This window comes from Arthrobacter sp. Z4-13 (genome assembly GCF_054792705.1).
Map to the genome: position 1 here is coordinate 1,712,974 of NZ_CP096459.1, position 56,670 is coordinate 1,769,643.

52 protein-coding genes and 6 pseudogenes (1 of these 58 only partly in view) are annotated in these 56,670 nt (G+C 63.3%); 17 read left to right on the top strand and 41 right to left on the bottom strand.

Annotated elements, in window-relative coordinates; translation table 11 throughout:
* Positions 1–152: 152 nt before the first annotated feature.
* The 5 genes and pseudogenes from M1E07_RS09540 to M1E07_RS09560 all read right to left on the bottom strand — a co-directional run.
* A pseudogene (locus tag M1E07_RS09540) lies at positions 153–647 on the bottom strand (dihydroxy-acid dehydratase); the annotation flags it as partial.
* 43 nt (positions 648–690) lie between these two features.
* On the bottom strand, positions 691–1,152 hold the full coding sequence (locus M1E07_RS09545) for a hypothetical protein (protein WP_461189974.1): 462 nt from the start codon (positions 1,150–1,152) through the stop codon (positions 691–693).
* On the bottom strand, positions 1,133–1,798 hold the full coding sequence (locus M1E07_RS09550) for a hypothetical protein (protein ID WP_461189975.1): 666 nt from the start codon (positions 1,796–1,798) through the stop codon (positions 1,133–1,135). Before M1E07_RS09550 ends, M1E07_RS09545 begins: the two co-directional genes overlap by 20 nt.
* A complete protein-coding gene (locus tag M1E07_RS09555) occupies positions 1,795–2,130 on the bottom strand; it encodes a PadR family transcriptional regulator (protein WP_461189976.1) in 336 nt (111 codons plus the stop codon). The genes M1E07_RS09550 and M1E07_RS09555 overlap by 4 nt, the downstream gene beginning before the upstream one ends.
* 848 nt (positions 2,131–2,978) lie before the next feature.
* Positions 2,979–3,213: pseudogene (locus M1E07_RS09560) on the bottom strand (Lrp/AsnC family transcriptional regulator); the annotation flags it as partial.
* A gap of 215 nt (positions 3,214–3,428) precedes the next feature.
* Between M1E07_RS09560 and M1E07_RS09565 the strand changes: the two are divergent.
* Both M1E07_RS09565 and M1E07_RS09570 read left to right on the top strand, forming a co-directional pair.
* Complete coding sequence (locus tag M1E07_RS09565; RefSeq protein WP_461189977.1) at positions 3,429–4,250, top strand: GntP family permease; 822 nt, start codon at positions 3,429–3,431, stop codon at positions 4,248–4,250.
* Positions 4,247–4,918: a GntP family permease gene (locus M1E07_RS09570; protein WP_461189978.1), complete on the top strand. Its 672-nt coding sequence runs from the start codon at positions 4,247–4,249 to the stop codon at positions 4,916–4,918. Before M1E07_RS09565 ends, M1E07_RS09570 begins: the two co-directional genes overlap by 4 nt.
* A gap of 249 nt (positions 4,919–5,167) precedes the next feature.
* On the opposite strand, the pseudogene M1E07_RS09575 reads toward M1E07_RS09570, so the two are convergent.
* The 8 genes and pseudogenes from M1E07_RS09575 to M1E07_RS09610 form a co-directional block, all read right to left on the bottom strand.
* A pseudogene (locus M1E07_RS09575) lies at positions 5,168–6,543 on the bottom strand (NAD-dependent succinate-semialdehyde dehydrogenase).
* Positions 6,544–6,733: 190 nt separating this feature from the next.
* Positions 6,734–8,419 carry a thiamine pyrophosphate-dependent enzyme gene (locus M1E07_RS09580; protein WP_461189979.1) on the bottom strand — a complete coding sequence of 562 codons (1,686 nt, stop codon included), beginning with the start codon at positions 8,417–8,419 and terminating at the stop codon, positions 6,734–6,736.
* Positions 8,420–8,750: 331 nt separating this feature from the next.
* Positions 8,751–9,707, bottom strand: coding sequence for a D-2-hydroxyacid dehydrogenase family protein (locus M1E07_RS09585; RefSeq protein WP_461189980.1), 957 nt, complete (start codon positions 9,705–9,707; stop codon positions 8,751–8,753).
* A 21-nt stretch (positions 9,708–9,728) separates the two neighbouring features.
* On the bottom strand, positions 9,729–10,865 hold the full coding sequence (locus tag M1E07_RS09590) for a PrpF domain-containing protein (protein ID WP_461189981.1): 1,137 nt from the start codon (positions 10,863–10,865) through the stop codon (positions 9,729–9,731).
* 42 nt (positions 10,866–10,907) lie between these two features.
* Positions 10,908–11,987, bottom strand: a complete 1,080-nt coding sequence (locus M1E07_RS09595; RefSeq protein WP_461189982.1) for an Ldh family oxidoreductase — start codon at positions 11,985–11,987, stop codon at positions 10,908–10,910.
* A gap of 46 nt (positions 11,988–12,033) precedes the next feature.
* Positions 12,034–13,539, bottom strand: a complete 1,506-nt coding sequence (locus M1E07_RS09600) for a tripartite tricarboxylate transporter permease (protein ID WP_461189983.1) — start codon at positions 13,537–13,539, stop codon at positions 12,034–12,036.
* Between the two features lies 1 nt (position 13,540).
* Entirely contained in the window at positions 13,541–14,128 is a 588-nt protein-coding gene (locus M1E07_RS09605) for a tripartite tricarboxylate transporter TctB family protein (RefSeq protein ID WP_461189984.1), read from the bottom strand.
* Entirely contained in the window at positions 14,125–15,144 is a 1,020-nt protein-coding gene (locus tag M1E07_RS09610) for a tripartite tricarboxylate transporter substrate binding protein (protein WP_461189985.1), read from the bottom strand. The genes M1E07_RS09605 and M1E07_RS09610 overlap by 4 nt, the downstream gene beginning before the upstream one ends.
* Positions 15,145–15,317: 173 nt before the next feature.
* Here M1E07_RS09610 and M1E07_RS09615 point away from each other — a divergent pair, with 173 nt between their 5' ends.
* Together M1E07_RS09615 and M1E07_RS09620 are read left to right on the top strand one after the other, a co-directional pair.
* A complete protein-coding gene (locus M1E07_RS09615) occupies positions 15,318–15,680 on the top strand; it encodes a universal stress protein (RefSeq protein WP_461189986.1) in 363 nt (120 codons plus the stop codon).
* Positions 15,681–15,682: 2 nt separating this feature from the next.
* Positions 15,683–16,915 (top strand): MFS transporter, encoded by a 1,233-nt coding sequence (locus M1E07_RS09620; protein WP_461189987.1) that lies wholly within the window; start codon positions 15,683–15,685, stop codon positions 16,913–16,915.
* Here the strand turns inward: M1E07_RS09620 and M1E07_RS09625 are convergent.
* On the bottom strand, positions 16,912–17,799 hold the full coding sequence (locus tag M1E07_RS09625) for a GntR family transcriptional regulator (protein WP_461189988.1): 888 nt from the start codon (positions 17,797–17,799) through the stop codon (positions 16,912–16,914). The genes M1E07_RS09620 and M1E07_RS09625 overlap by 4 nt on opposite strands.
* Positions 17,800–17,953: 154 nt before the next feature.
* Between M1E07_RS09625 and M1E07_RS09630 the strand changes: the two genes are divergently transcribed.
* Entirely contained in the window at positions 17,954–18,706 is a 753-nt protein-coding gene (locus M1E07_RS09630; protein ID WP_461189989.1) for an amidohydrolase family protein, read from the top strand.
* A 59-nt stretch (positions 18,707–18,765) separates the two neighbouring features.
* Here the strand turns inward: M1E07_RS09630 and M1E07_RS09635 are convergent, their stop codons facing one another.
* From M1E07_RS09635 to M1E07_RS09650, 4 genes are all read right to left on the bottom strand, one after another.
* A complete protein-coding gene (locus M1E07_RS09635; RefSeq protein WP_461189990.1) occupies positions 18,766–19,065 on the bottom strand; it encodes an antibiotic biosynthesis monooxygenase family protein in 300 nt (99 codons plus the stop codon).
* Entirely contained in the window at positions 19,062–19,553 is a 492-nt protein-coding gene (locus tag M1E07_RS09640; protein WP_461189991.1) for a cupin domain-containing protein, read from the bottom strand. The genes M1E07_RS09635 and M1E07_RS09640 overlap by 4 nt, the downstream gene beginning before the upstream one ends.
* A gap of 12 nt (positions 19,554–19,565) precedes the next feature.
* Positions 19,566–20,954: an NAD-dependent succinate-semialdehyde dehydrogenase gene (locus M1E07_RS09645; RefSeq protein ID WP_461189992.1), complete on the bottom strand. Its 1,389-nt coding sequence runs from the start codon at positions 20,952–20,954 to the stop codon at positions 19,566–19,568.
* Between the two features lie 86 nt (positions 20,955–21,040).
* On the bottom strand, positions 21,041–22,126 hold the full coding sequence (locus M1E07_RS09650) for an isocitrate/isopropylmalate dehydrogenase family protein (RefSeq protein ID WP_461189993.1): 1,086 nt from the start codon (positions 22,124–22,126) through the stop codon (positions 21,041–21,043).
* A gap of 233 nt (positions 22,127–22,359) precedes the next feature.
* Between M1E07_RS09650 and M1E07_RS09655 the strand changes: the two genes are divergently transcribed.
* A complete protein-coding gene (locus tag M1E07_RS09655; protein WP_461189994.1) occupies positions 22,360–23,247 on the top strand; it encodes a GntR family transcriptional regulator in 888 nt (295 codons plus the stop codon).
* Positions 23,248–23,842: 595 nt separating this feature from the next.
* Positions 23,843–25,375, top strand: coding sequence for a flotillin family protein (locus tag M1E07_RS09660; protein WP_461189995.1), 1,533 nt, complete (start codon positions 23,843–23,845; stop codon positions 25,373–25,375).
* A 129-nt stretch (positions 25,376–25,504) separates the two neighbouring features.
* Here the strand turns inward: M1E07_RS09660 and M1E07_RS09665 are convergent, their stop codons facing one another.
* Positions 25,505–26,278 carry a DUF4192 family protein gene (locus M1E07_RS09665; RefSeq protein WP_461189996.1) on the bottom strand — a complete coding sequence of 258 codons (774 nt, stop codon included), beginning with the start codon at positions 26,276–26,278 and terminating at the stop codon, positions 25,505–25,507.
* A gap of 652 nt (positions 26,279–26,930) precedes the next feature.
* Here M1E07_RS09665 and M1E07_RS09670 point away from each other — a divergent pair.
* Together M1E07_RS09670 and M1E07_RS09675 are read left to right on the top strand one after the other, a co-directional pair.
* Positions 26,931–27,137: a ribbon-helix-helix protein, CopG family gene (locus M1E07_RS09670; protein ID WP_307051471.1), complete on the top strand. Its 207-nt coding sequence runs from the start codon at positions 26,931–26,933 to the stop codon at positions 27,135–27,137.
* 109 nt (positions 27,138–27,246) lie between these two features.
* Positions 27,247–27,501, top strand: coding sequence for a type II toxin-antitoxin system death-on-curing family toxin (locus M1E07_RS09675; protein ID WP_461189997.1), 255 nt, complete (start codon positions 27,247–27,249; stop codon positions 27,499–27,501).
* Positions 27,502–28,314: 813 nt separating this feature from the next.
* Here M1E07_RS09675 and M1E07_RS09680 read toward each other — a convergent pair.
* The 5 genes from M1E07_RS09680 to M1E07_RS09700 all read right to left on the bottom strand — a co-directional run bounded on the left by M1E07_RS09680 (position 28,315) and on the right by M1E07_RS09700 (position 33,052).
* Positions 28,315–29,082, bottom strand: coding sequence for an SDR family oxidoreductase (locus tag M1E07_RS09680; RefSeq protein ID WP_461189998.1), 768 nt, complete (start codon positions 29,080–29,082; stop codon positions 28,315–28,317).
* Positions 29,083–29,173: 91 nt separating this feature from the next.
* Positions 29,174–30,004: an aldo/keto reductase gene (locus tag M1E07_RS09685; RefSeq protein WP_461190369.1), complete on the bottom strand. Its 831-nt coding sequence runs from the start codon at positions 30,002–30,004 to the stop codon at positions 29,174–29,176.
* 68 nt (positions 30,005–30,072) lie between these two features.
* Positions 30,073–30,894: an SDR family oxidoreductase gene (locus M1E07_RS09690; protein WP_461189999.1), complete on the bottom strand. Its 822-nt coding sequence runs from the start codon at positions 30,892–30,894 to the stop codon at positions 30,073–30,075.
* Positions 30,895–30,959: 65 nt separating this feature from the next.
* Complete coding sequence (locus M1E07_RS09695) at positions 30,960–31,511, bottom strand: nuclear transport factor 2 family protein (RefSeq protein ID WP_461190000.1); 552 nt, start codon at positions 31,509–31,511, stop codon at positions 30,960–30,962.
* A gap of 38 nt (positions 31,512–31,549) precedes the next feature.
* Entirely contained in the window at positions 31,550–33,052 is a 1,503-nt protein-coding gene (locus M1E07_RS09700; protein ID WP_461190001.1) for an MFS transporter, read from the bottom strand.
* Between the two features lie 151 nt (positions 33,053–33,203).
* Between M1E07_RS09700 and M1E07_RS09705 the strand changes: the two genes are divergently transcribed.
* Positions 33,204–34,100: a helix-turn-helix transcriptional regulator gene (locus tag M1E07_RS09705; protein ID WP_461190002.1), complete on the top strand. Its 897-nt coding sequence runs from the start codon at positions 33,204–33,206 to the stop codon at positions 34,098–34,100.
* Between the two features lie 101 nt (positions 34,101–34,201).
* Entirely contained in the window at positions 34,202–34,960 is a 759-nt protein-coding gene (locus M1E07_RS09710; RefSeq protein ID WP_461190003.1) for a hypothetical protein, read from the top strand.
* A gap of 42 nt (positions 34,961–35,002) precedes the next feature.
* On the opposite strand, the pseudogene M1E07_RS09715 reads toward M1E07_RS09710, so the two are convergent.
* The 6 genes and pseudogenes from M1E07_RS09715 to M1E07_RS09740 form a co-directional block, all read right to left on the bottom strand.
* Positions 35,003–35,790, bottom strand: a pseudogene (locus M1E07_RS09715) (zinc-binding dehydrogenase); the annotation flags it as partial.
* 140 nt (positions 35,791–35,930) lie between these two features.
* Entirely contained in the window at positions 35,931–36,332 is a 402-nt protein-coding gene (locus tag M1E07_RS09720) for a (R)-mandelonitrile lyase (protein WP_461190004.1), read from the bottom strand.
* 33 nt (positions 36,333–36,365) lie between these two features.
* Positions 36,366–36,500, bottom strand: a complete 135-nt coding sequence (locus M1E07_RS09725) for a hypothetical protein (protein ID WP_461190005.1) — start codon at positions 36,498–36,500, stop codon at positions 36,366–36,368.
* Positions 36,494–36,727, bottom strand: a complete 234-nt coding sequence (locus M1E07_RS09730; RefSeq protein ID WP_461190006.1) for a nuclear transport factor 2 family protein — start codon at positions 36,725–36,727, stop codon at positions 36,494–36,496. The genes M1E07_RS09725 and M1E07_RS09730 overlap by 7 nt, the downstream gene beginning before the upstream one ends.
* Positions 36,724–37,752, bottom strand: coding sequence for an aldo/keto reductase (locus M1E07_RS09735; protein WP_461190007.1), 1,029 nt, complete (start codon positions 37,750–37,752; stop codon positions 36,724–36,726). Before M1E07_RS09735 ends, M1E07_RS09730 begins: the two co-directional genes overlap by 4 nt.
* A 19-nt stretch (positions 37,753–37,771) precedes the next feature.
* Positions 37,772–37,939 (bottom strand): hypothetical protein, encoded by a 168-nt coding sequence (locus tag M1E07_RS09740; protein ID WP_461190008.1) that lies wholly within the window; start codon positions 37,937–37,939, stop codon positions 37,772–37,774.
* A 54-nt stretch (positions 37,940–37,993) separates the two neighbouring features.
* Between M1E07_RS09740 and M1E07_RS09745 the strand changes: the two genes are divergently transcribed.
* On the top strand, positions 37,994–38,116 hold the full coding sequence (locus M1E07_RS09745) for a hypothetical protein (RefSeq protein WP_461190009.1): 123 nt from the start codon (positions 37,994–37,996) through the stop codon (positions 38,114–38,116).
* A gap of 40 nt (positions 38,117–38,156) precedes the next feature.
* Here M1E07_RS09745 and M1E07_RS09750 read toward each other — a convergent pair.
* The 3 genes and pseudogenes from M1E07_RS09750 to M1E07_RS09760 all read right to left on the bottom strand — a co-directional run.
* Positions 38,157–38,317: pseudogene (locus M1E07_RS09750) on the bottom strand (IS481 family transposase); the annotation flags it as partial.
* A gap of 24 nt (positions 38,318–38,341) precedes the next feature.
* A complete protein-coding gene (locus tag M1E07_RS09755; RefSeq protein WP_461190010.1) occupies positions 38,342–39,931 on the bottom strand; it encodes an FG-GAP repeat domain-containing protein in 1,590 nt (529 codons plus the stop codon).
* A 669-nt stretch (positions 39,932–40,600) separates the two neighbouring features.
* Positions 40,601–41,242 (bottom strand): cob(I)yrinic acid a,c-diamide adenosyltransferase, encoded by a 642-nt coding sequence (locus M1E07_RS09760; protein ID WP_461190011.1) that lies wholly within the window; start codon positions 41,240–41,242, stop codon positions 40,601–40,603.
* A 106-nt stretch (positions 41,243–41,348) separates the two neighbouring features.
* Between M1E07_RS09760 and M1E07_RS09765 the strand changes: the two genes are divergently transcribed.
* Together M1E07_RS09765 and M1E07_RS09770 are read left to right on the top strand one after the other, a co-directional pair.
* Positions 41,349–43,058, top strand: coding sequence for a BCCT family transporter (locus M1E07_RS09765; protein ID WP_461190012.1), 1,710 nt, complete (start codon positions 41,349–41,351; stop codon positions 43,056–43,058).
* Between the two features lie 771 nt (positions 43,059–43,829).
* On the top strand, positions 43,830–45,062 hold the full coding sequence (locus tag M1E07_RS09770; RefSeq protein WP_461190013.1) for a saccharopine dehydrogenase family protein: 1,233 nt from the start codon (positions 43,830–43,832) through the stop codon (positions 45,060–45,062).
* A 42-nt stretch (positions 45,063–45,104) separates the two neighbouring features.
* On the opposite strand, the pseudogene M1E07_RS09775 reads toward M1E07_RS09770, so the two are convergent.
* A pseudogene (locus M1E07_RS09775) lies at positions 45,105–45,203 on the bottom strand (helix-turn-helix domain-containing protein); the annotation flags it as partial.
* A 200-nt stretch (positions 45,204–45,403) separates the two neighbouring features.
* Here M1E07_RS09775 and M1E07_RS09780 point away from each other — a divergent pair.
* From M1E07_RS09780 to M1E07_RS09790, 3 genes are read left to right on the top strand one after another with little or no spacing between them, the layout of a single operon-like run.
* The gene (locus tag M1E07_RS09780; RefSeq protein ID WP_461190014.1) at positions 45,404–45,661 is read left to right on the top strand and encodes a hypothetical protein; all 258 of its coding nucleotides are present in this window, start codon (positions 45,404–45,406) and stop codon (positions 45,659–45,661) included.
* Positions 45,658–46,863, top strand: coding sequence for a cupin domain-containing protein (locus M1E07_RS09785; protein ID WP_461190015.1), 1,206 nt, complete (start codon positions 45,658–45,660; stop codon positions 46,861–46,863). Before M1E07_RS09780 ends, M1E07_RS09785 begins: the two co-directional genes overlap by 4 nt.
* Positions 46,853–47,782 carry a sucrase ferredoxin gene (locus M1E07_RS09790; protein ID WP_461190016.1) on the top strand — a complete coding sequence of 310 codons (930 nt, stop codon included), beginning with the start codon at positions 46,853–46,855 and terminating at the stop codon, positions 47,780–47,782. The genes M1E07_RS09785 and M1E07_RS09790 overlap by 11 nt, the downstream gene beginning before the upstream one ends.
* 276 nt (positions 47,783–48,058) lie before the next feature.
* On the opposite strand, the gene M1E07_RS09795 is transcribed toward M1E07_RS09790, so the two are convergent.
* The 7 genes from M1E07_RS09795 to M1E07_RS09825 all read right to left on the bottom strand — a co-directional run.
* Positions 48,059–49,483 carry a glycoside hydrolase family 32 protein gene (locus tag M1E07_RS09795; RefSeq protein WP_461190017.1) on the bottom strand — a complete coding sequence of 475 codons (1,425 nt, stop codon included), beginning with the start codon at positions 49,481–49,483 and terminating at the stop codon, positions 48,059–48,061.
* A 238-nt stretch (positions 49,484–49,721) separates the two neighbouring features.
* Positions 49,722–51,275: a glycoside hydrolase family 32 protein gene (locus M1E07_RS09800; protein ID WP_461190018.1), complete on the bottom strand. Its 1,554-nt coding sequence runs from the start codon at positions 51,273–51,275 to the stop codon at positions 49,722–49,724.
* On the bottom strand, positions 51,272–52,366 hold the full coding sequence (locus M1E07_RS09805; protein WP_461190019.1) for an ATP-binding cassette domain-containing protein: 1,095 nt from the start codon (positions 52,364–52,366) through the stop codon (positions 51,272–51,274). The genes M1E07_RS09800 and M1E07_RS09805 overlap by 4 nt, the downstream gene beginning before the upstream one ends.
* Positions 52,363–53,325, bottom strand: coding sequence for an ABC transporter ATP-binding protein (locus M1E07_RS09810; protein WP_461190020.1), 963 nt, complete (start codon positions 53,323–53,325; stop codon positions 52,363–52,365). Before M1E07_RS09810 ends, M1E07_RS09805 begins: the two co-directional genes overlap by 4 nt.
* Positions 53,322–54,260, bottom strand: coding sequence for an ABC transporter permease (locus M1E07_RS09815; protein ID WP_461190021.1), 939 nt, complete (start codon positions 54,258–54,260; stop codon positions 53,322–53,324). Before M1E07_RS09815 ends, M1E07_RS09810 begins: the two co-directional genes overlap by 4 nt.
* 12 nt (positions 54,261–54,272) lie before the next feature.
* Positions 54,273–55,250 (bottom strand): ABC transporter permease, encoded by a 978-nt coding sequence (locus M1E07_RS09820; RefSeq protein ID WP_461190022.1) that lies wholly within the window; start codon positions 55,248–55,250, stop codon positions 54,273–54,275.
* Between the two features lie 194 nt (positions 55,251–55,444).
* Positions 55,445–56,670, bottom strand: the 3' portion of a protein-coding gene (locus M1E07_RS09825; protein WP_461190023.1) for an ABC transporter substrate-binding protein. It continues 451 nt past the right edge of the window; 1,226 of the gene's 1,677 nt are visible here — the last part of the coding sequence; the start codon falls outside the window, past its right edge; it ends in the stop codon at positions 55,445–55,447.

Below are 56,670 nucleotides of genomic sequence, written 5' to 3' on the forward strand. Positions count from 1 at the left end.
GCCTTCCCACGACAATGTCAGCTTTGGGTGTGCTTTTAGCTGACGGCTTCCGAAGTTCCCGGCAGAAACCCGATTGGCAGCTGTCCAATAAAAGGGATTTACCGGCTCTCGCGAGCGTTTCTGACTAACGGGATCTTTAGGGGAGTCAGCGGTTAGTTCGTCAGGAGGGAAACGTCGCGGACGGCACCCTTGTCCGCGGACAGGGCCATAGCGGCGTGGGCACGCAGTGCCGCGGAAACCTGGCGGTCCCGGTCTTTGGGCCTGTAACCGCCGTTGGCTTCCAGTTTTTCGCGGCGTTCGGCGAGGACCTCGTCGGAGACCTGCAGCTGGAGAGAGCGCTGGGTGATGTCGATGCTGATGATGTCGCCGTTCTCCACCAGGGCGATTGTGCCGCCGGAGGCAGCCTCGGGGGAGATGTGCCCGATCGACAGGCCGGAGGTGCCGCAGGAGAAGCGGCCGTCCGTGATAAGGGCGCACTTTTTGCCCAGGCCGCGGCCCTTGAGGAACGACGTCGGGTAGAGCATTTCCTGCATGCCCAGGCCGCCGCGTGGGCCTTCGTAGCGAATGACCACTACGTCGCCTTCCTTGACGCTCTTGTTCAGAATCTTTTCCACGGCTTCGTCCTGGGACTCGCACACAACTGCCGGCGCCTCGCCCTGTATTCCGGGTAAGCCAGCCGGATCAGTGGGATTACCGGCAACAGGAAGACAGTGAAGCTGAAGACCACCCAGATGATGTTGAACGTAAAGATCGCCATGCCCAGCACCAGAAGCCCCAGAAACGACAGGACCTGCATGCCCGTAGATGGTTCTCGGGCGTCCATCGGGTCAGCAGCAGGCCCCAGGCCGGCAGCGCGAGCAGCCAGCCGCCGCACCAGAAACCCAGGTTCAGGAGCGCCAGCACGACGAGGAGGACGCCGGGCAGCAGGAATGCCGCGGCCTGACTCAGTGACGGAAGCTTGCCAACCGGGCCGAAGATGCAGGCGCCGATCAGCAGGTACGCGGTGGCGTACCAGGGCAGCAGTTCGATCACAGGCACCTGGGTCAGACCGAACACCAGGAGCGTCAGCGCGACAACCATGACGCACACTGCAGAGAATGCCCAGGGGCGGTGTTCCGGCATGTGGAGGTCGCTATCCTGCAGCAGCGGCATCGATAGGCCGTCCGTTCTCATCAAGGGGGACGCCCCGCTCATCGATCCGGAAGTCCTCAATGACCAGACCCGACGTGGCGTCGATGATGACGATGGAATCGGCCGGCCAGGTGGGATCGGGGACAAGGTCGTAGTCAACATCCGAGATCAGCGTGCTGTTTTTGGCCCTGTTGAAGGCATCAATGATTTTGCCGGTGCGGGTGTTCACGGTCACGGTTTCCTGGGGGAGTCCTTCTGTGCTGCCGGAAAGAGGGGTCGAGTTCCACCACCCCTCATAGCCGCCGATAGGCCGGTTCTCCAAAGGGGCTTTGACCAAGGGCACCTCCGCCTGCTCTGGCTCGGCACTTGCCTGAATACCGACGACGACGCTGCCAACCAGGATTGCAGCGGCACCGGCTATGCCTAGTACCAGTTTCATGTTTTCCCCCTTTTTGATGCGCGACAGCACCTTGCCGCCGCGGTGAAGCAACTCGTGAGACCTTGCCATTGCTGATGACCGCACAGCGCCGAAAAGCAGCGACTGCGCAGAGATGCCGATGGCCGGGCCATCGCGCAGGTCAGCTCTCCACTGCTCCTCGCGGACTTCCCTCAGACGAACTGGCGTCAGGGCCACAGCCAAGGAAAGGACGGTGTCTGCGAGCCTCATGCGCCCTGCCACTGGCCCTCAAACGTTGCCGGCGAAGGCCTCGTAGTGGACCTCCGGACTTTGGCCCGGTGCGTGTTCACGTAGTCCTGCGCCAGCGGGCGCGCTTCACCCAGCAGCCGGTAGTAGCGCCGGCGGGGCCCTTTGCGGTCCTGGGTGGAGTCCCATTCGCCCTGGATCCACCCGGCAACTTCAAGGCGGTCCAGAATCGGGTAGACGGTGCCTGGTTTTTTGCCGACGTCCTTCACGATCTGCAGCCCCCAGACACTGTCGGCTGACAGCAGGGCCTCAAGGACCAGCGCCGTGGCGGGCGTTACCCGCCCCAAGTTCTCCATGCACCAAATCTAGCTATATAGATTTAGAAGTCAACCCTGGTTGTCTTTCTGTATTTCAGGGCAGTGAGGGGAGACGCACTTGAACCACCATCTACAGTATCGATGGAGACGCGCATTCAGCCTCCCCCGGCTGGCAGATCCTCATCGGCAAGTAGAGAAGGGGCCCCTACAACCCTGTCCTTCCGGCATATTTTCGAAGCGCCGAAAACGGATATTCGGTCAACTAGCTATTGGGTTAGGCCCAGGGGAGCAGAAACCGTAGGAGTGTCCCCTCGCACCCGTCCAGGTTCTCGGAGATCGCCTCGCCGAAGAGCCACATTGGACCAAGGAATCGGGACTCGATGAGACTCGCTTGCGGCCGGAGCTGACGAAGTCCCCTCTTGCGGCTCGGCAGGTGTCTGAGAACAAGACCGAAGCCCACCGGCAGGTGAATCCTCCCTTGCGAGACCGCCTTTACGTCAGGCTGGGGTGTAGGCCTAGTTGACGTTAGTTGATCTTGTCTTTCTTTGCCGTCGCAGCTGCCTTGCCCTAGTTGTAGGTGCTGCGGTTGATTTCAACGAGATCGTCGGATATGAGGGTTGTGCCGCCGCTGATTTTCTCGGTGATGGTGGCCATCGCGGCGTGTCTGCGCTGGGATATGAGTCTTTTCTGGCGGCTTGGAGTGCTGCCGGGATTTGCTGGTGGGTGAGGTCGGCTGCTGCTTCGGGCCAGCCAGAAATGTTGGATTTCAATCTAAGGGCTATCCCAAGAAAGTGCCAGGCTGGGGTGTAGTCCAGTCTGAAGGGAGTCTGCAGGACCGGCCAGCTGAACTGATGCCAGTCAGCCGACAAGGGCCCCTTCGAAATTGGGTGACCCTTATCCAGTTCTACGCTCACTGCGGCCGCCACACCACGCCCCAGCGCCGAGGGGAGCACCCTGCTGCTGTTGGGCCGCAGCACACCCGCGGTCGCCTCCGCTCCTGCCGAGACTGCACCGTTCAGCTGGCTGGCCAAGCTGCTGGGCCAGGACCATGATTTGTGTGATGCCGCGTTTCGGGTCGGCCCTGCGTGGCGGTGTGGGCGTCAAGGCGTCTCGAAAGCACATCGCGACCCAGACAACGTGCGCGCTTTAGGCGAGGGTGCTACCGCACTCCGAGCGCGGTATTTCTGACAAGAGAAAAACCATAACTCCGTGTACCATTGAGTTCTAGGCCACATCGTTTTGCAGTTCCAGGTACGGCGGCGCACAGTGCCGTCCTGCCGCTTATGCTCCCGATGCCGCGCCCTCCCCTCCCTACTTCACATAGGAGTGAATTTGCCGTGGACTTAGATTTCGTACGCCTCGATACGGGGCCCTTGATCATCATCGGGATCGCTTCCGTCATCGTCTTACTGGTCCTGATTCTGGGCGTGAAGATGCACGCTTTGGCTGCGTTGGTGATTGTTAGTGTTGGCACTGCCTTTGCCACGAACATTCCACCGGGCTCAATTTTGGATGTTGTTCTTGGTGGGTTTGGCGAAACACTGGGCGAGATAGCCCTGCTGCTCGCCTTCGGGGTGATGTTCGCGAGACTCATCGAGTCCAGCGGCGGAACAAGAGTTCTGTGCGACGCGCTGATCGACAAGCTCGGTGAAAAGCGTGCACCGCTGGCCCTGGGTATCGCATCGCTGGCCTTTGGCTTCCCGATCTTCTTCGACGCAGCCTTTATGGTCATGCTGCCGCTGTACCTCTCCGTGGCCCGCCGTCTTGGTGGGAGCATGCTGCTCTACGTCCTGCCGCCTGCCGCTGCCCTGTCCACCATGCACGTCCTGATGCCTCCCCACCCCGGCGTGGTCACCGCTGGAGTACTCCTCGGAGCCGACGTTGGAACCGTCATGCTCCTTGGCCTTGTTATTGCCATTCCTACATGGCTGATCAGCGGCTACTTCTACGGAACCTGGATTGGAAAGCGGCTCGTCCTGCCCATCCCGGAAGCCCTCACTGGTGGTCCCCGGGTTGATGAGCCCATCACAGGTAAAAAGACTGACGACCGGCCCGGGCGCGATCAGGGTTCAGGCGGGGGCACGAGCACACTGACCGAGGTCCGGACGGCCGTTGGGAGCACTCCCGGCACCCGAAGCCCCCGCGCGTTGGAACTTTGATCGGTCTGCTCCTGCTGCCCCTGACGCTGATCCTGCTCAACACGGTGAGCACCACTCTGGGCCGAATCGGAGCAGTCGACAAGGACGCCACCTGGGTTGCCGTCTGCAAACTCATCGGTTCGATCCCGATTGCACTTCTCATTACGGTTCTCGCCTGTGTAGTTGTCCTCGGCCTGAAGCAGGGCCGGACTGCCACGATGATCGAGGACATGCTTGATAATTCCCTGAAGCCGATCGCACCCGTTGTCCTGGTTACCGGTGCCGGTGGAATGTTCAGCGCGGTTTTGATGACCAGCGGCATCGGCGACGCTCTCGCGGAGAGCCTGCGCAGCACTGGCTTACCCCTGGTCTTGGCGGTATTCGTCATCACCGCTGTCATGCGCATCGCCCTCGGTGGGACAACCATCGCGATCACAACGGCTGCTGGCCTGCTTGGTGCTTCCATCGCCGGTGCAGGGTTCAATCCCCTGCAAACTGCAGCCCTGGTTCTCGTCATGGCCGGCGGCTCAGCGGTCCTGCCACACGTCAACGACGCCAGCTTCTGGCTCATCGGACGCCTTCTCGGGATGACCGTTATCGAGACCTTGAAAACATGGACGGTACTGAAGACGCTCCTGGGAACGGTTGCCGCGATCTTCGCATCCATCGTCTTCTACATGGCCTCCTAACCCCGGCGCAGGGGCTGATCGAAGTAGCCTGACGAAAAGCGTCACTCGCTTCACCGTAGATGGTGAAACGGGTGACGCTTTCGTTTTCTTTAGGTGAATGAGGTCGGGGGAGACGGTCTGTGAGGCCTGATGTCGATCGCGGTGGCCCCTGAACGCTTGGCTGCATAGGCCGGATACCTGTCCAAAGCAACAAAAGAGCCGCTCTCTGGCACCACTTGGTGGCAGAGAACGGCTTCTCGTCGGACCGGGTTAGTTCACGTAGGGGTCGGCGATGCCGATGTATTGGGTGGTGGTGTATTCGGCGATGCCTTCGGTGCCGCCTTCGCGGCCGAGGCCGGATTGTTTGACGCCCCCGAAGGGTGCGGCCGCGTTGGAGATGACACCCGCGTTGAAGCCAACCATGCCGAATTCGATTTGCTCGGCAACCCGAAGTAGGCGGTTGAAGTCGCGGCTGTAGAGGTAGGACGCGAGGCCGTACTCGCTGGCGTTGGCGAGCCTGATCGCGTCCGCCTCCGTAGCGAACGTAGTCACCGGGGCAACAGGCCCGAAAATTTCCTGGCCCAGGATCGCCGCATCATTGGGGACGTTGGCGAGGACGGTGGGCTGGTAGAAGTAGCCGGGTCCGTCCACAGGTCCGCCGCCGGTCACGGCAACTGCTCCGGCGTCGACGGCATCGGTCACCAGGGCGTGGACGTCATCGCGGGCCCCGGCGTCGATGAGGGGGCCGATCTGGGTGTCGTGGTCGGTACCGCGGCCGGTGGTCAGGGCGGCCATGGCGGCGGCGAACTTACGGGTGAACTCCTGCGCGACGGATTCGTGGACGAGGAAACGGTTGGCGGCCGTGCAGGCTTCGCCCATGTTCCGCATCTTGGCAGCCATCGCACCTTCGACTGCCTTGTCCAGGTCCGCGTCCTCGAACACGATGAACGGTGCGTTGCCGCCGAGTTCCATCGATGTGCGCAGCACGTTCTGCGCCGCGTCTGCCATGAGCCGCTTACCCACAGGGGTGGAGCCGGTGAAGGACACCTTCCGCAGGCGGGAGTCCTTCAGCAGCGGCCCGGAGATCCCGGATGCGGAGGAGGAGGCGACGACGTTGAGAACCCCGGGCGGGAGGCCGGCGTCGAGCATGGTCTGGGCGAAGTACTGGGCGGTGAGGGGTGTGAGTTTGGCGGGTTTGAGGACCATGGTGCAGCCCGCCGCGACGGCGGGGGCGACTTTGCGGGTGGCCATGGCGAGGGGGAAGTTCCAGGGGGTGATGAGCAGGCAGGGTCCGACGGGTTTGTGCTGGACGAGGATCTTGTTTTTGCCTTCGGGGGTGGTGAGGTAGCGGCCGTAGTCACGGACCGTTTCTTCGGAGAACCAGCGCAGGAACTCGGCGCCGTAGGTGACTTCGCCGTGGGCTTCAGCCAGGGGTTTGCCCATTCCAGGGTCATCAGCAGGGCGAAGTCTTCGGCGCGTTCGGTGACCAGGTCAAAGGCGCGGCGGAGGATCTCGGCCCGGACCCGGGGTGCGGTCCGCGCCCACGACGCTTGGGCAGCGTCAGCCGCGTCAAGTGCGGCGATCGCGTCCTCGGTGGTCGCGGAGGCGAGGGTGGCGAGCACCTTCCCGGTGGCTGGGTCGTGCACGTCGAATGTGCCGCCGTCGGACGCCTCGCACCATTCACCGCCGATCAACAGGCCGGTGGGGACGGAAGCTAGGAGGGTTTGTTCGTCTTCTGAAGTGATGGCAAGGGAAACTGCAGGAATCGTCATGTGCAAGTCCTAAAGAGTGTTGTCGTAGCTGTTGGGGATATGGGCTAAACCCGGAAGCGGGGTATTAGTACGCCTTGACCCTTTGCTCCACCACGAGGTGGATGAGCGCGAACACGTGGTCTTCGTTGATGGCTTTCAGCGCTGTTTCCAGAGCGGCGGGAATGTCGGCGTCCAGTTCCACCTTGACGCCGAAGCCGCCGAAGGCCTGCGCCATGAGTGCGAACTCCGGGTTCTTCAGCTGGGTGCCCGAGACACGGTCGGGGTAGTGGCGTTCCTGGTGGGTACGGATGGTGCCGTATTCCTGGTTGTCCATCACGATGACCAGAGGTGTGGCGCCGTACTGGGCCGCGGTGGCGAGTTCCTGGCCGTTCATGAGGAATTCGCCGTCGCCTGCGATGGTGACGATACGCCGGCCGGGGTATTCCAGGGACGCTGCGATGGCGGATGGGACGGAGTAGCCCATGGAGCCGTTGCGGGCGCTGATCATCGAGGCATAACGCTGAGTGGGGAAGTAGCGGTGCGCCCAGTTGGTGTGTTCGCCGGCGCCGAGCGTGACCATGGCATCATGCGGGAGGGTTGGGACGAGGTTTGCCATCAGGGTGTCCATCCGCGCCGGACCTGCCGACGGCGTCGCCGGGGGGAGCGCGGCGAAGGCAACCTGTTCGCTGCGCATCTTCGACGTCCAGTTCAGCCATTCATTCTTGACCGGAAGTTCGATCTCGGCCAGGTCGCGGATAAAGACGTCCGGCTTTGCCAGGATTTGGTAGGAGACCGGGCCCGAGCGGCCTCGGAGGGAGGGGTCGATCGTGACGAGGAAGTTCTTCTTTGCCCAGTCCTGGCGGCAGAGGAATCCGTCGGTAATAACATCTCCAGGGACCGTGCCCACAAAGACCAGCAGGTCGGTTTCTTCGAGCAGGTCGTAGGTGGGGCGGGGTCGGCCATAGCCGATAGGACCGACGTAGGACGGGGAATCGAAGGGGACGGTTCCTTGGGTGCGCCATTCGGCTGCGGCGGGGATGTGGTGCTGTTCCAGCCACGCGGTGAGCAGGTCGGCGGCTTCCTGGGTCCAGTCGTTGCCGCCGGTGACGAAGAGCGGCTTGCTCGATGCAGCCAGAGCTTCAGCTAACGCCGCCGAGTCCACGGTGGTCATGCCGCCGGTGGCTACCGGGATCGGCGGGTGAAGTTCGGCGGGGATCTGTTGGCGGATGACATCCTCGGGCAGGCCAATGACGACGGGGCCGGGCCGGCCGTTCATGGCCGAGAACAGGGCTTCGGCGACGATTTCGGAGGCCCGTTCTGCGTGATCCAGGACCATGACCCGTTTGGCGCCTGTGTCGAACCAGGCTTTGATGTCGAATTCCTGGAAGGCCTCGCGGTCCCTGTGGGCGAAGGGGATCAGACCCACAAAGAGGACCATGGGGGTGGAGTCCTGCCATGCAGTGTGCAGGCCGACGTGGGCGTTTGCTGCGCCGGGGCCGCGGGTGACCATCGCGATACCGGGCAGCTGGTTCATCTTGCCGTCGGCTTCAGCCATGTAGGTGGCTCCGCCCTCATGGCGGCACACGATGGTTTCGATCGGTGAATCGTGAAGCCCGTCCAGAACGTCCAAAAAGCTCTCACCTGGGACAACGTGCGCCCGCTTTATCCCGTGAGCCACGAGCGTGTCGACGATGACATGACCCGCGGATTTGAAGTTATCTGCCGATTCTTCCACTGTAGTCTTTGGTTGGTCGGCGATGGTTTGCGTCATTGACTCGGAGCCTTCTCGTGTTTGATGGGATGCGGGTGTAAATTTTGGGGCCCGGGCTGGCCAGCAGGCGCGTGGTAACCGGACAAGAGAGAGCCGTGCACCTCAGGTACCCAGGGTTTCGTGCCGCGGCGGTTCAGGGTGTTCGTCTCTGCGGGCGAGCTTCGCCCAGTTCACTACAGGTTCCAGGTCAGGGTGAGGAGTTGCTGGAGGACGGTCGGGGGCCATGTTTTTTCGTTGTCCTTGCATCTTGCGGGCGGCGCTCATCGGTGGGACGCCTGGGTTCTGTCGGCAGCTGGGAGTTGTCCTTTGCGACAGCCCAGTGCCAGGGGGCTTAGAGGGTTCGGATGGCCTCACCGCTGAGATGGGCGTCGATGTTTTCGACTGCCTGCGAGAAGTATGTGGAGTAGTTCCGTCCTGTCACGTAGCCCAGGTGCGGTGTGGCGAGAACATTGGGCAGCGAACGGAAAGCGTGGTGGGCAGGCAGGGGTTCCTCCGAGTAGACGTCGAGCCCGGCCCCTGCGATGCGGCCGGCCGTCAGGGCGTCGGTGAGTGCCTGCTGGTCGACTATGCCGGCCCGGGAGGTGTTGATGAGGGTTGCTTCGGGTTTCATCAGCGCCAGTTCGTCTGCTCCGATGAGGCCGCGCGTTCGGTCGCTGAGAACGACATGGACGGAGACGAAGTCGCTGTTTGCGAACAGTTCCGGCAGGGACGGGGCCAGCGTGGCCCCGGCTGCTTCTGCCCGTTCCGTGGTCAGGTTCTGACTCCAGGCAAGAACGTTCATCCCGAAAGCGTTTCCGATACGTGCCATCTGGGCGCCGATCTTGCCCAGGCCAATGAGTCCAAGGGTTGCACCGTGCAGGTCGGTACCGACTGTTTGCTGCCATGGTCCGTTGCTGCCCATCGCAGCGGCTTCGGTGCGCAGATTTCGGGCCAGCCCGAGGATGAGTGCCCAGGTCATCTCGGCCGGGGGTTGGGAGTTGCTCTTGGTTCCGCAGACTGTGATGTTTCTTCTTCCTGCCGCTTCCAGGTCAATGGCGGAGTTGCGCAGGCCGGTGGTGACCAGCAGTTGCAGACGCGGCAGACGTTCCAGCAGGGTGGCCGGAAAGGGTGTGCGTTCGCGCATGATGACGACGATGTCAAAGGGCTCCAACCGATCCGCCAGCGCGGCTTCATCAGCGAGGTGGTCCCGAAAGACCGTGACTTCCACCCGGTCTTCTATAGGGGACCAGTCCGCGTACTTTCGGGCGGCGTCCTGGTAGTCATCGAGCACAGCGCAGCGCAGGGCCATGTGTGAATTCCTTTCCTGGCGTTAGCGGTTGACGGCGACTTCGCCGCGCATCAGCACTCGGGCCGTGCGGAACAGCGAGGCGGTTTTTGCATTCCACACACCGTTTTCGGTTGCCGCGGAAGCGGCGGCTGGAACGACGCCGGAAGGTTGTCCGATCCGCAGGATGCCTTTGCTGGTGGTTGTGGAATGCAGCTGGGCCGGAAGGGTTCCGTCAATTGCGGCGGCTGTGGCGATGCAGAGTGCTCCCGTGCTGGTCACCGCCCGGTGCCAGCCGCCCATGGAGAGCATCCGCACGGAAATGTCATAGTCGTCGGCGCCGACTTGGGTGCCGTCCAGGGCCGTGAAGGGCTTGGCCGGGCCGACGACGGCGATTTTGGGATTCGCCAGGCCAATCGACGCGGGGGTGCTGCCCAGTCCCATCACGACGCCTCCGGCGCGGCGGATCAGGTCGAGACGGCGCAGCAGGTCGCGGTCTGCGTCAAGGGCGTCGAGTCCCTCGACACCGGTCATCCCGACTGCCGCGGCTTCGACGAACACAACCGGGTTGGTGGCATCTACAAGTGAGACCTCAACGTCACCGACACCTTCGACGGTAAGCCGGTCACAGACATTGCCTGACGGAAGGACGCCTGCCGTGATGGAACCTCCGCCGTCATGGAACTCCAGTTCGATGGGCGCCCCGAGCCCTGACACCCCAGGCAGGGCGAGGTCCCCTGTGGTGACCGGATGTCCGTCACGCACCTCGAAGGTGGAGGTGATGAATTGGCCGGTGTTGGTGGCGTGGATGCGCACCGAAGCGGCTCCGTCGGGTACTGAGATGATGCCGGCCTCGATCGCGACCGGGCCTACGGCTGATGCCAGGTTGCCGCAGTTGACCGCGTAATCCACGATTTCCTGATCCACGGCGACCTGTCCGAAGGTGAAATCGACGTCGGCGTCGGGATGGTCGCTCGCTGCGAGTATTGCGATTTTGGAAAGGGAGGAGATGCCGCCTCCCATGCCATCGAGCTGGCGTCCGTTCGGGTCAGGGCTGCCGAGGGCGGCGAGGAAAAGCGCGTCCCTTTCGGACCGTTCCGCCGGAAGGTCCTTGGCGTTGAAAAACAGGCCTTTGCTGGTTCCGCCGCGCGCATAGATGGCCGGGACATATCGTTGTTGCATTCTTCAAACCTCTGGGAGTTGTTGGTAGTCGTCTGCTGGTGCTTAGTGGGTGGCGGTCTGGAACTCTGCTGGAAAAGGAGTTGTGATGCCTGCGTCCGAGGCCAGGCTTTCCAGATCCGCGCGGGTTTTGGCCGGAAGTCGCAGACCACCGGTTTCCAGCACACTTTGTTGTTGCCGTTCGGCGTGTTCTCCCGGGTAGAAGATTTCTTCAGTACCGGAAGCGCGGGGCGCGGCTTTGGTTTCGTCCACGAGCTGCTGCACAGCCGCCTGGTATGAGTCCAGGTCGCCGAGGGAAGCTACGTTAATGGCGATCATCAGGTGCCCGACGCCGCTTCGTTTTTCCGGATCATAGGGTCCGTTGACCCGTGTTCCGGTCTGGCTTCCGGTAAGCGCTCCGGCGAGGACGTCCATCATGAAGGTGATGGCGTACCCTTTCGGTCCTGCGATGGGCTGGATCAGGCCCTCCAGCGCCGCGGCGGGATCCGTGGTGGGAATACCGTTGGCGTCGAGGGCCCAGTCTGCGGGGATGGCCTCGCCGCGGTCGCGGGCAAGAAACATCTTGCCGCGCGCCGCGGCTGTGTTGGACAGGTCTGCCACGACGACTCCGCCGGGAGTGGGGGCCGGGGCCGCGATGGACCATGGATTGGCGCCGAGCGTCTTTTTCTTGCCACCCCAAGGTGCCATTGCGGGGCTGGAGTTTGTGGTCAGGAAGGCCACGCATCCGTCCTTGGCGGCGCGGCGGGTGTAGTACTGGGCGGTTCCGAAGTGGTTGGAGTTTCGTACGGCCACCATGGCGATGCCATGGTCACCGGCTCGTTCCACTGCCTCGCGGCGGGCGATTTCGGCAAGCACCTGGCCGACTCCATGGCGCCCGTCCAGGACCAGCATGCTGCCGCTGTCCAGAACAACCTGGGGTCGGGTGATGGGGGTGACCGCGCCGCTGCGCAGGCGTGCCACGTACCACGGAAGGCGCAGGAGCCCATGGGACCGGTGTCCCCAGAGTTCTGCCTGGACGAGGCTGTCTGCAACCAGCGCCGCGTCCCCGGCGGGTACCCCCTGTGCCTGCAGGATTTGGGCCCCAAAATCGGCAAGGGCCGCCGGGGAGATGGCATCTTCGGTCAAAACGTGTCCTTTTGTAGCGGTTGTGGGGTGTAGCTTGACGTGGATGTCAGACGTCGACGCGTGTGGGGCCGACGACCTTGGAACGGACCGTCCAGGCCAGGGCGAGGGCGAGGACGGCGTAGATGGTCAGCGGGATCGGCCCGGCGACGAATACCGAGTAGTCCCCGTTGGAGGACAGCAGCGCGTCGCGCAGGCTGGTTTCGGCCAGTGGGCCGAGCACCATCCCGATCATCAAAGGTGCCAGCGGCACACCGAAACGGCGCATCGCAAAGCCGACCAGAGCAATGCCGAGCAGCACCAGCAGGTCGAACGTTGAGGCGGCGGTGGCATAAACACCCAACCCGCAGAACACCGTGATGCCGGCGTAAAGATAGGGCTTCGGAATCAGGAGCAGTTTTGCCCAGTGCTGGGCAAAGGGGAGGTTGATCAGCAGCAGCACGACCATGGCGATGAAGAAGCTTGCCAGCAGCGTCCACACGAGTTCGGAAGAGCGGTCGAACAACAGGGGGCCGGGCTGCATGCCGTACTGGCGGAAAGCGGCCAGCATGATGGCAGCTGTCGCAGACACCGGAAGGCCAAGCGCCAACAGAGCTCCCATTGCCGTGCCGGTGGTTGCGTTTCCGGCGGCTTCAGGGGCGGCAAGGCCACGGATTGAGCCGGTGCCGAAGGTCGGTTTTGCGCTGCGCCGGTCCAGGCGCCTTTCCACCCCATAGGAGAGGAACGTCGGGATCTCGGCGCCGCCGGCGGGGATGACACCGAACGGAAGACCAATGGCGGTGCCTCGCATCCATGCCGGCAAAGCCTCGCGGAACTCCTTCAAGGAGAGGAACGGGCGGCCGGAGGATGCAACCTGGGTGGCGCCCGGGTCACGCCGGATGCGCGCTGCTACATGGAAGATTTCGCCCAGGGCGAGGACTGCAACGGTCACGGTAACCATGGAGATGCCGTCAAAGAGTTCCGGATGGCCGAACGTGAACCTTTCGGTACCGGTGATGGCATCAATGCCCACGGTCGCGATACCGAGACCGAGGACGAGAGAAGCCAAACCCTTAAGGGCGGAGTCGGAGACCACGGAGGAGGTTGCAATAAATGCCAGCAGGGCAAGAGCGAAGAATTCAGCGGGTCCGAAGTTGGCCGAGAAGTCAGCCAGCGCCGGGGCGAGAAACACCACAACGACTGCCGACACCATGCCGCCGATAAAGGCGCCGATTGCGGCTGTAGCAAGGGCCTGCGGAGCACGTCCGGCTTTGGCCATCTTGTGGCCCTCAAAGGTGGAGGCGATGGATGACGCCTGGCCTGGGGTGTTCATCAAAATTGCCATGGTGGAGTCGCCGAAGAGCCCTCCAAAGTAGACGCCGGCAAACATGATGAACGCACCCGTAGGGTCAAGTGCGAAGGTCATCGGCAGCAGCAACGCCACGGCCATGGAGGATCCGAGTCCGGGCAGTACGCCGACTGCGGTTCCCAGGACGCAGCCGACCAGAACCCATACGAGGTTCATCGGGGTGAAGGCTCCAGCGAAGCCCTCCATCAACAGAGCAAGTGAGTCCATGTTAGAAACCGCCTCCCAGAAGGCCGGAGGGGAGTACGAGGCCCAGTCCGACGCCGAATGCCAGATAGATGACGCTGCTTAGGGTCAGCGCTGCGCTGATATCAAACAGCGCCTTTTTGCTTCCCATGCCGCGGGCGACGCACCAGAACAGCAGCGCCGCGCCCAGAATCCATCCGAGGAGTTTGATGGTCAGGGCGAAGGCCAGGAAGCCGCCTACGCACCAAGCGACGGAGGACCAGTCGGTGTAGGTGCGCCGGCTGCTGCCCGGGATGTCCTTCACCGGTTCGGGACTGCGCAGGTAGTGAAGCGTGAGCAGGACGGCAATGAGATAGCCGGCTGCCACCAGCACTCCCGGGAAAAACTGCGGCCCGGGGAAATCAGTGCCTTCAGGTACTTCCATGGTGAAGATACCCACCAGCAGGGCAGTGCTGAAGGCCGCCAGGATCAGCGGGACGACCAGGCCACTGCGCCCCTGGCCGAAGCGCCTGCTGGCCCTCCCCTCGAAGCGCCTGCTGGCCCTCCCCTCATCGTGGGGTGCTTCCGGTTGGGGTACGGCATCGTGGGTGGGTGATGTCAGTGGTGTGCTCACAGGTCCAGCTCCTTGATCAGGGCGTTAATTGAGGCCTGGTCCTCTTCAATGAACTGCTCGAACTGCTCGCCGGGGAGGTACACCTCGGTCCATTGGTTGCGGTCCAGAGACTCCTTCCATTCGGGGGTCTGGAGCATTTCCTCAAGCAGCTGCTGAAGTTCGACGCGCTGCTCATCAGTTATCCCAGGGGGTGCGACCATGCCGCGCCAGTTGGTCAGGTCAGTGGGGAATCCCTGTTCGGCGAATGTGGCGATATCCACGCCCTCGAAACGTTCGGGAGCGGTGACGCCAAGCGCCTTAACACGTCCGGATTCGATCTGGTCCGAAACCTCGGCATAGCCGGAGCTGAGGACCTTGGCGGTGCCTGACATCATGGTCTGAATCGCCTCCCCGCCTCCGGCCTTGGGGATATAGGTGATTTCGGTGGGATCAATGCCTGCCTGGATGGCGAGATTCGCGATGGCAAGGTGATCCACGCCTCCGGCTGACCCGCCGGTAAAGGCCAAAGCCTTGGGGTTCTGCTTCCACGCTCCAACAAGGTCCGCCAGATTATTCAGTGAGGAATCCGCCGGAACGATGAAGACGTTGTACTCCTCGGCTAAACGTGCGATTGGCGTCACGTCTGTCAGATCAACCGGGGAGTCATTCAATGCGATGCCACCGAGCATCACCGTTCCGACACCCATGATGGTGTTCGCCTGACCGGTCATGGTGGTCAACTGGCCCAGCGCGATGGTGCCTCCGGCGCCGGGGACGTTGACGACCTCGGAGCTGTTGACGACGCCATTGGCACGCAGAGCCTGCTGCTGTTCGCGGGCGAACGTATCATGGCCGCCGCCGGCGCTTCCCGGGGCGATAAAGGTCAAATTGCTACGCAGGTCAGTGCCGCCGGAGGCAGCCTGAATGGAGAAAAACGAAGCCGTGCCGATCACTGCTGCGGCAACAATGCCGTAGCAGACAGTAACCGCACGCCTCTTGATGCCGCCAGAAGGCGTATCCGTGGAGAGGGAACTCATGGACTGGAACTTTCCGTAGTGGAGTGGGGAGAGGTGAGCTTTCGGCAGCGCTGCCGGCCGCTCGTTGGTACACAAAAAGGTTTTGGTATTTCTAGTGTAATATAAACCATGGCTGTGATCCACAGTACATTGCAAGCACCACCAAAAAGTCCACTCAGCCCCGGAGGCCCCGCATGACTGTTGTTGTCGCCCGTACCAGCACCCGCGAGGGTGAAGCCGCTCTGACCGCCGCGATCGAGGAGGCCAAGCGCAGGGCTGAAGACCTGCTGGTGTTCCAACTCGAGGGAACCCAGGTCACCCCCGACGGCGGTGACGCCTTCCCGGGCGTGTCCGTCAGCTTCCGCTCACCCGATAGCCGGAACCCTGACGCCGTGGGAGAGTTGCTGGATACTGCGGAGCAGGTGGACGCCTCCACGATTGTTATCGGGGTCAGGCACCGCAGCCCCGTGGGAAAGCTCTTCCTGGGCTCCGCTGCGCAGCAGATCCTGTTGGAAGCGAACATTCCCGTCATCGCGGTTAAGGCCCCCAACGCCTGACAATGCCTGGCAAAGCATCTTCGCAGCCCGGGAATTCATGGCTGTGGCTTCTGGCGGGGGCCGCTCTCCTGTCACAAACAGCCCTGAACCTGGTCCGGCCGGTCGTCACATACAAGCTCCTGGAGTTGGAAGCCGACGCTATGATCGTGGGCCTGGTTACCGCCGCATATGCGGTGCTGCCGTTGGCTGCGGCGATGTGGCTGGGAAGAATGACCGACCGCACCAGACGGCTGGGGGCAATGATGGCCGCCGGTGCGGTGATGCTGGCTGCCGGGGCATCGGGGCTGGCTCTGGCCCCTAACGTCCCTCTTGTTGCGGCTGCCAGCGCGGTCCTTGGAATGGGTCATCTGGTCTTCACGATCGCCGGACAGTCCTCCGTGGCCCGCTTCGCCCCGGAGGGCAAGCTCGACCAGGGGTTCGGGTGGTTCACGGCCGCCTATTCTGCGGGCCAGCTGTTTGGCCCGTTGTTGGCCGGCTTCCTGCTCAGCGCGGGAAGCATTGGCATGGGAGCGGGCCGGTCCGGGGCAATTGACTTTGCGTTGTGGGCCGGTGCAGTCCTCTCCCTTCTGGTCGTGCCCGTGACCCTCGTACGTCGGCGGGCATCCAGAGCTGCCAGGGGTGCCAGGCCAGGTGAAGTTACCGCTGGTACCGGCGGTCAGGAGTCTCCGGCGCGGGCGACGATGATGGCGATCCTGAGGATCCCGGGCGTTCCATCCCACATGGCCGCTTCTTTGGCTCTGCTGGCAATGCTGGACATCCTCATAGCCTTCCTGCCCCTGATCGGGGAGCGGGCAGGTATCTCCCCGGCGTGGGTCGGCTTCCTGCTGGCGGTCAGAGGCGCTGCGTCCATCATCTCCAGGGCATTCCTGCCAGTTCTGTCCAACCGCTTTTCGCGTCGGAGGCTGCTTCTGGTGAGTCTCTATGGAGCCGGACTGGCACTTGCCCTGCCGCCGCTCGTCGTCGGGGAGGTATGGCTTGCGGCGTTGCTGCTGTTCGTCGGCGGCTTCTGCCTTGGCCTGGGCCAGCCACTGACCATGACTCTTGTATCCACGGCAGTCCCACCGCTGTGGAGGGGAACCGGGCTGACTGTGCGTCTCATGGGAAACCGGGCAGGCCAGGTTGTTATGCCTTTGCTGGCCGCTCTTGTGGCGGCGCCGCTTGGCCCGACCGGAGCAATCTGGTTCAGCTGCGCTGTCCTGATCGCCAGCGGCACTGAAAAGTCCCTACGCCGCTAGTCCACGGCCGGCAGGGGCATTTCAGCTACGGACCCGGCACGGGAGTCCTTGGGCTGTTGTTTCTCCTTGCTGACGCCGCGCAGGTGTTCCTTCAGGTAGGCAGATGCAGCCTCGTTGTGGCCGCCCAGCAGCAGATCGAGCAACTGCACGTGTTCCTTGCAAAGCTCAAGGGCACGGTCCCTGGGCACGGCCTGGCGGTATTCGATCAAGCGGCGCCGGCGGTCGACCCGGTGGAGGCTTTCGATAAAGAAGGCGTTGTTCGAACAGTCCATAACGGCCTCGTGGAGTGAGCTGTTCAATTCGAACAGTGTCGAGCTTGGCACCTCCCACACCGCACCCTCAATAAGCTGCATCTGTTCCGCCCGACACTTCAAGAGGGCATCGGCATTGAGTACGAAGCTGGGCTCCAGAATGGCGGCAGGTTCGATGGTCAGGCGGAAACGGAAGCTCTCCTCGTACAACTCCATAGAGTCAAGCATGGGCAGGAATTCCCAGCCATAGCCGGGCCGGCGGTCAATCCAACCCTCATTGGAGATACGGCGCAGCGTTTCATTCAGTTCTGTTTTCGTGCAGCCGTAGCTGCGCAGCAGGTGTTGCTCTGTTACCCGGTCAGGAAGGCGTTTTTCGAGTCGGTCCAGGGCAATGCGCTCATAAAGACCGTCCTCTTGTTTGCGATGAGTGAAGGAGGGCACCTCCCCGAGTTCGGCCACAACGTAGCCCCCGGCCTCAGACCGGCGCACGATGCCCTGGCTCTCCAAAAGCTGCAACGCGTGACGCACCGGCGAACGGGACACCTTCAGGTGCTCACCGAGTTTTCGCTCGACAAGGCGGGTCCCCTCAGGCCTTCGATTCTCCTCGATGTACCGGACGATATCCGACGCCACGGAGGCAACCAAGGGAGACGGTGGGGCGATAGTCACTCGTTCTCCAAACCTGTCGTTTTCAGAATGCACCAGCGCAGATTCTGGTTCATTCATCCTAACAAAAACAATTAGGCTAATGTATTGACCCGCCGCCTCGGTCGAAGGAAAACCAGCAATGACTCGAAAAATCTTTGACAGCCACTTCCACATCATCGATTCCCGCTTCCCCCTGGTACCGAACAACGGTTACCTGCCGCCCGAGTTCACGTCCATGGATTATCTTCGCCAGGTTTCTGACCTGGGCATCGCGGGCGGTGCCGTGGTTTCCGGTTCATTCCAAGCCTTCAACCAAAGCTATTTGATCGATGCACTGGCAACACTGGGTCCGACGTTCGTGGGCGTCGCCAACCTCGCCGACACCACCAGCGATGACGAACTCCTTCACCTCGCTGAAGCAGGAGTCCGCGCCGTTCGCTTCAACCTCTACCGGGGCGGTTCGGCGGAAATAGGAAGCGTCCGCTCCCTTGGGCGGCGCGCCTGGGATGTTGCAGGGATGCACGCCGAGTTCTACCTCGACGCGAAAGACCTGGTGGAGTTGGAACCGGTCCTTGCAGAACTTCCCAAGGTGAGCATTGACCACTTGGGCATGACAGAGGTGCACCGCGACGTCCTGCTCCGTCTCGTTTCACGCGGGGTACGTGTAAAAGCCACAGGGTTCGGCCGGGTCCAACTCGATGTCGCCTCTACTCTCCGGGAGATCCACAAAGAGAATCCCGAAGCTTTGATGTTTGGGACCGACCTTCCCAGCACCAGGGCACGCGTGCCGTTCCAGCGAGCCGATCTGGAACTCGTCGCAGACATTCTTGCCGAGGACGCAGGTATCGTGCTCCACGACAATGGAGCACGCTTTTACGGTGTGAACGGATAATTTCCTGCTTCCGACCACGAGAGGCAGGCTCAACGTCGTGGGGGACCGTCTACTCCTGGTTAGAAGCCCAGATAGATGTGTTCGAGGTGCTTAACGTTGGGCGCTTCGGCGAAGTGAGGTCCGACGAGTTCGCGCCACTTGCTGAAGGCCGCGGAGCTGCGGAACCCGATGGTGTGGTCCTCGATGGTAGCCCAGGCGACGGTGAGGGTATATTCCCTGGGGTTTTCGATGGATCGGTCCAGGCGCAGGCTGAGGGCGCCGGGTGCATTTTGGAAGAGCGGGACGGCCTCGGCGACGGCTGCTTCGAAGGCTGAGGCGGCGCCGTCTTTGATGGTCAAGGTTGCTGATTCGTGGATCATGCTCCTGCTCCTGCTCCTGCTCCTGCTCCTGCTTCCTGTGCTGGTTGGTGGGCCGGGGGCTGGTTGGCCTGTTCTTCGTCAATGCGGTTGCGGTCAGTGGTGCCGGCCATGGTGCGGGTCGCGTCGATGGACGCGTAGGTCCAGAAGATCTTCATCGGCTCGGTGTCCGAGGCATTGCGGAACCGGTGGATGATATTGGCCGGCACGAAGGTGGTGTCGTAGGTGTTCAGGTAATGCTCCGTGCCGTCGATGTCAACGTAGGCGGTGCCTTCGATGACGGCGACGGATTCGACGCAGTTATGGCTGTGGTGGCCGATGGCTGCGCCGGGGTCGAAGGTGGTGATGCCGTTGAGGAATGTGGTGGCCCCTAGGTGGGATCCGACGAGCGGGACGGTGGCAGCGCCGTTGCCGCGGTCTTTGCGGGGAAGTTCGGCCGGGCGCAGGATGACGGCGTCCACGGAGCTGATGCTGGTGCTGATGTGTGTCATGTCAGGGTTCCTTTAGTCGACGGCGTCGGGCGTTGGTGCCGGGGCTGTCCAGAAGGTTTTCATGTTGGTGAATTCCCGGATGCCGTAGGAGCCCAGTTCTCGGCCGTAGCCGGAGTTCTTGATGCCGCCGAAGGGCAAGCGCGGGTCGGAGGCGACCATGCCGTTGATAAACACCGCGCCGGCGTCGATGTGCCGCAGCAGGGTTGTTGCCTTCTCGGTGTCTCGGGTCCAGATCGCGGCACCCAGGCCGAACTCGGTCTGGTTAGCTAAGGCGATCGCTTCGTCCGTGGAGGAAACGCGGATGACGGCAGCGACGGGGCCGAAGATTTCCTCATCGAAGGCGGCCTGTCCGGGACGGACGTGATCGATAACGGTGGGCTCGTAGAAGTAGCCGGGCCCGTCCACGATGGTGCCTCCAAGGAGGATTTTGCCGCCGTTTTCGACCGTGCGGGTGACCTGGTCGTGAAGTTCAGCGCGCAGGTTTTCCCGGGCCATGGGTCCGATGGTGGTTTTCCGGTCCGTTGGGTCGCCGACGATAAGTTCCCGGGTGCGGGCGACGAACTCGGCGACGAATTGATCGGCGATCTTTTCGTCGACGATGAACCGCTTGGCGTTCACGCAGGACTGGCCGTTGTTCGTGAAGCGGGCCTTGACCGCGACCTTCGCGGCTTCCTTGACGTCGGCGTCAGCCAGGACGATGAACGGGTCAGAGCCGCCGAGCTCCAAAACCTGTTTCTTCAGAGCGTTGCCTGCCTGGGTGGCGACGATCTGTCCGACCTGGGTGGAGCCGGTCAGCGTGACAGCTGCAATCCGGTCGTCAGCGATAAGTCCGGCAACCCTGTTTGATTCAATCAGCACTGTGGCGAACAGGCCTTTAGGGATGCCTGCCTTGTCCATGATCTCTTCCACCGCCAGCGCGGAGGCGGGAACGTTGTTGGCGTGCTTGAGGACCGCGCCGTTGCCCGCGGCAAGAGCCGGCAGGGCGAAGCGGAAAAACTGCCAGAACGGGTAGTTCCACGGCATGATGGCCAGGACCACCCCTAATGGATCGAAGACGACGCCGGACTCGGCGGCGTCGGACTCGATGATTTCAGGAGCCAAGAACCGCGGCGCATGCTCGGCGTAGTAGTCAGCCGTCTTTGCACATTTTTCGATTTCAGCTTCCGCTTCGGTGATCGGCTTACCCATCTCCAGCGTGATCAGGCGCGCGTATTCGGCCTTTCCGTCCCGCAGGATCTTCGCGGTGTTGCGCAGGAGCTGAACCCGGTCTTCGACCGGGACCAGCCGCCAGACTTTCTGGGCTTCCGCTGCCGCCGTCAGGGCCGTGTCCACTTGTTTTTCGGTATGGGCGTCGAACGTCTGGATCCGCTCACCGGTAACCGGGTTGATCGTCGAGATCATGTGTATGTTCCTTCTGGGTAGGGGTGATACGGCGCCTCCCGCGGCGATGACATGCCGACGCGGGGGATGGCGCCTGGTCTGCTTCGTCAGGCCGTGGCTTGGGTGACGCGCTCCCGCGGCAGGGCAGCGATGACTTCGTCAGCGAACTCGCGCGTGCCCAGGGTTCCGCCGACGTCGCCGGTGCGGGTCTGCGGGTTGGCAAGTACCTTTTCCACGGCGGCTTCGATGTCCGCTGCGGCGGCGATGAGGGCCTGATTGTTGTCCCGTCGTCCGCGCCAGTCCAGCAGCATCGCTGCTGAAAGGATCAGTGAGGTCGGGTTGGCGATGCCTTTGTTCGCGATGTCCGGGGCGGAGCCGTGCTGGGCCTGTGCCACACCGATCGTGTCTCCGGCGTTCAGGGAGCCGCCCAGTCCGAGGCTGCCGGAGAGTTCGGAGGCTTCATCGGAGAGGATGTCGCCAAACATATTGGTGGTCACGATGACATCAAAGGTGTGCGGGCGGCGGATCAGCAGGGCCGCAGCAGCGTCCACGATCAATTCCTCGAGCTCAACATCGGGGAATTCAGCGGCGACCTTGCGGACTTCGCGGAGGAACAGTCCGTCGGAAAGCTTGACGACGTTGGCCTTGTGGACTGCCGTGACCTTCTTGTTGCGGCCCTGGGCGATTTCGAAGGCGGCGCGGGCAACGCGCTCGGAGGCCTTTGCGGTGACCTTGCGGACACTTAGGGCCATGTTTTCATCCGGCATGAATTCGCCGGTCCCGGCGAACATATTGCGGTCGGAGTAGAACCCTTCAGTGTTTTCACGCACGATGACCAGGTCCATGGGCGTGCGGAGGATGCTCAGGCCCTCACGGGAGCGGCAGGGGCGGACGTTGGCGAACAGCTCAAACTGCACCCGGAGTTCAGCGGAAGGATTGAAGCCCCCGGCCTGCTTGGACGGGTACTCGTAGTGGGAAACCGGGCCAAGGATGACCCCGTCCACCTGCGGGATCCGTTCCATGACAGCTGTGGGAAGGGTGGTTCCCTCATCAGCGAGGCTCTTGAGGCCGATGTCCTTTTGTTCGAATTCCAGCCCCAGACCGTGGGCCTGGTCAACGACCTTCAGAACGTCGAGGGTGATATCGGTGATTTCCGGGCCAATACCGTCACCGGGGAGTACGAGGATCTTCATGTGGAGCCTTTCGGGAAGTGCAGGGAGCCCCACACTGCTTCGCGTCATGAACGTCATTGACGAACACCACAAGCATGACCACCACATTGGTTTTTTGCAAGCGTAAAAAACCAACCTGCTAGATTCAGAGCACCAATAAGGTGGCCACGCAGGCGCGGCACCTGAGGCAAGAACTGGACGACCAAGGAGGGCAGGTGTCAGCTACTGCTGCCGGAACTACAGAGCTAACTGTCATGATTGAAGCCATAATCCGGGCATACCTTCGGGAAGAGTGCCCGGCGCCGGGAACCCGGCTGACCGAACGCTTCCTTGCCGGCCGCCCCCGGGTATCACGGTCTCCCATTAGAAAGGCTTTGCAGGAGCTGCAGAGGGATGGAACAGTTGTTCGCACCGATGCCGGCAGCTACGTTGTCGCCCGTACGGGACATGACATCCAGCTGCAGGACTCCTCCGCAGAGCCCGCTGATGACAGTGCTTATATGAGGATTGCCGGGGATCTGCTCGACGGCGCCCTGCCCGTGAGGGTGACGGAAAACGCTCTAATGCGCCGCTATCAACTCACCCGGGGGCAAGTCAGCCAGCTCCTGCTTCGAATTTCGGCGGAGGGCTGGATTGAACCCGTTCCGGGTTACGGCTGGGAGTTCGCCCCGGTGTTGACGTCAATAAAGGCATACGAAGACAGCTACCATTTCCGCCTTGTTGTTGAGCCTGCATCCCTCCTGGAGCACACGTTCACCCTGGACCGGGAAGCCGTGAGCGAGCGAATGCTCGAACAGCAGGAACTGGTCGATGGCAGGATCTGGACCATCTCAGGCTCAGAGCTCTTTAATCTCAACACCCGGTTCCACGAGACGCTTGTCCAGTGCAGCAACAATGACTTCTTCATCGAGAGCCTGGCTCGCATCAACCGGCTCCGCCGACTCATCGAATATCGTCAGGCCCTGGTCCCCGAACGGGCCCTAGTCCGGTCTGCGGAGCATGTCGCCTTGGCCAAACTGCTGCTCGCCGGTGAACTCAAGGAAGCCTCTTCCCATCTGAGAGGCCACCTGTCCAGCGTGACTACCGAGAAAAATCATCACGTATCAATCAAAACCAGTGGTTCGCAAGCCATGACGGTATGAAGCTCATCTTGTGAAAGGTGCCGAAACGCCGACCACGTGCCGGCACCCTCAGCCTTCGAGGTGCGGCATTCAGTCCTTACCTTTTTGGAAGTAGCTGGTAGCTCAGCTTTCGAACCAAGTTGCACCCTGAGGCGCCGGCGGCGACAAAGAGCAATTCCCTGTCCTCCTGCTCCCGCAACTTAACGCCGATAGCGGATATTCCGTCAACATGCCTCGGGCCTCTGTTCGATCTGGCGCGATTGGCTGCGGGCGAGTCGCAAAGCAGTCACAAAGCTATAACTGACTCGGCCACTAGGAGGCCCTCGACTTCAATTCATCGATGAAGACGTGCCCGGGGTGGGATTAGTGAATTCGCTCCCAAGCCCTAATCGGGGAAGCCTGACGTTTCCTCGAGCGGCCGGGCGCCGTAATTACCCTAGTCATAATTCCGTGCACGGGAGAAGATACCGTTGTCTCCATTCAACGAAACGTTTCATGGCAGACACCCGGCGCGACTGCGCGGCCAGCAAATTTCGCACGCTGCCGCCTCCTTACCGGCCGCCGGGTTTCAAGGATCGACGACGACCACGGCGATCTGACACATCAAGGGGGAACAATGACAGTAATGCTGATCGGCGGGGGCGCACTCGCCCTCCTACTCATCGCGGGGATTATCTTCTATACCTCGAGCATCCGGTTCGCTAAGCCGAATGAGGCAATGCTAATCACCGGCAAAAGCGACCCGAACACGACCGATGAAACATCCGACGATCAGTCTCGTGTCATCATCAACAACCGGGCGTTTGTCAACCCGATCACGGAGCGCGTCAGCCATATCTCGCTGTCTTCGCGTCAGGTTGAAGTCACCATTGAAGCCATTTCCAACAACGGCATCCAGCTCAAACTGACCGGAGTTGCTCAGGTAAAAGTCGGTGGTGACAAGATCTCCGTCCGCAAGGCGGCGCAGCGTTTCCTTGACCAGCAGGACGCCATTGATCACTACACCCAGGAAACGCTCTCGGGTTCCCTGCGTTCTATCGTCGGTACCCTGAGCGTTGACGCGATCATTAAAGACCGGGCGCAGTTCGCAGCATCCGTCAAGGAAGAAGCCGAGCACTCGATGACCAACCAGGGTTTGGTAATCGATACCTTCCAGATCAAGTCTGTCGACGATGCAGGCGGTTACCTGAAGAACCTTGGTCGACCGGAGGCTGCCCTGGTGGCACGGAACGCAAGTATTGCAGAAGCGAACTCCCAGCGTGAAGCAGCGGAAGCGAAGGCACTTGCGGATCAGAAGACGGCTGAAGCTGAGCAGAAACTGGCTCTCCGCCGTGCTGAACTGAAGCAGGAAACGGATGCACGCCAGGCAGAAGCGGACGCCGCCGGTCCTCTAGCCCAGGCCGACCAGCAGCAATCAATTATCCTCAAGAACCAGCAGGTTGTTGCCCGTCAAGCAGAGCTTCGCGAAAAGGAGCTCGACATCGAGGTCCGCAAGCCCGCCGACGCTGCTAAGTACAAGGTCGAAACCGAAGCAGCGGCTGACTTGGCACGGCGTACCCGTATCTCGGAAGCCACAAAGGTCGAAGCTGCCGCTGAACTTGAAACCCGCAAGCTCAGGGCTGCCGGTAACGAGGTCGAAGCGAAGGCTGTGGCAGCTGCGAACACCGCCAAGGGCAACGCCGAGACCGAGATCAACAAAATCCGTGGTCTTGCGGAGGCTGAGGTCACGAAGTCCAAGGGCATAGCGGAAGCTGATGTCATCGGACTTCGTGGTACGGCTGAAGCAGGAGCCATCGAAGCTCAGGCCAAGGCGTACAGCGAGTTCAACGAGGCGGCAATCCTGAATAAGCTTCTGGAGGTTCTGCCTTCCATCGCCAGAGAAATCGCCGCGCCGATGAGTGCGATCAGCAACATGACCGTCATCTCCAACGATGGAGCAGGCCAAGTGAGCAAGAATGTTTCCGCGGGTGTGCAACAGACCGCGCAGATGCTCAAAGACACCACCGGGTTTGACGTGATCGAGATGCTCAAGGGCTTCGGCAAATCAACCTCCGACGTAGAGACTCAGGGCACCGGAGATGGCGCGGTCAAAGAACCAGCGCGGACCGCAGTTGTCAATGCCGCATTGAAGGAAGAGTCCGCCAAGTAAACCCACCCTCAGGCGGGCAAGGCGTGAAGCGGGCGAGGCGGTAGGCGGGGTCTGTTTCGAGGGCGAGTTGGAGGAATTGGTGTGCTTTGCTGCCTCTGCCTTCCCACCAGTTGATGTAGCCAATGGTCGTCAGGACGGGGCTGCGTGCTCGGCGCTTGTACGGGTGTAGGCGTGCAGGAGCAGTTGTTGTGCCCAGACGATGCGTGACCACTTCCGTGCCTGGTGGGTTTGGGCGAACAGGATCTGTTGCATGGGTTCGTCCACGTCTGGGATGTTTGCGATGAGCCGGTCGCGGATGGCCGGGAACTGTGGGTTGGCAACCAGGGCGTGACAGTCATCGTCGCTGGGGAGAGTGTCGGCGTCGAGCATACCTGCCCAAAGTTTCCGGCCCTGTTGGAGAGCAATGTCGGTCGGCTGGGTCCTGATGGTTTCCATGTGGTGTTCGACGGCGGCCGCTTTGGCTGCTTCCTGACCGGTGGCGGGGAGGGTGATGCGGTCGGTGGGTTCGATGAAGCTGCCGCGGTAGATGAATTCGGCGTTGATCGCGCTGGTCTGGGTGGAGTTGACGGGCAGGGCGAGGCTGGTTCCGGGGTCGCCGTCATAGGGGGACAACGTTCTGTCTCCGACGAAGAGCGCGTCCCGGATGGTGATGCCCTGCTCGGCAAGGACCCCGGTGAGTGCGGCAATGGTGCCTGCCTGGGGTCTGGCTTGTCCGTGCTGGCTGGTTTCGCTGGTGTAGACGGCGAAGAGGATGGAGGTGGCGTTGGTGTCGCTGGTGAGGTAGTGGGCGACGGTGCGTGCGTAGGGGAGTTCCTGGCCTGGTTGGCGGGGGAGATCGATGCGCAGGGTCGCGCCGATGCTGTTCTCGTTCAGGGTGATGCAGACCATCGTGAGCTTTTCCATGATCCCGTGTTTCCCTTCACCCATTTTGTTTGCTGTGCTTTCTGCGGTTGTTGGTTATGGGTGTCGTTCTGGTAGGGGACCATCCGCTGGGTGAGGGGCCGGAGTGCAAACTGGGGGACCGGCGCCGGGACGAAAACTCCGTCTCGGAGCCAACTACTCCACTGTGGAAAGTTTTCGTTTCCGGGCTCAGCGCGGTAGCGCCCTGGTTGCGCGGAGGACCCGCCCAGCGATCAGGGGATATATCAGAATGACAAGCAGAGATGATGCTTTTACTTGTTCATCGAAGTCAACGAATCAAGCCGCATGACTTCCGGCGAATGCACTGCCGTTCATCCTGTGGCCGGACATTGTGCAGCCATGCTGTGGGGGCAGCTGTGATGGCTAAAGGGAATGAAGCCCTGAGTGCAATCCAGAATCGCCCCCTGCACCGGTCACGCGATACGTTTTGCTGAACCTGCCAGGTGTCGGCACAGAGACACTCGTAGGCGAGACCCGGCGCTCCCAGCAGAGCGTCCTGGAACGCGCCAGCAGCCACAAGTCCATTGCCGGCAAATCTGACCCAGCTGCAAGAAGCGCACGGTTCTGCAGGGCACTCGCCGGTCGTCGCGATTACCTTAACCGTGATCTGGTACTGCTTTGGTACCATCGGTGCATGGCTATGAATCTGCGTGTCCCGGAAGACCTCGATCGTCGTCTGGACCAACTCGCCGCCGAGGAACACACCTCGAAGTCAGCTTTACTGCTGCAGGGGGCGGAGTTGGTGCTCCAGCGTCACCGGCGCAGTCGTGAGATCGGTGAGGGTCTGGATTTCGTGATGAGCCATGACGCGGAGCTTTTGACGCGCCTTGAGGATGCGTGACGGAGTACCTCGAAATTGAAGACGCGCTTCAGGTCGTTGCCGGTACGGGTTCCATGTCAGGGATATCGGTCTGCTGGCCTCGGCGTTGGCCCGTCCGGCAACGACAGTCATGGGTGTGGAAGCTTATCCGCAGTTAGCGATGAAGGCGGCGGCCTTGACGGAGTCGGTGGCGCGCTTCCACCCGCTGACCGACGGCAACAAACGCACAGCGTGGACACTGATGGTTTTGATGCTCTGGATCAACGGTTACCGGCATGACTTCAGCACCGATGCGGCATTTGATCTCGTCGTCGGGGTAGCCGCCGGAGATGTCTCACTTGAAGCCAGCGGCGGGCTGATTGGCAAACATCTCATCCGGCGCTAGCTAACGGGTTCGGGTTGCCGGTTGGGCCATTTCCGGACGCGTCGTCCTGTGCGGCGGTGCCGGCCCGTTCAGGGGATGCCTGAACGGAGGCGGCAGCGACCATAAGGTCCTGGAAGCTGGCCAGGAGGCGAACGTGGGTCAGGCTCTTTTATGGCGTCTCGTGGTTGGGAAATGGTGTGGACAATGTCCACAGATTGGGCTCAAATCGGGCCGTATAGCCGTCGGACTGCTCGAATTCCGGATGTTTCCGGGGATTCCCAGTCTTTGCAAGGCCCGGAAGACAGTTCGAGTCCCACCTCGGGGCACAGCATATCCCCTCGTCAGAGGGGTTTTTGCTTTAACGTGTGTACATTCTGTCGGTCGGGCCCTCTGACACGGTCCGCTGACTTTGGCCTGGCTGCAGCGGTGGGGCATACTTGGCGGGCTCGGGTCCTGGCCGTAGGCGCTCCGCCTGCTGGGAGCTGGGGCTACATGGTTCCTCCTTCCGGTTCTATCGGGTTGGTAGGGGGTGGCCAACACCTGTTCATGGTCCGGGGCTGCGGGTACAACATGACGTCGCCGTCTTTTGTAGGAGATTCTTCTTGAGGGCTCCTCAAAACTGACGCCGGAGCCATATGTGCTTCATTTTGTCCTGCCAAAGGGGGTTTGGACAGTGTCCACACCTAAGTCTGCTTTAGTGGTTCGTCGTGTCACGCAGCGAAGGGAAGCTCGAATCAATAGCGGGACGAATCGACCCGCGGGCGCTCTGCCATCATCTCCGCGGGGGCCAGCGACCTATGAGCCATTCCCGAGGTGTCTCGCCAGCCAAGAGGGTTAGGTGTGGTCGGCAGCAGCTTCGAGGTCGGCGACGACGGACTCGGGTTCCGAAGCCAAGGGAAGATTTTGTTGGTCCCGGGCTCCGTCGACCCCGCCGCTGGGATCGCGGTCGAGGCGCGCGAACAGGGGGTCGAGGGATGGCTGCTCGGGGCCGTGTTCGGCAACGAGTTCGAACGTGGTGTGGGCAGCGTCGTCAGAAGTCAGGCTGTCGATGAGGACCCGCGCGATTTGGTGCCGGGCGATGACCCCGTCCGAAGAGTTGCCGGCGTGGCGGGTGTCGCCCTGAAGCATGGTGATCTGGAGTTGGTTCTTATCGTTGTAATCGAACCACCCCGGCCGCACGATCGTGTAAGTGTTGCCGCTGGCGCGGACGAGGCGTTCGCTGCGGCGTTTCCAGTCGTAGTAGTCGGCCCGCGCTGTGACTCCGATCGCGGTCATCAGTGCGATACGCGCCCGCCGGCCGTCCAGCGCGGCGAGGATATTGTGGACGCCGGCGTAGTCCACGGCTTCAAGGTCACTGCTTCCGTACGGTGCGCCGTGGGTGAAGACGATTGCGTCAACACCGTCGACCGCGGCGGTGAGTGTTTCTGGCCGGGTGAGGTCACCGATGACCACTTGTGCACGGTCATCAAGGGTGCGGGCCCGCCGCTCGTTGCGCACCATGGCCCTGGCAGTGTGGCCTTGCCGAAGAGCTTCGGTGATGGCGAGGCGGCCGACGCTGCCGGTGGCTCCTACAAAGAGGACGGTGAGTGGTTCTTGGGTCATGATGATTTCCTGTTCTGGCGCCGACGGCACCGCATGGTGAGTTCAGCGGCACCGCCGGCGTCGAGTCTGGCGGCTTTTGGTCCTGTCAGGCTTAGGGGATGGTGAGGCCGAAGCTGTCGAAGTCGATCTGGTCGGGATCCATGGTGTCCCCGATGTGGAGGGCGTCGATGCTGGCCAGTTCGTCGGCGGTGAGTTCGAAGTCGAACACTCTGAAGTTCTCCGCGATCCGGTCCCGGCGCACCGACTTGGGGATGGCGGAGCGGCCCTGCTGGATGTGCCAGCGGATCATGACCTGCGCTGTCGTCTTGCCATGATCGTCTGCGATGGCCTGAATCGTCGAGTCGGTCAGAGGTGTGGTGGTGTCACCCCTGTAGTGCCGGATCCCGCCGATGGGCGACCATGCCTGCGTGACGATGCCATGGGCTTGGTTGGCAGCCTGGAGGTCAGGCCGGGTGTTGTATGGGTGCAGCTCAATCTGGTTCACCGCCGGCATGACGTCGGTTGCGCGCAGGAGCGCCTCGAGCCGGACCGGATTGAAGTTGCTGACGCCGATGGCCCGGACCGCACCGTCGGCGAGGAGCCGCTCCAACGCCTTATAGGCCTGGATTGTCTTGTCGAAGGTGTTGGGCTGGGCCTGGTGAAGGATCAGAAGATCAATTTGGTCCACGCCGAGCTTCTTGGCGCTCTTCTCGAAGGCCTGGAGCGTGGTGTCGAAGCCGTAGTCGCTGACCCAGACCTTCGTTTCCACGAAGACGTCTTCACGGGGGACGCCGGAGCGGCGAAGGCCCTCCCCGACCTCGCGTTCGTTGCCGTACGCCGCGGCCGTATCAATGTGGCGGTACCCAACTTCGATGGCGGCCTCGACGGCGGCGACGGTCTCGTCGGGAGGGGTTTGGTATACACCCAGCCCAACCGAGGGCATGGCGACACCGTTATTCAGGGTAATGAGTTCAACCACAGCGGGCTTCTCCTTGGTTTAAGGGAATGTTGTTAGAGCTGTCCGGCGCGCATAGCTGCGATGACGCCGCCGTCGGTGAGGAGGTCTGAGCCGGTGATGAAGGCACCTTCGGGTCCGAGGAGGTACCCGGCGATGGCTGCCACTTCCGCTGGGGTGCCCATGCGGCCGGCCGCTGAGGTCCGGATCATGTTCCGGTAGCCTTCGGCGAACGGGCCGGACATCTCGTCCTGGGCCAGGGGAGTGGAAATGATGCCCGGGCTCAGGGAGTTGATGCGTGCCCCGCGTGCGCCCCAGGTGGTAGCTGCTGCCTGGACGCGCAGGGCGTTGCCGCGCTTGGCCAGCATGTAGGCAGCGCCGGAATCGCCCACCTTGTCGGCCGCGAGGATCGGCAGGCCCAGAAGCTCGGCCGTGGGGGTGTAGGCCAGCGCGTGTTCGATCTCGCGCGGGTAGCCGTCGCCCATGTGGCCGGCCATGCTGGAAATAACGACGCCGGAACCACCTTGGGCGATGACGCGGCCGAATTCTTCCAGGACGTAGGCGGTGCCGAGAAGGTCAACGTGAAGGACCCGTTCGGTGGTCGCCTGGACTGGGGACACACCGGCGGCGATGACGACGCGGGTGACGTCCCCGGCGGCTGCAGCTGTGTCGGCCAAGGCGGCGACGGCGTCGTGGTTTGAGATGTCGACCGGGTGGGTGGTGACGTCGTAGCCTTCGCCGCGCAGCTGGCCGGCCACAGCGTTCAGGATTTCTTGGTTGTAGTCGGCGAGCAGGACGCGCCGGCCGATGCCGGCTATGCGGCCGATGGCTGCTCCGATGCTGCCTGCGCCGATGATGACTGCTACTTCTTGTGCCATGGTGTGTTTCCTTTTACGTGGTGTGACTGTCTGTGGTTGGCGGCTGCGCTGAATGGGTTCGACGGTTAGTAGGTGCGGGCCCGGGAGTGCTGGGCTTTCCAGGTACCGCCGTCGCGGACGTACATGGTGGTGGACTCCAGCGGCCAGGTCCCGCGGGAGCCGTAGATGGTGGCGTCAACCAGGTTCCGGGTGACCGCGACGGCCGAGTCACCGTCGATGGTGACGGTGGCGGAGACTTCCTCGAAGCCGTGATAGCGCATCTGCCCGGACCGGATTTGGTCCAGCCATTCGGCTTTGGTCTGCTCGTAACCGCTGATGTGCACGGCCACGAAGTCCTGGGCGAGCAGTTCATCGAGTTCATCGGTCCGCTGCTCCACGAGCAACCGGCTCCGCTCCCTGGTCGCCTCAAGGACTGCTGCTTCATCGGAATTCGCGGACGGGGTACTTGGCGTCTCATTCATGGGGATGGGACTTTCTGAGGTTGTTGCCTCGGAGAGGGTTGGTGCATTGGATTCTGCATTCGGGGGAGTGACGGCTGGTGAGCAGCCGGCAAGGACCGCGGCCAGGCAGAAGGTGGCCAGCAGGGCGCTGCCCGGCTTTTTGATGAGGAACGGCATGGCGATCCTTTCGATACTCTGCCTCGTGTGAAGCACTTTTAGTAGTGGGCCAGCGAGGCGGCGGAGTCGGTGGACGATTCATCGACGGCTGCATCGGAGGGTCGGGTGGAACGGACGAGGATGAGGGAGGTTGCTGCGGCAAGAACGAGGGCACCGGCAGCCCACCAAAACGCTGTGACGTAGCCGTGAACGGCGGCCTGATCCGCTGCGGCGGTCGTGGTGGCCTGGCTGGTTACCAGCCAGGCTGCGGTGGCACCGGCGGCAATGGTGCTCATGAGCGCGGTTCCGACTGCTCCGCCAATCTGCTGGGAGGTATTGACCATCGCCGAGGCGACCCCGGTGTCCGCCGGGTCAACATCGGACGTGGCAAGGATCATGGAGCACATGAACGCGGTTCCCAGGCCCAGGCCCATGATGACGCTGGCGGGAAAGACTACTTGCCAGTAGGCGTTCTCGACCGTCAGCCGAATCAGCCAGAACATTCCGGCCGCGCCCACCAGGTAGCCGCCGCCCATCAGCCACCTGACCGGAAGCCTGCCGATGAGGCGTGTCCCAAGCTGGGTGGAGCCCAAAATCAGGCAGGCCACGAGGGGAAGGAAGGCTACACCGGTCAGCAGCGGGGAGAACCCGAGGATGGACTGCATGTAGTAGGTGAGGAAGAGGAACTGCGTGAAGTTGCCGGCCATGGCAAGGGACACGCTGAGGTAGGCCCCTCCCCGGTTCCGGTCCAGGATTACGCGCATCGGCAACAGCGGGGCTGACACACGGTTTTCGACGGCGACGAACACGGCCAGCAGGACCACGGCCGTCACGAATGAGGTGATGGTGATTGCTGCGCCCCAGCCTTCGGTCTCTGCCCGATTGAGTCCGAAGACCAGAGCGGCGAGCCCGACCGAGGCCAGCACGGTGCCGAGGACATCGAGCCGTTCACGCTGAAGTTCAGCTCCGGCGTCGCGGATGTAAGCCAGGGCACCGAGGACGGCGACCGCGCCGAAGATGATGTTGACGAGCAAGGTCCACCGCCATGAAGCGAACTCGGTCAGGACCCCACCAAGTAGCAGGCCGATTGCACCGCCGGCACCAGCGACGGCACTGAAAACACCAAACGCGGTGGCACGTTCCCGGCCGGCAGGGAAGGTTACGGACAGCAGGGACATGGCGGCCGGGGCGAGGAGGGCGGCGAACACACCCTGCAGAACCCGGGCCGCCACCAGCATCTCGATATTGGCAGCGAACCCGCCAAGCACCGAGGCGGCGCTGAAACCAACGAGCCCAATGATGAACGAACGCCGGCGCCCCCATTGGTCCGACAACCGCCCGCCCAGCAGGAGCAGCGCCCCGAAGGCGAGGCTGTAGGCGGTGATCACCCACTGCCGGTCGGCGTCGCTGAACGCCAGGTCCAGCTGGGCCTGTGGAAGGGCAATGTTCATGATTGAGGCATCAAAGATCACCATCAGCTGGGCGATCGAGATGAAGATCAACGCGGTCCAGCGCCGTCTCGTGGTCACGTCCGCGGGGTGTGCGGTCGGCGAGTCTGTCATTCAGGGATTCTCCGTAGAAGTCTTGGACGTCGAGGCGCTTCGCCTCTCTTCAACAAGTCAACCGTCGCCCCTCCTGCCGAGGTAGTGGCTGGTGTTCCATGTAATGCCAGTACCTCCCACCGGCCATCTGTTCGCGCGTACCGTGGAAATCGTGACGAACAACAGCGAAGTACGTGAATTCCTCAAATCACGCCGTGCCCGGATCACCCCGGACATGGCAGGGCTGCAGATCTATGGCGGCCTGCGCCGCGTACCCGGCCTGCGCCGCGAGGAACTCGCCATGCTCGCCGGGATGAGCATCGACTACTACAACCGGCTCGAGCGCGGGAACCTCACCGGCGTCTCCGACAGCATCCTCGAGTCCCTCGCCCGTGCCCTCAAACTCGACGACGCCGAACGCACCTACCTCTTCGACCTCGCCCGCGCGGCAAACCAGAAACGGCCCAGGCAGCGCCGGCGCGGCCCGCAGAAACTCAGCCCCAGCATCCAGCACCTCCTCGACGGCATGAGCGGCATCCCGGCCTTTGTTCAGAACGGCCGGCTCGATGTCCTGGGCATGAACGAACTGGCCCGCGCGCTCTACCACCCCAACGGTGACGAGCCGGAGGAGCCGCAGAACTTCGCCCGCTTCGTCTTCCTCGATCCCGCGTCTCCCGGCCAGGTGGCGGACTGGGAATCAATGGCCCAGGACGTCGTCGCCATTCTCCGGCAGGAAGCAGCACGCGACCCCCACAACCGCGACCTCACCGACCTCATTGGAGAACTCTCCACCCAAAGCAAGGACTTCCGGACCATGTGGGCCGCGCAGAACGTCCGCCTGCACCGCTCCGGGACCAAACCCTTCCACCACCCCGTGGTCGGCGACTTCGAACTGACCTTCCAGGCACTGCAACTCCCCGGTGACGAAGGCCTCACCCTCATCGCCTACAGCGCCGAACCCGGCACCCCCGGACACGACGCACTCAACCTGCTCGCCACCTGGGCCGCCACTGTCCGCCGTGAGGCCGGTCAAAAAGCGACAGAGGTGCCTACCCACCACGGCGCCTGAGTCGTCGTGATCTGCCCTGCAGTGTTCGACTCAGTACCGGTCCGTGATCCGGCCAGTACCTGCACCCATGCGGTGACCGTGCGGCAGGCACGTGCAGTCACATGTTGACCAATGACAGGCACGGGACCGGGCGCCGCCGGTTCTTCGGTCTTTTCGTGCTCGGGATGCTCGCGGTACCGCTGGCGCTCTTCGGGCCCGGCTTGTTCAGTGGTTTTCGCACCGAGATCATCCCGGCCTTGTTGCCCCCGGAATGTACGGTCGCAACCTCGGAGGGGGAGGTCAGGCTCGACCGTGACGAGGCGCAGCTGGCAACGACCGCCGTCGCGCTCCTGGCCCGCGGGATGGGGGCACCGGACACCTCGGGCGTCGATGAGGCAGTGTTGCAGCGGCTGGCCGAGGGGCCAGCCGACGACGCTGGTCCTTCCCTGGCCTGCCGCGGCTCGGCCACTGGGGACCTGCAGGAACAACAGCTGGGCGTCTCCGGCCTGACATCGCGCGCTGAACAGGTGCGCGAGGCCATGACCGGGGTGTTCGGCGACCAGAGCCTGGGTGGCTTTGCCCCGGGCGGCGTCGGTCAGGGGCACGGAGCCGCCTCCACGCACTATGACGGCAGGGCGATCGACATTTTCTTCCGACCGGTGACCGAGGAGAACCGGCGTGAGGGATGGATCCTAGCCCACTGGCTCGTCGCCCATGCCGAGGAGCTGGACATCCAGTACGTGATCTTCGACGACCGGTTCTGGAGCGTGCACAGCTCGAGCGGGCAATGGCACTCCTATGACTCACCCGAGCCCCGCAACGAGATCCTGCGTCACCTCGACCACGTGCACGTGGACGTACTGCGCGGAGGTTCTAACTGAGCCAAACCCCGAACTCATCCCCCTGCTCAGCTCAAGCCCTCTCTATGGCCGGATGAGGATCTTGAGGGATTCGCGGGAATCCATCGCGCGGTAGCCGTCGGGGACGTCGTCGAGACTGATGGTGCGGTCGAAAACCTTGCCCGGGTTGACGGTGCCGTCCAGGACGCCGGGGAGCAGGGTCTCGATGTAGGCACGCACGGGGGCCGGGCCACCGGTCAGCGTGATGTTCGGGCCGAACATGGAACCGAAACCGATCGGGGCGTCCTCGTACTGCGGCACACCCACACGGCTGATCACGCCTCCCGGGCGGACCGTGCCGAGTGCCTGGTCTTACGCGGGCCGGTGTCCGAAGCATTCGAGCACGGTGTGGGTGCCGTCGCCGCCGGTGAGCTCACGCACCTTCTCGATCCCTGCCTCGCACGTTCAGCGACGACGTCGGTTGCGCCGTACTCCAGCCCGAGGTCGGTGCGGGCTTTGTGCCGGCCCATCAGGATGATCTGCTCAGCGCCCAATTGTTTGGCGGACAGGACCGCCATAAGGCCGACGGCGCCGTCGCCGATGACGGTGACGGTGGTCCGTTCGTTGCCGCCCGCTTTGATGGCGGCGTGGTAGCCAGTGCCGTAAACATCTGACAGCGTGAGCAGCGACGGCAGCAGGTCGCTGTCCTCCCCGACTGGCGCCTTGACCAGGGTGCCGTCTGCAAAGGGGACGCGGACGGCTTCCGCCTGTGCACCGCCGATTCCGCCGGCGGCCCAGAAACCGCCGTGGCGGCACGAGGTCTGCAGCCCTTCCCGGCAGAAGTCGCAGGTCCCGTCGGACCATGCGAAGGGGCGGTGTGCTCCTGCAGGACGAGATCGGGCACGTTCTCCACACGGACGTCACCGGCACCGTACATGAAGGTTGCTCGCATCTGGCTACTCTCCTTTGTTTTTGATGGAAAAGACTTGGGCCTGCTGCCTCAGCGGCACGGTTAGCGGCCGTTGTACTCCTCGTCCGTAATGTGCTCGCCCCAGCTAGTCGTTTCGGAAGGGTCTTCGCCGTTTTGGAGCATGGCGATGTGCTCCATGAAGCAGCCGGGAGCGGCGGCGTGCCAGTGTTCCTCTCCGGGTGGGGTGTAGATCGTCTGGCCGGGGTGGACTTCGATGATTTTTCCGTCCCGGGTACCGAAACGACCCACACCCTGGGTGACACGCAGATATTGGCCGTGTTTGTGGGAGTGCCAGGCGGTACGGGCTCCGGGTGCGAAGCGGACGGTGGCGACCACCATGGTCTGGCCGGGCTCGTGGGGGAGTGCGACTGGATCCAGCCAGACGTCGCCGGCGAACTGCGCCGCTGGGTTTTTGGTTGTCGGCACAGCAGGTTCGATATGCATGGTTTCCTTACGTGTTGTCTTTTGTCGGGGGTTTCACCAGGTTGATGCGACTGTGCGGGTGATGACCCAGCCGTCTCCGCGGGGCTCGAACCAGGAGCGCAACGTCAGGCGCCAGGTGGCCCTGGATCCCCAGATCGTGGCGTCGGTCAGGGTGCGGGCGGTCAGCACGGGACGGTGTCGTCGGTGCTGTGGATGGCTTCCACCGTTTCCATCCGGTGGTACTGCATCTCCCCGGATTCGATGGCGTCAAGCCATTCGGCCTTGGCCTGCACGTATCCGGTCATGTGCGTGAGCGTGAAGCCGTCGGCGAGGAGGGGGCCGAGTTCTGCAAGGTCCCCGGCCACCATCGCCTCGCACAGCTCACTGTGGACCTGCTCCAGGTGGGCGTCGCTCATGGTTGCGTCCGCCGTCGTGCGTTCGCCGTGAGTTCGTGGGTGCCGTAGCTGTTGTCGTCGGGGTTGACTGTCACTCCCGGGGCGACGAGCTGGTCGATGCGGTCCAAGATATCGGTGGACAAAGTGATATCGGCGGCGGGGAGGTAGGACTCCAGCTGTTCCATTGTGCGCGGTCCCACGATGGCGGACGTAACGCCGGGGTGGTTGATAACGAACGCGATGGCCAGCTCGATGAGGGTCACTCCTGCCTGGTCGGCCAGCTGGGCGAGTTCCTCGACGATGTCGAGCTTGCGCTGGTTGGCCGGCTTCATCATGTCGAACCGGGCGCTGGGCCGGGCACTGGAGGCGGGCTTGGACGCGGAGTCCTTCCGCCACCGCCCGGAGAGCCAGCCGCCGGCGAGCGGGCTGTAGGTGAGGGTGCCCATGCCGTGGCGCTGCGCAGTTGGAAGGATGTCCTCTTCGATGCCGCGGACCAGGATGGAGTAGGGCGGCTGCTCGGTGACGAACCGCTCCAGGTTGCGTTCCCGTGATGCCCATTGGGCTTCCACGATCTGGGATCCGGAGTAGGACGAGGAACCGATGTACCGGACCTTGCCCTGGTGGACCAGGTCGGTGAGGGCGCCCAGGGTCTCCTCCACATCGGTGTCCGGGCTGGGCCGGTGGACTTGGTAGAGGTCGATGTAGTCGGTGTTCAGCCGCCGCAGCGAGCCCTCCACCGCGCGCATGATCCAGCGGCGTGACCCGCCGCGCTGGTTGGGATCGTCCTGGTGCATGGGCATAAAGAATTTGGTGGCCAGGAAGACGTCGTCGCGCCGGCTCCCCAGGGCCTGCCCCACGATCTCCTCGGATACACCGCCCGAGTAGACGTCAGCGGTGTCGATGAAGTTGATGCCCGAGTGGAGTGCGCGGTGGATAATCCGGGTGGCGTCGGCGCAGTCATCGTTGCCCCACGGGCCGAACATCATCGCACCGAGGCATAACGGACTGACCCGCACACCGGTGCGGCCAAGGGGACGGTATTCCATGCTGATCTTCTCTCTCGTCTTAGTCTTCGGGGATGACCATGGCGAAGCGCTCCGGCCGCGCCTCGTCGGGGTCCGGTCCGTTGCGCATGCCGGAATCGAGCGCGTCGATAGCCGTGAGGTCGGCTTCGGAAAGTTCGAAGTCGAACACGTCGAAGTTCCCGGCGATGCGTGCCGGGTTGGTTGACACACCGCAGTCGTTGACGCCCTGGCCGACAACGACCGGCCAGGGGCGGACACTTCCTTGCGACTCCACCTCCGCGAAGTCTTCAAGGACATCGAACGCATCCAGAACGTCACGCCGGACCTCTTCTCCGACGGCACAACACCCAGGGCATCACGGCGAAGCGTTGCACGCCTCTCCTGAGCGCGCCTCCAAAGAAGACTGGATGTGCCCCTGCAGGCACTCGGGGCCGGTAGGGGCGCGTCCCTTTGTGTTTGATGTCCGGGCCGAGGGCCGCCGCGAAAGTTTGGGAGCGGTAGCAGGAGCCCTTGTCGGTCAGGACCCGGCCGACGGTGATCCCGGCGGCGTTGAGGCGACGTTCGCGCGGTCCCAGAAGGCGGCCGCGAAGCCGCATCAAACCGGGCGCTCTCAGAAGAGCGGTGAGAGCCCGTTCCAGCCCGGACCCACCTGGACCCGCGAAAGGAAGCCACCGGTGCCGTTACCGGGGTAGAGCCACAGCACGCCGGCACCGTCGCGGGCCAGCAGGTCGGGACGGCGGTCGCCGTTGAAGTCGCCAGGGCTTACGACGGCGGTCATCACATTCCATCCGCTGCCCACCCTGGTCCGGGGGAGCCAGCCGCCCGCGCCGTTCCCGCGGTACATCCACAGGATGCCCGTCGCGCTCTCCCGCGCCAGGACGTCGGCTGCCCCGTCGCTGTTCATGTCCCCTGGGCCGACGATGGTGCTGAAGATGTTCCAGCCGCCGCCGACGAGAACCCGGGGCAGGAAGCCACCGGTGCCATTGCCACGGTAGAGCCACAGGTAGCCGGTGCGGGTTTCCCTCGCGAGGACATCGACCCGCTGGTCGCCATTGAAATCGCCGGGGCCGACGATGGCGCTGAAGATGTTCCAGCCGTTGCCGATGCGGACCCGGGACAGGAAGCCACCGGTGCCATTGCCACGGTAGAGCCACAGGTAACCGGTGACAGTTTCCCGGGCAAGGACGTCCAGCGCGCCGTCCCCGTTGAAGTCGCCCGGCGTCTCGAGAGAGTTGAAGATGTTCCAGCCATTGCCGATGGACACGCCGGGGAGCCGGCCTCCGCGGCCGTTCCCGGGGTACATCCGCAACTCGCCGGTGGCTGGCAGGCGGGCGAGGGTGTCAGTGTTCCAGTCGCTGTTGAAGTCCGCGGTCGACCCGGAGAGGCTCGATGCCGGAATGGGCAAAGGCGTAAACGCATAGGGATCGCAGGTCAGGTCGTAGTCCCGGATGTCGTCGTACCACTGCGAAATGTAGACACGTCCACCCGAGAAACTCGGCTGACGGCAGCGGTCCAGCGCCTCGCCGGGATAGTCCAGCCTGCCAGCCGTTGCCCACACCGGGACGCCTGGCAGCCGCCACGAGCCGGTGATGCTGGCCCACCCTGACGCAAACGAGTAGAGGCCGTACGAGAATTTCGCATCCCGCAGGGCGCGCATGATGCCCTCGATGATGTACCGGTTTTCGCGCTGCTGGGCTGCGGTAGCCGTGGGCCAGGGCTGGGCCGGCCGGGGCTCAACGTCGATCCACACCACCCGCGGCGCAAAGCCCACCCGGGCCAGGCTGGCTATGGCGAACCGCGCTTCGGCGTACCCCACGTTGGACAGCTGGCCTGCGCGGGTGGTGGAGGACCAGGGCCCCTGCGTCCGGTAGGTGGCGAGCTGTCCAGGCGTGGGGAAAGACGCCATGGCGTACGCCTGCGCGGGCTTGTTGTTGGTCCTGGCCCAGGCTACCTGGCTTGCCAGGCACGGGTTCTCGGTGAAGGGCAGCCCCTTCGTCAGACCGATGATGACGAACTGGGACGACGCGGGCGGCAGGGGCAAACCAAAGCCGCCAGCCGCCGTCGAGCATTGCGGCCACGAGATGTCGTGGCCCCTCAGGGACACAGCCTGGGCGGAAGGCGCGCCGGGGACGAAACCCAAGAGGAGTGCGAGGAACGCGAGCACGGCCGTGAGGGCCCGCACCCCCAATGCCCAGGTCATGCTGGCCGCCCGCTTTCGGATGCTCCCAGCGGGCAACTGCGGATATCCCGCCTCAGGGCTGCGGCTACCAGCCCCCCAGATTCCAGCGCATCGAATTCAAGCTCTGAATGACGAAGTTCAGCGTCCATCGCCGCTGCTCCTTTGCTTTCACCCAGTTTACGGTCGGGGGCGTCGGGCTGCTAGCTAGATGTATTGGCCTGAGAGGTTGATAACACAGCTGGCTGGTGGCTGACCTTTGAGCGAGGTGTGGCCTCGGTGAAGTTAGCTGTAACGCTGCTTTCGATCAGGTGCGGGTGGCACGGAACCTACTCGGCGGGGGGACGGTGTACGCGAGCCCCGAGATAGCTGATCGGTCGTCTGGAAACGCGTGCGGCTGCGTTCCATCCTCTCCGGTTTCATCAGTTAGACGACAACACAGCTGGCGGTGAGCACAACGCTTCGGGTGCTTGCCTGACATGTGCGGAACTGATAGCGATCTTTCGTCAGCCATACCGGGCAGTGCTCAGTCAGCCAGGTGCTACGCCTTGGAGCGGCAAAGGGATGGGGGAGTGGTTGCACTGCCTGCTCGAGCTCGGCTATCACGGCCAACAAATCCGGTTCAGCACCGAACTGCCGCCTACGCCGAACGAGCCTACGGGGGACGAGGGTTGAGCCGCCGGTCCGCCGTTCCTACTCGCCGGGGCCCTGGGTGGCGGCGGTGTCAGTGTCGGTGTCGGCCGGCTGCACCGATGCCTCCGGCATCCACACGATATCCCCGTGCTCGGCATTGGCCCCACGTGCCAGGACGAACAGCAGGGACGACAAGCGGTTCAGATAGCGGGCGGTCACCGGATTGACCGTATCCGGATATTCCTCGACGGCCATCCAGACCGCCCGCTCGGCGCGCCGCACTACGGCGCGGGACATATACAGCAGCGCCGCACCGGCAGTGCCGCCGGGCAGCACGGTGCCGCTGACGTCCTCGGAATCCGCGGCGAAATGCTGCGCGGCACGTTCCAGCCGGTCGATATGTCCCTGGACAATCCGTGCCTGCGCCAGCTCCGGCCGGCCCAACGGGACGGAGAGGTCCGCCGTAAGATCGAAAAGGTCGTTCTGCACGCTCGCCAGCATGGATGTCACGTTGATTGGCAGGCCGCCGATAGCGACGGCGACGCTGATGGACGCGTTGGCTTCATCGCACTCAGCAGAGGCGGCAACCCGTGCATCCCGCTTCGCCACGCGGCCGTGGCCGCCGAATTCCGTGTATCCGTCGTCTCCGTCCCGGGTGTAGTCGGCGGGCTCCGGGGCCGGGGATTCTTCGCGGCGACTCATGCCGGCAACTATACTGACGAAGGCCACGCGGCGAACAACTGGCTATCCTCCCGGACGGTGGACCGCGCAGTGACCCGGTATGGCCCACGATGTTGTGAGGAGTCCGATGAAGCATCATTCAAGCGACAACCATGACCTGGAGGAGCGGCTGGGGGAACCCGCATCATTGCCGTCGGCCCAGGGCTGGGCGAGCGTTGATAAGACGGTCTTCGGCGTCTCGGCCGGAATTATTCTGGTGCTCATCCTGCTCGGCGTGTTCTTCACCGATGCCGTCGGGGACGGTACCGCGGCGGCCCTGTCCTGGATCACCAGCACCTTCGGCTGGCTGTTCATCCTGAGCGCCTCAGGATTCGTCGTCTTTTCCCTGGTCCTGGCCTTCGGCCGCTACGGACGGATCCCGCTCTCCCATGAAGGCGAAGCGACAGAATTCAGCACCCTTTCCTGGGTCGCCATGATGTTCAGCGCCGGCATGGGGATCGGGCTGATGTTCTACGGCGTGTACGAACCCGTCACCCATCTAGCTTCCCCGCCGCCCTTTGTCGACGTCGCGCCCGGCAGCCCGGAGGCCGCCGGCACCGCCATGGCCTACACGATGTTCCACTGGGGTCTGCATCCCTGGGCAATTTATTCCGTCGTCGGGCTGGCGCTGGCCTATTCCACCTACCGGATGGGCCGCGGCAACCTGATGAGCGCCCCGTTCCAGTCCCTGTTCGGCCAGGAACGCATCGAAAAGAGGGGCTGGGGCAAGCCCATCGACATCCTGGCCATCATCTGCACCAAATTCGGTACGGCCACCTCGCTCGGTCTCGGGGCGCTGCAGATCGCTGCGGGCCTCGCGCTGCTGCGCACCGGCAAATTCGAGGAAGACCCCTCGGCCGCAGTGCCGATCATTGTGATCTGTGTGCTGACGGTCGGCGTGGTGCTCTCCGCGGCCAGCGGCATCTCCAAGGGCATTAAATGGCTGAGCAACACCAACATGGTCCTGGCTGGAGTCCTGCTGTTGTTCGTCTTTGTGGCAGGCCCCACGCTCTTCATCCTGGATCTGCTGCCCTCCGCCATCGGTGCCTACCTGACCGAGCTGGTCCCGATGAGTTTCCATTCGGCCGTCTTCGGCGGCAGTGACTGGCTGGCCAGCTGGACCATCTTCTACTGGGCCTGGTGGATCTCCTGGACCCCGTTTGTCGGCACCTTCATCGCCAGGATTTCCCGCGGGCGCACCGTCCGGGAATTCGTCCTGGGCGTCCTGCTCGTGCCCACCGCCGTCAGCACGGTGTGGTTTGTCATCTTCGGCGGAGCCGGCATGAACCAGCAGCTGAACGGCGTGGACATCGCCGGCGCCGGCAGCGAGGCGGCAGGGTTCTTCGCGGCCCTGCAGAACTACCCATTCTTCATCGGGGCGGCGCTGGTGGTCATGGTTCTGACCGCCGTCTTCTTCATCAGCGGCGCCGACGCCGGTGCCCTGGTGCTGGGGACCTTGTCCACACGCGGCAGCAAGCACCCCTGGAAGCCGCTGGTGATCTTCTGGGCCGTCCTCACCGGCGCGGTGGCCTCGGTCCTGCTGGCCGTCGGCGGGCTCGCTGCCCTGCAGACTTTCACCATCCTGGCCGCCAGCCCGTTTGTGCTGATAATCATCGGGCTCTGTGTGGCACTGTACGCTGACCTGCGCCGCGACCCGCTGCGCCAGCGCCGGCTCGGCCCGGTTCGGGGAGCGACGGGGCTGCAGGCAGCCGTCCCCTTCAGCGAGGCGGCCATGGCCGAGGCCAAAGCGGAAGAAGACGCCGACGCGGCCGACGACGATGGAAGCGGGACAAAATAAGCACCTTCGCCGCGCGCTGGCGGGAGCGGATCTGGGCCGGATTTGCACAGGGTGCCCCTTTCAACCCTCTCCGCCCTAGCCGACTCCGGCGGAGGCCAGCACCGCCAGGGGCAGGCCAGCAGTACGATCCCGGGCCAGGGACGTTCCGGATGTAAGGCGATGGCCACACATGACCCTGCCGCGACGAAGGTGAACAGACTGCCCCAGCTCGCCTCGAGAGGGACTTTCCATTGATAACGCTGATCCACCAGCCTGGCAGCGTCATGAGGTCGGCGAGCCCGAAGAGGGGTATGGCAGGGGTGCGGATACTCATCAGCACCCGTGTAGGGCCGTCATCTCCTTAGCGGGACATAAGCTCAGCAAACGGCTCGGGGGAGCGCGGCAGTTGTTGAAAGCCATTTGGGAAGTGGCAAAAAGGAAGTGTGGACAATGTCCACGGCTTTTGGCTTCGTATCGGGTCGTACATCGGTCGGATTGGCTCGGTTTGCTTATGTTTTCTCGAGTTTCCAGTTTCCAAGGCCAGGAATCGCGTTTGAGTCCCGTCTCGGGCACAGTGTTTCCCCTCGTCAGAGGGGTTTTCGACAGGAAACTCCCAGCTTAGAACGCCGATTAGGGACCTTTCGTCAACCGGCTTCGGTGTAAGAATTGTCCCCGGCTGTGGGCGGGTATACCGGACTTCTCGTTCGAAAGTAGTTCAGTTCCGGTCGTTCCGAGGGCCCAAGCAAGGAGCCGTGTGTCGGCGTGGAGTTACCGCTGTGAAAGGCTGCAGTTATGGACACCTCATCTCGGGAACATGACCTCGTTCTCTACGGAGCGACGGGTTTCGTTGGCCGGCTGATCGCCGTCTACGTCGCGGAGCATGCACCGGCCGGTATGCGAGTCGGACTCGCGGGCCGGTCGAGGTCCAGACTCGAGGCGGTTCGGTCGCAGTTGCCGGTCGCGGCGCACGGATGGGCCCTTATCGAAGCCGACTCGGAGGACGCGGACTCAATCGCCGCCCTGGCCGCGGGCACACGCGTGCTCTTCACAACCGTCGGTCCATACGCGAAACACGGACTACCCGTCGTTGACGCCTGCGCACGGGCCGGTACCCACTACGCCGACCTCGCGGGTGAGGTGTCCTTCATCCGGGAGGCAATCGATCGCTACGACGCTTTGGCCAGGACGAGCGGGGCCCGGATCGTGCACTGCTGCGGCTACGACTCGGTGCCGTCCGACCTCGCCGTACTGCTGCTTCATCAGGCGGCAGAAGCCGATGGCGCTGGCGGTTTGGACGAGGTGCAACTCGTTGCTAGGGCCAAGGGTGGCATCAGCGGCGGCACGCTCGAGTCGATGCGCGGGCAGCTGGACGCGATGCGATCGAGCACCGCCTTGAGGTCATTAGCCGCGGACCCCTACGCTCTGAGCCCTGACCGGACACGGGAGCCGACGATACAACAGCCTCTTGACGCCGGTCCTGTGAGCCGTTCCGGGGACGGCACCTGGACCGCGCCTTTCATCATGGCCCCGGTCAACACCCGGGTAGTGCGCCGCAGCAACGCATTGCAGGGCTGGGCCTACGGCCGCTCCCTCCAGTACGGCGAGGTGATGGGGGTGGCTCCCGGGCCGGCAGGAGCGGTCATCGCCAGGGCAATGGCGGTCGGGCTTTGGGCATTCACGGGCGCGATGGCGTTCCCGCCGACCCGGCGGGTGCTCGACCGCTGTCTTCCGGCACCAGGTGCGGGTCCGAGCGCCAGCACGCAGCGCGCGGGCTGGTTCCACTCCCTGGTGACCGCCCGCACCGAGAACGGCCACCGATACCAGGCGGTTGCTGCCGGCCCCGGTGATCCCGGCTATGCCGCCACCGCCGTCATGGCGGGGGAGATTGCACTCGCTCTTGCCTTCGACGGTGACCGGCTGCCGACCGCGAAAGGGTCGCTGACACCGGCCACTGCACTCGGCAACGTGCTCATACAGCGGCTCCGTGTGGCCGGCCACATTTACCAGGTAACCAAACTCGTCTGAACCAGATGCTGCACATCGACGGCGTAGGCAGAGGAGCGTAGCTCAATCCACCTTGGCCTGGCGCAGGTACTGGTAGACCGTTTCCCTGCTGATCCCGTAGCCACGGGCAAGGACGGTTTTCGGGACACCCTTGCCGGCCCGATTGAAAGGGGATTCGCTACAGAAGGTTGTTCCCAGGGCTGGCCTGTGCCGTTAGGGTGATCACGGGCGGTGCCGATGAAGGACCGCCCGGTTGGGTAATCAGGTGCCAGTACCAAAGCTGATCCCAGCGATTCGATTCTCGGGAGGAAGCATGACCAGTCCAGAGCAGGATCCAAGCCAGCAGGAAGGCCCCGCGGACGGTGGCGCAGCCGCCGTCCCCGGCATGCCTGATGGGAGTGCCGATGGTGGTGCTGACAGCGGTGCCGATGGTGGTGCTGACAGCGGTGCTGACGGTGGTGCTGACAGCGGTGCCGATGGTGGTGCTGACAGCGGTGCCGATGGTGGTGCTGACAGCGGTGCCGATGGTGGTGCTGACAGCGGTGCCGATGGTGGAGCTGACAGCGGTGCTGACGGAGGAGCCGATGGGGGAGCCGCAGAACGGGGCATCTAAATTTTGAGCACCACCCGCACGGACTTTCAGGACCCCGGCGCACTGGAAAGCGGTGGGGTCCTGGAGACACGCCTGATTAAGATTGGCCGTGAGAGGTTCGCCGACGACGTCTGGGGGCGCACGGCGCTTCTCACGGGTGGCGCAAGTGACTTCTCCGATCTGTTCTCTGCCGAGGCCGTCGACGAACTGGTCTCGCGCCGCGGACTGCGCACACCTTTTCTCCGCGTCGCCAAGGGCGGCTCAACATTTCCGGACTCGTCATTCACCTCACCCGCCGGCGTCGGCGCCACCATCTCTGACCAGCTCGACGACACATTGCTTTGGCGCAAATTCGCGGACGGCGCCACGCTCGTCCTGCAGGCTTTACACCGCACATGGGAGCCCATCTCGGACTTCAGCAGCAGGCTGAGCACCGAACTGGGACATCCGGTGCAGGCCAATGCCTACATCACGCCGCCTCAAAACCGGGGGTTCGACGATCACTACGACGTGCACGACGTCTTCGTCCTGCAGATCGAGGGGACCAAGCGCTGGATCATCCATGAGCCCGTTCACCCGGACCCGTTGCGTGATCAACCCTGGACTGACCGCCGCTCCACCGTGGCCGAGGCCGCGAAAGGGGAGGCCTATATCGACACGGTGCTTGAGCCTGGGGATGTTCTCTACCTGCCGCGAGGCTGGCTGCATGCCGCGCAGGCGCAGGGCGAGGTCTCCATCCACCTCACGCTGGGAATCCACAGCTGGACCCGCTACGCATTGGCCGAACAGCTCGCGCAGGCCGCGCTTGCAACGCTGTGCGATGATCCCGAGATGCGCCGTACATTGCCATTGGGCGTCGACGGACCAAACGGGGAGATCGACGTCGTCCGTGAGCGCCTCGCCGCTGCTGTCGTTGAGGCTGAAACCAGTTATTTGTTCCACCGCACCCGGCGAGGACAGGGACGCCCCGCGCCGCTGGGACCGCTGGCCCAGCTCGCGGCTGTCGACGGCCTAAGCCCGGAGTCCGTGGTGCGGCTTCGCGATGCACTGGAAGCACGGCTGGAGGGATCGCGCCTGACCACGCGCGTGGGTTGGCTCGACTTCCCGGACGCCGATCTGCCGTCTGTGATGTGCGCGCTGGACGGGGAGATTCACACCGCGGGCGATCTCGGCGTCGAACTTGTTGAAAGACTGTTGCGCGCGGGGGTCCTCGTTCCCGTTGAACAGTGATCCAGACAGTGACTTCGCTACAGTGGCGGCCACGGAACGCTTCTTTTGCTCTGAAGGCGCCCGGTTGCGCGGCGACCCGATTGCAGGCACAGCGTCGCACGGCGTCGTCTGGGTCCTCATCGAGTACCGGGGCGGGTGGCCTCTCAATGGCTTTGAAGGGCTTGATCTCGAGCCTGAGACCAAAGCACTCTTGCTCTCCGCCGCGAAGGCGGCGCGGGCGCGGGTACTGCTGGTGAGACGGCCTGGCCCCCGCCGCCGTGAGGGTCAGAGCCATTGGGCAGTACTGCACCATGAGGATTCGGGCGAATATCGTCAGCATTGGGGAACGTGGGGCAAGGATGAGGATCTGGCGGAGATTGCCAGAGCCCTCAACCTCCCCGGAACGCTCGGCTATCCGCCCGTCATCCTGGTCTGCACTCACAGTCAACATGACCAATGCTGTGCCGTATGGGGACGGCCCGTGGGACGTGCGCTGAGTGAGCGGTGGCCGGAGCTGGTGTGGGAATGTTCGCATGTAGGAGGTGACAGGTTCGCGGCCAACGTCGTGGTTGCACCCGACGGTGTCTACTACGGAAATCTGGACGTGGAGTCGTCCGTCGCCACGATCGAAGAACACCTCGCGGGCCGTATCCACGCGGAGCATTTGCGCGGGTACACGGATCTCTTCCCAGCACAGCAGACCGCTGTCGGGGCCACGCTCAGGCGTTTCGGCCCGGCCGGCCGGAATGACTACAGGGTGGTCGAGACCTCCCGTGACGGTGACCATTGGCGGATCCGCATCACCGGCTGCCCGCCTCACCCGGCGCGTATCGACATCGAACTGCATGCTCACCGCGGCCCGCCGTGCCGGTTGACCTGCCGCGGACCGGCAATGAGCTCGGCCATGGTCTACGAGCTCATTTCGATCCGCGCAGTCTAAAGAACGGGTTTACCGAAGGCACTTCAATTGTCGGTGAGTCGACGAAGGTTCCAATAGCCGCAAGTCCACTTGGTCAATGAGGACCCGAATCCTGCCACACCCTGATTGCCTGGACAGGCGGCAGAAGTGGGCGTGAGGCAGCCCGCCAGTGTATGTCTCGGATATTCCCTGCCTGTCTCTCGTGCAAGGTAATCATTGAGCGTGTCCTGGCAGGTTATTCTGCGGACCGACAACCTGGGCCCGCAGTATGACCTGCCGAGACAATTGGGGCTTGGACTACTGCGTTGCCTTGATTTCGTGAATGGTCAGGTTCCGGAAAGTGGCGGCTCCTTCATGAGCGTAAAGGCGGATTCCGTTGTCGCCTTCAAGAGGGAATACCCGGTGTGAATGCACCACCCGTCCGTCTCCGACGAACATCTCCACGCTCGTACTGTCAACGAGGATGCGGATTGTGAGTCGTCCTGTCGAGGGGTCAATCGGAGTCTGGGTTTCGCCGCCGGTTGGGTTGATGGTTGGACGCCTGTTGAGGTAAACGAAGGGGCCTCTCAGGAATGCACCGGCTGCCACATGCCTGCCGCCGCCCTGTGCGCGGCATACTTCAAGGCCCACGTTGGCAGGCGCGGAGGTGGGGTCCCACACGAGCTCGCAGGTCAGGTCGTAAGCGGGTGCGCGGACGTCGAGGTCACGGGTGCCCCTTACAACCATGTCGCCCAGGCGGTGGGTTCGCTTCACATGGTTGTCCAGCGCGGACGTGGGGGCAGAGACGAGGTGGTACCCGCCGTTTTCCTGCTTGAGGCGGATGTCGCGCACGATCATGTCATCGCCGTTGTAGCCGTCCGTCTCAAGGGTCGGCGTGTTGTGGGGGTAATCCCAGAAGTTCGCCCAGCCGATTGCTCGACGGAGGGTCTCATCTTCCGCACCCGACGCGTCGTGATGTGGGTAAGTGACTGCTCCATAAAAGTCATAGCCATAGTCGAGCCATTCGGGCTCGGGGTGATCAGGCGTGAACAATGTTCCATCGAAGGCGCCCGTCCAGTACGCGTAGGTCGCGGGCAGGCCGCGGGCTTTGCCGTTGGCGCTCGTGCCGAGAATCCAATGGGAGCTGCCGTCGTCAGCGGTCATGCGGAAGATATCAGGGCATTCCAGCACCCCGAGATCGGTGCGTACGAACTCGCCGACGCGCCGCCAGGATCGCAGGTCGGCGGATGTGTAGAAGCCGAGCTTTTGCCCCTCGGCGTTGATCATGAACCATCGCCCGCGGTCAGCGTCCCAGATCACTTTGGGATCGCGGAAGTCATGCACTCCGGGGTTCGGCAGCACCGGGGCTGTGCCGGCGGCTTGGAACGAGCGCCCGCGGTCGGTTGAGTACCAGAGATACTGGGCCTGGCGGCCTTCGGGTGCCTGCGTCACGAGGGCGATCACTGCACCCGCGCCATATCCGGCGGTGTTCCGTTCATCGACCACAAGGGATCCTGACCAGCAGTCGCCGTTGTCGTCGCTGAACTTCGGGATCGCGACGCCGCGGTCAGTGAACGCGACGTGATCCGTGGTCGTCGCGCGGCGCCATGACGTGCCTCCGCCGCCCCGCAGGTAGTCAGCGTTGTACAGGTAGTAGTAGTGGTACTCCCCATCTATATAGATGGGGCGCTGAGGGTCGTTCTTCCAGTTATCGGGGACGCTGAAGTGATAGGTCGGGCGCATCCGGCGTGATCCTTCTGAAATTGAGCCGCTTGATCCGGAATCAGATTTCTTTGTCGGTACGGCTGCGGCGGATTCGGCGAACGCTGCTGAAAGTGCGAGCGATCCGCTGAGTGCAACCACCCCGCTTCCAGCAAGGAGTGAACGACGGGAGACTGCGGGTGAATCCTGCATGAGTTCCTTCTTCTTGGGCAGCCTCGATGCTGCTATCTGAGTGCTTGTTTGATGTACTGCCCCCGGTTCAGGGAAAGAGGCTCCGGGTCCCCCCAGAGATTTCGGCCATGGTCCATGCGTCGACGGAGAGTATCTGCGCCGTGCCTTCGGCGGTAAGGCTGACGTGTTCCCCGCCCAGGGTGGGATAGACGCGGGCGGTGAGCGGCATTCCGTTGGCAAAAATTTCGACGGCGGACCGGTCCAGGATGACACGCAGGTGCACCCGACCTTCGGGCATGGCGACGGGTCCGGACTTGTCTTCCACATCAACGGTTGGATCGAGGCTGCTTCGGGTGCGGTCCAGGCGGAGCGTGCCATTGGTGCCGCCAGCCGTCCTGCGCAGCTCGATGATCGTTTCCTCGCCGGGGCTGCCGGAAGTGCCACTGTCGGTCGAGCCCAATACACCCAGTCGCAGCAGAGCGCCCGGTGCCAGTTGGAGGTCCAGTTCGAGGTCGAGTTGCTTGCCGGACAAGCCGATGTCCATGGGAACCGATGCGCCGGTCAACACCTGTGCGGGCCTACCGGCGTGGTCACGGCGCAGCTTTTTGATTTCCGGTACGGGCGCGAAGCGGAGAGTACCGTCGTCCGCCGTCGTGACGATTCGCGGCAGGCTCATGACCCCCGACCAGCCGGCCTCCACCATCGCGGCGTCACTTCGGCCTTCCTGCATCCAACCGAACATGACACGCCGGCCGGACTCATCCTGAAACGACTGCGGTGCGTAGAAGAACCGGCCTCCGTAGTCGAGTCGGTGCAGCGCCACGGGCTCGAAGGTATCCCCGGCGTATCGGCCGGTCCAGTACAGCGGGTGGCGGGTATCGCCGTCGTCCCAGGCGGAGAAGACCAGCACATCGGGCGAGCCGTCAGAAGGTGCAGATCCCAGGGAGCCCTGTCCCGCCCGGAACAGGTCCACGCATTCCCACATGGTCCCTGTCCAGTCAGTGTCCGCAGGATCACCATGCGAGGCGTCGCCGATGAACAACGGCCCGATGTAGTCCCACGAGCGCAGATCTGAGGACTCGTACAGGAACGCCGTGCCGCCGCGCTGACGAATGCCTGAACCCACCAACTGCCGCCACTTCGTTCCTTCACGCCATACGCAGTGATCGCGGTAGGCCGTTGTATCTACTCCAACCGGAGGGGCTGCGATCACGGGATTTCCGGGGTCCTTGGTCCAGCTCAGAAGGTCCGGGGATCCTACGGCGATGCAGGGCAGCTCCTTGCCCTCGAACCGCCCCGAGTACACCAAGGTGGGCGTGCCGCCGTCGTTCACCAAGACCCCCGACCAGCAGCCCTCGGCATCCGGTCCGGCGGACGGTTCCAATGCAATGGGCTGGTCGGTCCATGTGACGAGGTCGGTGCTGGTGGCGTGACCCCATTGGATGCGGTGGTGGAAGGCGCCCTCCGGATTGTACTGGTAGAAGAGGTGGTACGTGCCGTTCCATTGGCTGACGCCGTTGGGATCGTTGAGCCAACCGGCCGGCGACACGAAGTGGAAGCGTGGCCGGAGGGGGTCGGCCTCGGCGCGGGCTACCAACTCATTCTGGGGAACGGTTGCGAGCGGGTGGGTCAGCTCGGTCATGCGGAAGCCTCTTCCTGAGCGTTCGACGCCGGGCGGTTGGGTTGCGTCGGTTCGCCCGCCAGGGCATGGCCGGCGGCGGCGGCCCATGGCCGGTAGAGGTGGCAGCGCACCCAGTGGCGGTTTTCGGGGTCTCCAAGCTGATGTCGCACGGGTTCTTCGGCCGAACAGGCCTGGTTCGGGTCGCCGTCGAACGCGCAACTCGTCGAAGCCATGACCGCTTGTCGCAGTTGGGCCCGGCGGACGGGATCGTACGAGCCTGCCCGGGCGGGATCCGGGACAGCCGAAACCAGGAGTTGCGTGTAGGGGTGCGCGGGGTTTGACAGCAGGTCCAGGGACTCACCTTCCTCAACGAGTTCACCGGCGAACATGACTGCCGTCCGGTCCGCCAGGTATCGGGCCGACGCGAGGTCGTGTGTGATGTAGAGCATGGAGATGCCCTGCTCGTCGCGGAGCTTGCGCATCAGGTTCAGCACGCCGATCCGGACGGAAACATCCAGCATGGAGGTGGGCTCGTCGGCCAGGATGATTTGTGGTTCAACGGCGAGAGCCCGGGCAATCGCAACGCGCTGGCGCTGACCGCCGGAGAGTTCGTGCGGATAGGAGTTCAGCATGTCAGCCTGCAGGCCAACGGTGGTCATGAGTTCTTCGAGCCGCCGTTGGGTCTCCTCCTCGGAACCGCTACTTTTGCCGTGGATCGCCAATGAACGCCGCAGGAAATGCTCGATCCGGTGGGCCGGGTTCAATGAACCGAAGGGGTCCTGGAAGACCATCTGCAGTTGCGAGCGGAACGCACGGGACGCTTGGAAACGATCGCGTTTGAGGATGTCGACGCCGTCAATCAGGATCGCACCGGAGCTCGGCTTCTCAAGCCGGGCAACGCAGCGGGCCATGGTGCTCTTGCCGGAACCGGACTCTCCAACAAGCGCGACGATTTCGCCGCGGTTAATAGTCAGGTCCACCCCGTGCAGGGCACGGACTGACTCGCGGGAGAACAGCCCTCCAATGGGGAACGACTTACCCAGCCCACGAATTTCAAGGGTGGGGGTGCTGGTGGCGGACGCAGCCACCGGGGACGATAGGGAGTGGCTCATCGTGCGGCTCCTGCCAGGTCTGCTGAATCAATCACTGAAGCATCGGCGCCAAGCGGAGCCACGAAATGGCCGGGTGCTGCCTCGGTGAGGTCCGGGATATTCCGGAACTTCACGCCGTCGGGCAGTCCCGTCAACGGAACCCGCGGCCCGGTGAGCGGCGGGAACGCGCCCATCAGCGCCTGGGTGTAGGGGTGGCGGGGGTCGGCATAGACGTCCTGCGCCTTCGCGGTTTCCACGATCCTGCCGCCGTACATCACGGCCATGCGGTGCGAGAGTTCCACCATGAGCGACATGTCGTGCGTGATGAACAGGACGGAGAAGCCGAGCTCGCGCTGAAGATCCTTGATCTGCGCCATGATCTCCTGCTGCACCACCACGTCCAGGGCGGTGGTGGGTTCGTCGAGGATCAACAGCGACGGCTTGAGCGCCACCGCCATCGCTATCACTGCACGTTGACGCATTCCGCCGGAGAGCTGGTGCGGGTAGGACTTGAGGCGCGCGGGGTCGATCCGCACGAGTTCCAGCAGTTCACCGGCGCGCCGCAGGGATTCCTTGCGGGAGTAACCGGCGTGGGTAGTGAAGATGTCCACGATCTGTTCGCCGATGGTCAGCACCGGGTTGAGCGAGTTCATGGCTGACTGGAAGACCATGGCCACGTCCTGCCAGCGGAAGCGCCGCAACTCCTCCGGACTCATGGCCAGGACGTCCCTGCCGCCGAAGGAAATGCTGCCGCCCGCGATCTTCGCGGGATCCTTTAGGAGCCGCATGATCGAATTGGCGATGGTTGATTTCCCGCAGCCCGATTCCCCTGCGAGACCGAACACCTCACCGGTGCCGATGCTGAAGGAAACACGGTCCACGGCGGTGGTGGAGCGGGTGTCGCCGATGTACTTGACGGTGAGGTCCTTGACGTCCAGGACGGGTTCGTGGGAGCCGAAGGACACTTGGGAGATGGTCATTTGGAGGTGCTCCTTTCGGTGTCTTTCGGGGTTTTGATCTTCCGCAGCCGCGGGTTGGTGACCTCGTCCACGGCGTAGTTGATGAGGGCAAGGGCGAAGGCGACCAGCGCGATGCAGGCGCCCGAGGGCACGAACACCCACCAGCTGCCGGTCAGCAGGGCGCCTTCGTTGCCTGCCCAGAAGAGGTTGTTGCCCCAGGAGACCGTGCTGGCATCGCCCAGGCCCAGGAACTCCAGGCCCGCTTGGGCGCCGATGCCGTAGATAACGCAGGCCAACAGGGTGCCCATGACGATCGAGGCCATGTTGGGCAGGATTTCGCGGAACATGATCCGGCCGGCCCGTTCGCCGGACACCACGGCCGCGGCCACAAAGTCCTTGGAGCGGATGGACAGAGCCTGTGAGCGCAGGACGCGTGCTGAACCTGCCCAGCCGGTGACCACGAGGACAAGAATCACAGTGCCCAGCCCCGGAGGCAGGAACGCGGCCAGGATGACCAGCAGCGGCAGGCCGGGAAGGAGCAGGAAGACGTTGGTTACCAGGGACAGCGCTTCGTCGATGAACTTGCCGAAGTACGCCGAGGCAAGTCCCACCAGGATGCCGATGAAGGTGGACGCGAAGCTCACGGTGAGCCCCACGAACAGGGAACTCCGGGAGCCGTGGACGGTCAGTGCGAGCACGTCCTGTCCCTTCGCCGTAGTCCCCAGCCAGTGCTCGGTTGATGGTTCCAGGGAGGCCATGGCGGTGATCCGCGACGGGTCGCCGGGGAAAAGCACAGGCGCCAGCAGGGCCACTGCGATGAAGACGAGCATCACGGCCATGCCTGTCAGGGCCTTTTTGTTGGTGAGGAGGCCGTGGACGAAGCTGCGGTTGGGCTTGCGGGCAGCGGGGGCTTTGCCGGCCGTTGTGCCGGGTTGCTGCAGGATTGCGGTTGTCATGATCGTTTCCCCTTAGTTGCTGCGCACGCGCGGGTCGAGGCGGACGTAGAGAATGTCCACCAGGAAGTTGGCCAGCAGCACGGCGGCGGTGATGGTCAGGAACAGGCCCTGCATGAGCGGGTAGTCGAGGCCTTGGACGGCGTTGAGGAGTTGGTAGCCGACGCCGGGGTAGGCGAACACCACCTCGGTGAGCAGCGCACCCCCCACCACGAATCCCAGTCCCATGCCGAAGCTCGTGACTGAGGGGAGCATGGCGTTGCGCGCTGCGTAGCGGAGCATAATCCGGCCCGGGCGGAGTCCCTTGGCTTCGGCCATGGTGATGTAGTCCTCGGAGTTGGTGGCGATCATGGTGTTCCGCATGCCCAGCATCCAGCCGCCGATGGAGACCAGCACGATGGTCAGTGCCGGAAGCACCAGGTGGGCGCCGACGTCGCCGATGAACTCCCACGTGAACCCGGGCTCCAGGCCGGCGGTGAAGGCGTGCCGGATGGGGAACCAGTTCAGGACCACGCCGAACAGGTACAGGGCACCCATCGCGAGCCAGAAGTAGGGGAACGAGCCAATAAATACGAGCAGCGGCGGAAGTGCGGAGTCGACCGCGCCGCCGCGGCGCCAGGCCGCAAGGACGCCCAGCAGGTTACCCACGACGGCGGCAATCACCAGGGCGGTTCCACCGAGAAGGAGGGTCCAGCCGATCTGGGACGAAATGACCTCGGTGACCGGGGTGGGGAACCGGGAGATGGAGACGCCCATTTGCCCGGTGAAGACGTTGGTCATGTAGCCGATGTACTGCTCCCAGAGGGGCCGGTCATCGACACCCAGGAGCTTGCGCAGGGCCTCGATCTGTTCGGGCTGCATTCTGTCCTGCGAGCGGGCGAACATGCGGGAGACGGGGTCCCCGGGCATGAAGCGGGGGAGCAGGAAATTCAGGGTGATGGATGCCCAGAAGGCGATCAGGTAGAAACCCAGGCGGCGCAGGATGAAGCGCACGGTTTCCCTCCATTCGGGAATTACGGAAAGTTTGGGGGCTGGCCGCCGGAAGATCCGGCGGCCAGCTGTTGTGGGTGGGCCCACGCCGCCCGGGTTCCCTGGCCGAAGCGGAGCGGGGCCAGGGAGGCGGTGGTGGGCCCACGCCGCCCGGGTTTCCTGGCCGAAGCGGAGCGGGGCCAGGGAGGCGGTGGGGACTACTTGCGCGGTTCCAGCGTGGTCAGCACAAGAACCGTAGAAGGTGAGCGGACCGAAAGGGTCGCGTAGGGGTTGTCCTCGGTGGGCCAGCCGGTGAAGCGGGTGTCATTGAAGGCGCCCCACTCCGGACCGGAGAACAGCGGCACCAGCGGTGCGGCGTCGTCGTATTCTTCCTGCAGCTTGTTGGCGATGTCCTTTTGCTTGGACTCGTCGGCCTCTGCAGCGAACTCTGCCAGCAGGGCGTCGGCTGTGCTGTCGCCGAAGCGGTGGTAGTTGTCGAACGTCTTGGTGCCTACGGGCTTGACGGTCGCCGTGCCCATGGAGGAGTTGAAGTACTTGTACGGGCTGGGGTCGTTGGCGCTCCAGACGATGCCGGAGTCGAAGTCGCCCGTCTCATAGCCGGCAACCACGGCAGCCCAGTCCGGGGACTCCACCTTCGCCGTGACGCCGACCTCTGCCAGGTTTTGCGCGATTACGTTGGCCACGGACAGCCAGTCGGAAGAAGACGCTCCCACGGAGATCTTGAATTCGAACGGCTTGCCGTCCTTGAGCGTGCGCTTGCCGTCAGCACCCTTCGGGTAGCCTGCCTTATCCAGCAGCTCATTGGCCTTCTGGACGTCCAGCCTGGTCCAGGTGCAGTTCTCCTTGACCTCGTTGTTCTTCCAGGTCTCGTAGTTGCCGGACAGCCCGGTGCAGTCTGCAGGCTCGGCGTAGCCGCCCATGCCGATCGTGGTGACCTGCTCCCGGTCCACGGCCATGCTCAGGGCCTTGCGGACATCAACATCGTTGAAGGGGGCCTTGGTGGTGTTGAGCTGCCAGTTGATCATGGCGCCGGTGGCCGGGAACCAGTAGTGGCGGTGTTCCTTGTCCTTGGAAACGAACGTCTTTTCGATGTTCGGGATGTACTGCGGGGCCCAGTCCACGTCGCCGTTCGCGGCGGCGAGGTTGGCGCCGTCGTTCCCTGCAAAAGCGAGCATCTTGATACCGGCGATCTTCTGCTTGTCCGGCTGCCAGTAGTTGGGGTTCTTCTTCAGCACAAACGACTGGGCCTGGAAACTGTCAACCTCGGTGTAAGGGCCCGTGCCGACCGGCTTGGCATTGGCGTCCTTCTCCGGATCGGCAAGGGCGGACCATACGTGCTTGGGCAGGATGGTGAGGTGTCCGACGTCGTAGAGGGCCGGGGACCACGGCTTGTTGAAGGTGAAGGTCACTTTGTTGGTGCCTT

Coding starts and splice junctions, on each gene's coding strand:
- M1E07_RS09700 (WP_461190001.1), bottom strand. CDS start 33,052: ATGACAGACTCGCCGACCGCACACCCCGCGGACGTGACCACGAGACGG.
- M1E07_RS09655 (WP_461189994.1), top strand. CDS start 22,360: ATGATTGAAGCCATAATCCGGGCATACCTTCGGGAAGAGTGCCCGGCG.
- M1E07_RS09650 (WP_461189993.1), bottom strand. CDS start 22,126: ATGAAGATCCTCGTACTCCCCGGTGACGGTATTGGCCCGGAAATCACC.
- M1E07_RS09815 (WP_461190021.1), bottom strand. CDS start 54,260: ATGACAACCGCAATCCTGCAGCAACCCGGCACAACGGCCGGCAAAGCC.
- M1E07_RS09710 (WP_461190003.1), top strand. CDS start 34,202: ATGTTGACCAATGACAGGCACGGGACCGGGCGCCGCCGGTTCTTCGGT.
- M1E07_RS09770 (WP_461190013.1), top strand. CDS start 43,830: ATGGACACCTCATCTCGGGAACATGACCTCGTTCTCTACGGAGCGACG.
- M1E07_RS09585 (WP_461189980.1), bottom strand. CDS start 9,707: ATGGCCCTGCGCTGCGCTGTGCTCGATGACTACCAGGACGCCGCCCGA.
- M1E07_RS09670 (WP_307051471.1), top strand. CDS start 26,931: ATGGCTATGAATCTGCGTGTCCCGGAAGACCTCGATCGTCGTCTGGAC.
- M1E07_RS09765 (WP_461190012.1), top strand. CDS start 41,349: ATGAAGCATCATTCAAGCGACAACCATGACCTGGAGGAGCGGCTGGGG.
- M1E07_RS09690 (WP_461189999.1), bottom strand. CDS start 30,894: ATGGCACAAGAAGTAGCAGTCATCATCGGCGCAGGCAGCATCGGAGCA.
- M1E07_RS09610 (WP_461189985.1), bottom strand. CDS start 15,144: ATGAGTTCCCTCTCCACGGATACGCCTTCTGGCGGCATCAAGAGGCGT.
- M1E07_RS09760 (WP_461190011.1), bottom strand. CDS start 41,242: ATGAGTCGCCGCGAAGAATCCCCGGCCCCGGAGCCCGCCGACTACACC.
- M1E07_RS09735 (WP_461190007.1), bottom strand. CDS start 37,752: ATGGAATACCGTCCCCTTGGCCGCACCGGTGTGCGGGTCAGTCCGTTA.
- M1E07_RS09580 (WP_461189979.1), bottom strand. CDS start 8,419: ATGACGCAAACCATCGCCGACCAACCAAAGACTACAGTGGAAGAATCG.
- M1E07_RS09615 (WP_461189986.1), top strand. CDS start 15,318: ATGACTGTTGTTGTCGCCCGTACCAGCACCCGCGAGGGTGAAGCCGCT.
- M1E07_RS09685 (WP_461190369.1), bottom strand. CDS start 30,004: ATGCCCTCGGTTGGGCTGGGTGTATACCAAACCCCTCCCGACGAGACC.
- M1E07_RS09800 (WP_461190018.1), bottom strand. CDS start 51,275: ATGACCGAGCTGACCCACCCGCTCGCAACCGTTCCCCAGAATGAGTTG.
- M1E07_RS09675 (WP_461189997.1), top strand. CDS start 27,247: ATGGGTGTGGAAGCTTATCCGCAGTTAGCGATGAAGGCGGCGGCCTTG.
- M1E07_RS09810 (WP_461190020.1), bottom strand. CDS start 53,325: ATGACCATCTCCCAAGTGTCCTTCGGCTCCCACGAACCCGTCCTGGAC.
- M1E07_RS09680 (WP_461189998.1), bottom strand. CDS start 29,082: ATGACCCAAGAACCACTCACCGTCCTCTTTGTAGGAGCCACCGGCAGC.
- M1E07_RS09730 (WP_461190006.1), bottom strand. CDS start 36,727: ATGAGCGACGCCCACCTGGAGCAGGTCCACAGTGAGCTGTGCGAGGCG.
- M1E07_RS09555 (WP_461189976.1), bottom strand. CDS start 2,130: ATGGAGAACTTGGGGCGGGTAACGCCCGCCACGGCGCTGGTCCTTGAG.
- M1E07_RS09805 (WP_461190019.1), bottom strand. CDS start 52,366: ATGAGCCACTCCCTATCGTCCCCGGTGGCTGCGTCCGCCACCAGCACC.
- M1E07_RS09550 (WP_461189975.1), bottom strand. CDS start 1,798: ATGAGGCTCGCAGACACCGTCCTTTCCTTGGCTGTGGCCCTGACGCCA.
- M1E07_RS09755 (WP_461190010.1), bottom strand. CDS start 39,931: ATGACCTGGGCATTGGGGGTGCGGGCCCTCACGGCCGTGCTCGCGTTC.
- M1E07_RS09630 (WP_461189989.1), top strand. CDS start 17,954: ATGACTCGAAAAATCTTTGACAGCCACTTCCACATCATCGATTCCCGC.
- M1E07_RS09635 (WP_461189990.1), bottom strand. CDS start 19,065: ATGATCCACGAATCAGCAACCTTGACCATCAAAGACGGCGCCGCCTCA.
- M1E07_RS09600 (WP_461189983.1), bottom strand. CDS start 13,539: ATGGACTCACTTGCTCTGTTGATGGAGGGCTTCGCTGGAGCCTTCACC.
- M1E07_RS09665 (WP_461189996.1), bottom strand. CDS start 26,278: ATGGAAAAGCTCACGATGGTCTGCATCACCCTGAACGAGAACAGCATC.
- M1E07_RS09545 (WP_461189974.1), bottom strand. CDS start 1,152: ATGCCGCTGCTGCAGGATAGCGACCTCCACATGCCGGAACACCGCCCC.
- M1E07_RS09640 (WP_461189991.1), bottom strand. CDS start 19,553: ATGACACACATCAGCACCAGCATCAGCTCCGTGGACGCCGTCATCCTG.
- M1E07_RS09695 (WP_461190000.1), bottom strand. CDS start 31,511: ATGCCGTTCCTCATCAAAAAGCCGGGCAGCGCCCTGCTGGCCACCTTC.
- M1E07_RS09590 (WP_461189981.1), bottom strand. CDS start 10,865: ATGCAACAACGATATGTCCCGGCCATCTATGCGCGCGGCGGAACCAGC.
- M1E07_RS09660 (WP_461189995.1), top strand. CDS start 23,843: ATGACAGTAATGCTGATCGGCGGGGGCGCACTCGCCCTCCTACTCATC.
- M1E07_RS09795 (WP_461190017.1), bottom strand. CDS start 49,483: ATGCGCCCGACCTATCACTTCAGCGTCCCCGATAACTGGAAGAACGAC.
- M1E07_RS09645 (WP_461189992.1), bottom strand. CDS start 20,954: ATGATCTCGACGATCAACCCGGTTACCGGTGAGCGGATCCAGACGTTC.
- M1E07_RS09720 (WP_461190004.1), bottom strand. CDS start 36,332: ATGCATATCGAACCTGCTGTGCCGACAACCAAAAACCCAGCGGCGCAG.
- M1E07_RS09620 (WP_461189987.1), top strand. CDS start 15,683: ATGCCTGGCAAAGCATCTTCGCAGCCCGGGAATTCATGGCTGTGGCTT.